At 55.0% G+C, this 57671-nt stretch carries 50 protein-coding genes (2 of these 50 cut by a window edge); 26 read left to right on the top strand and 24 right to left on the bottom strand.

Features of this window, described 5'->3' with window-relative positions; genetic code table 11:
- The 4 genes from W822_RS38470 to W822_RS38455 all read left to right on the top strand — a co-directional run.
- Positions 1 to 467 carry the final stretch of a TRAP transporter large permease gene (locus W822_RS38470; protein ID WP_024006036.1) on the top strand. The gene continues 1417 nt to the left of window position 1, outside the view, so only the last 467 of its 1884 coding nucleotides appear in the window; its start codon lies beyond the left edge, outside the window; it ends in the stop codon at positions 465 to 467.
- A gap of 41 nt (positions 468 to 508) precedes the next feature.
- A complete protein-coding gene (locus tag W822_RS38465; protein WP_024006035.1) occupies positions 509 to 1282 on the top strand; it encodes an SDR family NAD(P)-dependent oxidoreductase in 774 nt (257 codons plus the stop codon).
- 98 nt (positions 1283 to 1380) lie between these two features.
- A complete protein-coding gene (locus tag W822_RS38460; protein WP_024006034.1) occupies positions 1381 to 2547 on the top strand; it encodes an acetyl-CoA acetyltransferase in 1167 nt (388 codons plus the stop codon).
- A 46-nt stretch (positions 2548 to 2593) separates the two neighbouring features.
- Positions 2594 to 4168, top strand: coding sequence for an acyl-CoA synthetase (locus tag W822_RS38455; RefSeq protein ID WP_024006033.1), 1575 nt, complete (start codon positions 2594 to 2596; stop codon positions 4166 to 4168).
- An 84-nt stretch (positions 4169 to 4252) separates the two neighbouring features.
- Here W822_RS38455 and W822_RS38450 read toward each other — a convergent pair whose 3' ends face one another.
- The gene (locus W822_RS38450) at positions 4253 to 5770 is read right to left on the bottom strand and encodes a UxaA family hydrolase (RefSeq protein ID WP_024006032.1); all 1518 of its coding nucleotides are present in this window, start codon (positions 5768 to 5770) and stop codon (positions 4253 to 4255) included.
- A 40-nt stretch (positions 5771 to 5810) separates the two neighbouring features.
- The gene (locus W822_RS46515; protein ID WP_024006031.1) at positions 5811 to 6692 is read right to left on the bottom strand and encodes a FadR/GntR family transcriptional regulator; all 882 of its coding nucleotides are present in this window, start codon (positions 6690 to 6692) and stop codon (positions 5811 to 5813) included.
- A 163-nt stretch (positions 6693 to 6855) separates the two neighbouring features.
- Here W822_RS46515 and W822_RS38440 point away from each other — a divergent pair, with 163 nt between their 5' ends.
- The 4 genes from W822_RS38440 to W822_RS38425 all read left to right on the top strand — a co-directional run bounded on the left by W822_RS38440 (position 6856) and on the right by W822_RS38425 (position 9964).
- On the top strand, positions 6856 to 7539 hold the full coding sequence (locus W822_RS38440; protein WP_024006030.1) for an amino acid ABC transporter permease: 684 nt from the start codon (positions 6856 to 6858) through the stop codon (positions 7537 to 7539).
- A 13-nt stretch (positions 7540 to 7552) separates the two neighbouring features.
- Positions 7553 to 8200 (top strand): amino acid ABC transporter permease, encoded by a 648-nt coding sequence (locus tag W822_RS38435; RefSeq protein ID WP_024006029.1) that lies wholly within the window; start codon positions 7553 to 7555, stop codon positions 8198 to 8200.
- A 27-nt stretch (positions 8201 to 8227) separates the two neighbouring features.
- On the top strand, positions 8228 to 9079 hold the full coding sequence (locus W822_RS38430; RefSeq protein ID WP_081724406.1) for an amino acid ABC transporter ATP-binding protein: 852 nt from the start codon (positions 8228 to 8230) through the stop codon (positions 9077 to 9079).
- A gap of 78 nt (positions 9080 to 9157) precedes the next feature.
- Positions 9158 to 9964 (top strand): transporter substrate-binding domain-containing protein, encoded by an 807-nt coding sequence (locus W822_RS38425; RefSeq protein WP_024006027.1) that lies wholly within the window; start codon positions 9158 to 9160, stop codon positions 9962 to 9964.
- Between the two features lie 40 nt (positions 9965 to 10004).
- On the opposite strand, the gene W822_RS38420 is transcribed toward W822_RS38425, so the two are convergent.
- The 3 genes from W822_RS38420 to W822_RS38410 all read right to left on the bottom strand — a co-directional run bounded on the left by W822_RS38420 (position 10005) and on the right by W822_RS38410 (position 12487).
- Positions 10005 to 10937 (bottom strand): LysR family transcriptional regulator, encoded by a 933-nt coding sequence (locus tag W822_RS38420; protein WP_024006026.1) that lies wholly within the window; start codon positions 10935 to 10937, stop codon positions 10005 to 10007.
- An 82-nt stretch (positions 10938 to 11019) separates the two neighbouring features.
- The gene (locus W822_RS38415) at positions 11020 to 11805 is read right to left on the bottom strand and encodes an NRDE family protein (protein WP_024006025.1); all 786 of its coding nucleotides are present in this window, start codon (positions 11803 to 11805) and stop codon (positions 11020 to 11022) included.
- Between the two features lie 31 nt (positions 11806 to 11836).
- The gene (locus W822_RS38410) at positions 11837 to 12487 is read right to left on the bottom strand and encodes a PIN domain-containing protein (RefSeq protein ID WP_081724405.1); all 651 of its coding nucleotides are present in this window, start codon (positions 12485 to 12487) and stop codon (positions 11837 to 11839) included.
- A 183-nt stretch (positions 12488 to 12670) separates the two neighbouring features.
- Between W822_RS38410 and clpB the strand changes: the two genes are divergently transcribed.
- The 5 genes from clpB to W822_RS38385 all read left to right on the top strand — a co-directional run bounded on the left by clpB (position 12671) and on the right by W822_RS38385 (position 18385).
- Entirely contained in the window at positions 12671 to 15271 is a 2601-nt protein-coding gene (gene clpB, locus W822_RS38405; RefSeq protein ID WP_024006023.1) for an ATP-dependent chaperone ClpB, read from the top strand.
- Between the two features lie 285 nt (positions 15272 to 15556).
- Complete coding sequence (locus tag W822_RS38400) at positions 15557 to 15766, top strand: cold-shock protein (protein WP_014750808.1); 210 nt, start codon at positions 15557 to 15559, stop codon at positions 15764 to 15766.
- A gap of 417 nt (positions 15767 to 16183) precedes the next feature.
- On the top strand, positions 16184 to 17011 hold the full coding sequence (locus W822_RS38395) for an energy transducer TonB (protein ID WP_024006021.1): 828 nt from the start codon (positions 16184 to 16186) through the stop codon (positions 17009 to 17011).
- A gap of 15 nt (positions 17012 to 17026) precedes the next feature.
- Complete coding sequence (locus W822_RS38390) at positions 17027 to 17824, top strand: MotA/TolQ/ExbB proton channel family protein (protein WP_024006020.1); 798 nt, start codon at positions 17027 to 17029, stop codon at positions 17822 to 17824.
- Between the two features lie 18 nt (positions 17825 to 17842).
- Positions 17843 to 18385 (top strand): ExbD/TolR family protein, encoded by a 543-nt coding sequence (locus W822_RS38385; RefSeq protein ID WP_024006019.1) that lies wholly within the window; start codon positions 17843 to 17845, stop codon positions 18383 to 18385.
- Positions 18386 to 18557: 172 nt separating this feature from the next.
- Here W822_RS38385 and W822_RS38380 read toward each other — a convergent pair whose 3' ends face one another.
- Positions 18558 to 19229: an epoxyqueuosine reductase QueH gene (locus tag W822_RS38380; protein WP_024006018.1), complete on the bottom strand. Its 672-nt coding sequence runs from the start codon at positions 19227 to 19229 to the stop codon at positions 18558 to 18560.
- A gap of 88 nt (positions 19230 to 19317) precedes the next feature.
- Positions 19318 to 22125 (bottom strand): bifunctional [glutamate--ammonia ligase]-adenylyl-L-tyrosine phosphorylase/[glutamate--ammonia-ligase] adenylyltransferase, encoded by a 2808-nt coding sequence (gene glnE, locus W822_RS38375; protein WP_024006017.1) that lies wholly within the window; start codon positions 22123 to 22125, stop codon positions 19318 to 19320.
- A 105-nt stretch (positions 22126 to 22230) separates the two neighbouring features.
- Between glnE and W822_RS38370 the strand changes: the two genes are divergently transcribed.
- The 3 genes from W822_RS38370 (at position 22231) to W822_RS38360 (ending at position 29170) form a co-directional block, all read left to right on the top strand.
- The gene (locus W822_RS38370; protein WP_024006016.1) at positions 22231 to 25932 is read left to right on the top strand and encodes a YhdP family phospholipid transporter; all 3702 of its coding nucleotides are present in this window, start codon (positions 22231 to 22233) and stop codon (positions 25930 to 25932) included.
- Between the two features lie 49 nt (positions 25933 to 25981).
- Entirely contained in the window at positions 25982 to 27355 is a 1374-nt protein-coding gene (locus W822_RS38365) for an L-serine ammonia-lyase (protein ID WP_024006015.1), read from the top strand.
- Between the two features lie 99 nt (positions 27356 to 27454).
- A complete protein-coding gene (locus W822_RS38360) occupies positions 27455 to 29170 on the top strand; it encodes an ArnT family glycosyltransferase (RefSeq protein ID WP_081724404.1) in 1716 nt (571 codons plus the stop codon).
- Positions 29171 to 29178: 8 nt separating this feature from the next.
- Here W822_RS38360 and ureG read toward each other — a convergent pair whose 3' ends face one another.
- The 14 genes from ureG to W822_RS38285 all read right to left on the bottom strand — a co-directional run bounded on the left by ureG (position 29179) and on the right by W822_RS38285 (position 41861).
- The gene (ureG, locus tag W822_RS38355) at positions 29179 to 29811 is read right to left on the bottom strand and encodes an urease accessory protein UreG (RefSeq protein WP_024006012.1); all 633 of its coding nucleotides are present in this window, start codon (positions 29809 to 29811) and stop codon (positions 29179 to 29181) included.
- Between the two features lie 115 nt (positions 29812 to 29926).
- Positions 29927 to 30646 (bottom strand): urease accessory protein UreF, encoded by a 720-nt coding sequence (locus W822_RS38350; protein WP_253272304.1) that lies wholly within the window; start codon positions 30644 to 30646, stop codon positions 29927 to 29929.
- Complete coding sequence (ureE, locus tag W822_RS38345) at positions 30627 to 31214, bottom strand: urease accessory protein UreE (RefSeq protein ID WP_024006010.1); 588 nt, start codon at positions 31212 to 31214, stop codon at positions 30627 to 30629. Before ureE ends, W822_RS38350 begins: the two co-directional genes overlap by 20 nt.
- 34 nt (positions 31215 to 31248) lie before the next feature.
- Positions 31249 to 32964, bottom strand: a complete 1716-nt coding sequence (gene ureC, locus W822_RS38340) for an urease subunit alpha (RefSeq protein ID WP_024006009.1) — start codon at positions 32962 to 32964, stop codon at positions 31249 to 31251.
- Positions 32961 to 33269, bottom strand: a complete 309-nt coding sequence (locus W822_RS38335) for an urease subunit beta (protein ID WP_024006008.1) — start codon at positions 33267 to 33269, stop codon at positions 32961 to 32963. Before W822_RS38335 ends, ureC begins: the two co-directional genes overlap by 4 nt.
- A 17-nt stretch (positions 33270 to 33286) precedes the next feature.
- The gene (locus tag W822_RS38330; RefSeq protein WP_031243051.1) at positions 33287 to 33904 is read right to left on the bottom strand and encodes a HupE/UreJ family protein; all 618 of its coding nucleotides are present in this window, start codon (positions 33902 to 33904) and stop codon (positions 33287 to 33289) included.
- A gap of 51 nt (positions 33905 to 33955) precedes the next feature.
- The gene (locus W822_RS38325; RefSeq protein ID WP_024006006.1) at positions 33956 to 34258 is read right to left on the bottom strand and encodes an urease subunit gamma; all 303 of its coding nucleotides are present in this window, start codon (positions 34256 to 34258) and stop codon (positions 33956 to 33958) included.
- 52 nt (positions 34259 to 34310) lie between these two features.
- Complete coding sequence (locus W822_RS38320; RefSeq protein WP_024006005.1) at positions 34311 to 35171, bottom strand: urease accessory protein UreD; 861 nt, start codon at positions 35169 to 35171, stop codon at positions 34311 to 34313.
- 6 nt (positions 35172 to 35177) lie between these two features.
- On the bottom strand, positions 35178 to 35870 hold the full coding sequence (gene urtE, locus W822_RS38315) for an urea ABC transporter ATP-binding subunit UrtE (RefSeq protein WP_024006004.1): 693 nt from the start codon (positions 35868 to 35870) through the stop codon (positions 35178 to 35180).
- Between the two features lie 18 nt (positions 35871 to 35888).
- Positions 35889 to 36737 (bottom strand): urea ABC transporter ATP-binding protein UrtD, encoded by an 849-nt coding sequence (gene urtD, locus W822_RS38310; RefSeq protein ID WP_024006003.1) that lies wholly within the window; start codon positions 36735 to 36737, stop codon positions 35889 to 35891.
- Positions 36734 to 37882, bottom strand: coding sequence for an urea ABC transporter permease subunit UrtC (gene urtC, locus W822_RS38305; RefSeq protein WP_024006002.1), 1149 nt, complete (start codon positions 37880 to 37882; stop codon positions 36734 to 36736). The genes urtD and urtC overlap by 4 nt, the downstream gene beginning before the upstream one ends.
- Before the next feature lie 5 nt (positions 37883 to 37887).
- A complete protein-coding gene (urtB, locus tag W822_RS38300) occupies positions 37888 to 39534 on the bottom strand; it encodes an urea ABC transporter permease subunit UrtB (RefSeq protein WP_031243050.1) in 1647 nt (548 codons plus the stop codon).
- 71 nt (positions 39535 to 39605) lie between these two features.
- Positions 39606 to 40883, bottom strand: a complete 1278-nt coding sequence (urtA, locus tag W822_RS38295) for an urea ABC transporter substrate-binding protein (RefSeq protein ID WP_024006000.1) — start codon at positions 40881 to 40883, stop codon at positions 39606 to 39608.
- 495 nt (positions 40884 to 41378) lie between these two features.
- Positions 41379 to 41861, bottom strand: coding sequence for a hypothetical protein (locus W822_RS38285; RefSeq protein WP_024005998.1), 483 nt, complete (start codon positions 41859 to 41861; stop codon positions 41379 to 41381).
- Positions 41862 to 42127: 266 nt separating this feature from the next.
- Between W822_RS38285 and tig the strand changes: the two genes are divergently transcribed.
- The 4 genes from tig (at position 42128) to lon (ending at position 48150) form a co-directional block, all read left to right on the top strand.
- A complete protein-coding gene (gene tig / locus W822_RS38280; RefSeq protein ID WP_024005997.1) occupies positions 42128 to 43435 on the top strand; it encodes a trigger factor in 1308 nt (435 codons plus the stop codon).
- Positions 43435 to 44091, top strand: coding sequence for an ATP-dependent Clp endopeptidase proteolytic subunit ClpP (clpP, locus tag W822_RS38275; protein ID WP_024005996.1), 657 nt, complete (start codon positions 43435 to 43437; stop codon positions 44089 to 44091). The genes tig and clpP overlap by 1 nt, the downstream gene beginning before the upstream one ends.
- Before the next feature lie 88 nt (positions 44092 to 44179).
- Positions 44180 to 45487, top strand: coding sequence for an ATP-dependent Clp protease ATP-binding subunit ClpX (gene clpX / locus W822_RS38270; protein WP_024005995.1), 1308 nt, complete (start codon positions 44180 to 44182; stop codon positions 45485 to 45487).
- A 191-nt stretch (positions 45488 to 45678) separates the two neighbouring features.
- Entirely contained in the window at positions 45679 to 48150 is a 2472-nt protein-coding gene (gene lon, locus W822_RS38265; RefSeq protein ID WP_024005994.1) for an endopeptidase La, read from the top strand.
- A 159-nt stretch (positions 48151 to 48309) separates the two neighbouring features.
- On the opposite strand, the gene W822_RS38260 is transcribed toward lon, so the two are convergent.
- A complete protein-coding gene (locus tag W822_RS38260; RefSeq protein WP_024005993.1) occupies positions 48310 to 49158 on the bottom strand; it encodes a hypothetical protein in 849 nt (282 codons plus the stop codon).
- A 111-nt stretch (positions 49159 to 49269) separates the two neighbouring features.
- Positions 49270 to 49812 carry an OmpA family protein gene (locus tag W822_RS38255; protein ID WP_172642799.1) on the bottom strand — a complete coding sequence of 181 codons (543 nt, stop codon included), beginning with the start codon at positions 49810 to 49812 and terminating at the stop codon, positions 49270 to 49272.
- Positions 49813 to 50222: 410 nt separating this feature from the next.
- Between W822_RS38255 and thrS the strand changes: the two genes are divergently transcribed.
- The 6 genes from thrS (at position 50223) to ptsP (ending at position 56309) form a co-directional block, all read left to right on the top strand.
- Positions 50223 to 52157: a threonine--tRNA ligase gene (thrS, locus tag W822_RS38250; protein WP_024005991.1), complete on the top strand. Its 1935-nt coding sequence runs from the start codon at positions 50223 to 50225 to the stop codon at positions 52155 to 52157.
- A complete protein-coding gene (infC, locus tag W822_RS38245; RefSeq protein ID WP_216593312.1) occupies positions 52144 to 52731 on the top strand; it encodes a translation initiation factor IF-3 in 588 nt (195 codons plus the stop codon). Before thrS ends, infC begins: the two co-directional genes overlap by 14 nt.
- A 47-nt stretch (positions 52732 to 52778) precedes the next feature.
- Positions 52779 to 53738: a glutathione synthase gene (gshB, locus tag W822_RS38240; RefSeq protein ID WP_024005989.1), complete on the top strand. Its 960-nt coding sequence runs from the start codon at positions 52779 to 52781 to the stop codon at positions 53736 to 53738.
- A gap of 10 nt (positions 53739 to 53748) precedes the next feature.
- Positions 53749 to 54162 (top strand): PTS sugar transporter subunit IIA, encoded by a 414-nt coding sequence (locus W822_RS38235; RefSeq protein ID WP_024005988.1) that lies wholly within the window; start codon positions 53749 to 53751, stop codon positions 54160 to 54162.
- Between the two features lie 25 nt (positions 54163 to 54187).
- Entirely contained in the window at positions 54188 to 54457 is a 270-nt protein-coding gene (locus W822_RS38230; RefSeq protein WP_024005987.1) for an HPr family phosphocarrier protein, read from the top strand.
- Between the two features lie 94 nt (positions 54458 to 54551).
- Positions 54552 to 56309, top strand: a complete 1758-nt coding sequence (ptsP, locus tag W822_RS38225) for a phosphoenolpyruvate--protein phosphotransferase (protein ID WP_051401764.1) — start codon at positions 54552 to 54554, stop codon at positions 56307 to 56309.
- Between the two features lie 159 nt (positions 56310 to 56468).
- On the opposite strand, the gene W822_RS38220 is transcribed toward ptsP, so the two are convergent.
- Positions 56469 to 57671, bottom strand: partial view of an ammonium transporter gene (locus W822_RS38220; RefSeq protein WP_024005985.1) — the 3' portion only. Its footprint extends 24 nt past the window's final position; only the last 1203 of its 1227 coding nucleotides appear in the window; its start codon lies off the right edge, out of view; its stop codon occupies positions 56469 to 56471.

The raw sequence follows: 57671 nt of genomic DNA, 5'->3' as shown, positions 1-57671 counted from the left end.
TGCTGGTCGAGGCCACATCACTGTCGGGCGCCATTCTGCTGATTATTGGCGTGGCAACCGCCATGGCCTGGGCGCTGACGCAGTCGGGCTTTTCGACCACATTGGTGGATTTCATGACGCATATTCCCGGTGGCGTATTCGGGTTTATGACAGTCAGCATTATATTGTTCGTTCTGCTGGGCAGTGTCCTGGAAGGCATTCCGGCTATTGTGCTGTTTGGCCCGCTGATTTTTCCTGCCGCCCAGGCGCTGCATATTCACGAGGTGCATTACGCCATCGTGATTATCCTTGCCATGGGCATCGGCCTGTTCGCGCCGCCATTGGGCGTGGGTTTTTACTCGGCGAGCGCCATCAGTAAAGTCAACCCTGATCGTGTCATTCCCAAAATGTGGCTGTATCTTGCCGTTTTGCTTGTGATGACATTTGTTATTGCTTTCGTACCCTGGTTCTCTATCGGATTTCTGTAAGCGGACCGGCTTGATCTTTTATTTGATAAAGGTGGTGCTGTATGAGTGAGACAACCGCACATGACGTTCCCGTTGCCGTCATCACCGGAGGTGGCAATGGGATCGGCCGGGCGATCGTAGAGGCGTTCGCGCAGGCCGGATACACAACCGTGATTGCGGACGTCAATGAAGCGGATTCGCAGGCACTGGCCGGCGCGCTGAACGACCAGTCATTGCAGGCCCGATACGCGCAACTGGATGTGGCCGACGCAGATAGCATTGCGCATTTTTTCGAAAATGTTGATCGTGATTATGGTCGTTGTGATGTCCTGGTCAACAATGCGGGGATTGCCAAAACGGTGCCCTATCTGGATTATCCCAGGGATCACTGGGAGAAGGTCATGCAGGTTAATGTGACAGGGCCGTTTTTGATGTCGCAGCATGCGGGCCGGCTCATGCGCAGACAGGGCGGCGGGCGTATCATTAATATCGCGTCGATAAGCGCGGAGCGCGCCAGTTGGGGTCGTGCTGCTTACGGTACCTCCAAGGCCGCAGTGTTCGGCCTGACGCGCCAGATGGCGCTGGAGCTGGCGGAGTTTGGTATTACGGCCAATGGCATTGCGCCTGGTCCGGTAGACACGCCACTGACCCAGGCGCTGCATACGCAGGCGGCGCGGGAAGCGTTTACAGGCGCGATACCCATGAAACGATACGGCACGCCGCAGGAAATTGCGGCCGTGTCCCTTTTCCTTGCGTCTGAGGCGGCTTCTTACATAAATGGTCAGGTAATTCCCGTTGATGGTGGCTTTCTGGCGGCGGGAATTACGGGCCACTAAAGCGGGGGCCTTGCGGTCAATGTCTCGCGTGGTCAAAGGCTCGTGTGGCCAATTGCGTACGGTGTGGTGAACAGATTCAATCAGAGGAGACAATAGCAATGGATGCATCGATCGCGGGCTGGGCCCATTCGAAATTCGGAAAAATGGACGGCATCGATCCGGAACAGATGATTGGTGATGTGGCGCAGCAGGCGATCGCACATGCCGGACTGGATGCAGTAGACATTGACTCTGTACATGTGGGTCATTACAACGGCGGATTTCTGTATCAGGATTTTCCATCTTCACTGCTTTTTAACGCCATTCCACAGTTGCGTTATGTGCCTGCGGTCCGCCTGGAAAATGCCTGCGCGACGGGCTCCGCAGCAATTCATTCCGCATTGAATGCAGTGGCGGCCGGTCGCAGTCGTTATGCGCTGGTTCTGGGCTTTGAGAAAATGTCTGAATTGTCGACCCCTGAAATCGGTGATGTGCTGCTCAAGTGCTCTTATGCCAAAGAAGAGGCGGGCATCGCCGGTGGTTTTGCAGGTTTGTTCGGCAATGTGATTGCCAAAACATATTTTGACCGCTACGGCGATCAATCCGATGCGCTGGCGATGATTGCGGCCAAGAATCATCACAACGGGCTGGCCAATCCCTATGCGCATATGCAAAAGGACTTCGGTTTTGACTTCTGCCGCAATGAGTCGCAGAAAAATCCGTTTGTTGCCGGACCGCTCAAGCGCACCGATTGTTCTCTTGTGTCTGACGGTGCGGCTGCCGTTATTATTTGCCGCGATGACGATGTCTCCACACCCGCCAATCGCGTTCGTTTTCTGGCGACGGCGCAGATCAATGACTATCTGCCATTGAGTCGTCGCGACCCCATTGTGTTTGCAGGCGCCAGTCGCGCCTGGCAACAGGCCCTGGGCGACAGCCAACTGACGCTTGACGATTTGTCATTTGTTGAAACGCATGACTGCTTTACGATCGCTGAACTGATTGAATATGAAGCCATGGGCCTGGCTGCCCCGGGCGAGGGTGCACGCGTGATTCTGGATGGCATCTGCGCCCGGGATGGACGCCTGCCCATTAATCCGTCAGGCGGCCTCAAATCTAAAGGACATCCGATCGGGGCAACCGGCGTATCCATGCATGTGATGGCCGCTTTGCAACTGAGCGGACAGGCGGGCGATATGCAACTGTCAAACGCCGATCGCGCCGGCGTATTCAATATGGGTGGTTCGGCCGTTGCCAATTATGTGAGTCTTCTTGAGCGCGCCTGAGTGCGCGTGTGACCCGTGTGATCGGTGAATAATCTGGAATGAAGTCATGCTGAAGCCGGTAAAAAATTTAGGTAATTTTCTGACAGACGTCAGTCAGCGCTTTGCGCAGTCGCCCGGTTTTATACAGGGTGATCGTAGCTACACCTGGGCGCAGCTCAATGCGCGTGTCGATGCGCTTGCTCACGGATTGGCCAGCCTTGGCGTAGGCAAGGGTGATCGTATTCTGATTCATTCTTCCAATAACGTGCAGCTTTTTGAAAGTTGCTGGGTTGCGTTCAAGCTGGGTGCGATCTGGGTTCCAACCAATGTACGGATCACAGAATCGGAAATCGCCTACCTGGCGTCGGCCAGCCGCGCTTCGGTGGTCATTTATGATGAGGGCTACACCACTCACGCCAGGCGTTGTTGCGAGGCGGCCGATTCCGTCAGGCATGTCATTGCTATTGGCGAACCGGCCGCAAGTGAATTGCATTATGACGCGCTACTGGAACGACATGTAAATGACGGCCGCTTCGAGGCGGTGGAAGTGGAGTACGAAGACCCCTTGTGGTTTTTTTTCACGTCCGGGACGACCGGGTTTCCCAAGGCGGGGGTCTTGTCGCACGGCCAGATGGCATTTGTCATAACCAATCACCTGGCCGATTTGCTGCCAGGCATTGATCACTATTCACGCTCGCTTGTGGTGGCGCCGCTGTCGCATGGTGCTGGCATTCACGCGATCGCCAATACCGCCCGGGGCGCGGCTAGTGTGCTGCCGGTGTCTGCACGGCTCGATTGTGAGGAGGCATGGCAACTGGTGCAGCAGTATCGCGTGGACAATATGTTTACAGTGCCGACGATCGTCAAACGCCTCACCGAGGATCCGGCAGTGGATCGCTTCGACCATTCATCGCTCAAATACGTGATCTATGCAGGTGCACCCATGTACCGTGCTGACCAGAAACATGCCTTGCGCAAACTGGGCAGGGTACTGGTGCAATATTATGGCCTGGGCGAGGTGACGGGCAATATCACGGTTTTACCGGCGCATATGCATCAGGAGGATGACGACGCGGCTGATGCCCGGGTCGGCACCTGCGGCTATGCCCGCACAGGCATGGATATTGCCATTCTGGACGAGGAGGGGCAGCGCTGTGATGCTGGGGTCACTGGCGAGATTTGCGTGCGCGGGCCAGCTGTCTGTATGGGCTATGACAGCAATGAGGCTGCCAATGAAAAGGCCTTTAAGTACGGGTGGTTTCATACCGGCGATCTGGGGTATATGGATGCCGGGGGCTATTTGTATATCACGGGTCGCCAGTCGGACATGTATATTTCGGGTGGCTCGAACGTGTACCCGAGAGAAATTGAAGAGGTGTTGCTTACCCACGCGGCGGTATCCGAAGTGGCGGTATTTGGCGTACCGGACGCCAAATGGGGAGAAGCCGGTGTAGCCGTGGTCGTCTGCAAGAAGGGTAACAGGATCGATGCGGCGACTTTGAACCATCATCTGCACGGTAAAGTGGCGCGCTACAAGCATCCGGCCCGATACTATTTCTGGGATTCCATGCCCAAATCGGGTTACGGGAAAATCGTCAAAAAAGATTTGCAACGCATGGTGCAGGATGATGCAACGACTTAATTCTGGCGTTTTATCACTGGCGCAACCGGACGTACGGGCATTGTCCGTTGCGCCTGCCAGGAGTGGTCAGACTGAGCGGTTTGCTTACATGGTCACGCCTAGTGGCCATGGTGCAAATTCATTTTGGCCGTACCCATGCAACTCGCTTTTGGTGCGTGTGCCGGATGCGGTGTCCAGCATCATGCGATAGATTTTTTCGCCCAGGCTGTCGACAGTTTCTTCACCGGTAATGACCGTGCCGCAGTTGATATCAATATCTTCCTCCTGACGTTCCCACAAGGCGTTGTTGGTGCTCAGCTTAAGGGAAGGCGAGGGCGTACAGCCGTAGGCAGAGCCGCGGCCCGTCGTAAAACAGATAATATTGGCACCCGAAGCGACCTGGCCGGTAGCCGAGACCGGGTCAAAACCCGGGGAGTCCATGAACACCATGCCCTTGGCAGTCACAGGCTGGGCATATTCATAGACATCATTCAAATTGGTGGTGCCAGCCTTGGCAACAGCACCCAGCGATTTTTCCAGAATCGTCGTCAGGCCACCGGCCTTATTTCCTGCAGACGGATTATTGTTCATTTCCGCAAAATTGCGTTCGCAATAATCTTCCCACCATTTGATACGGGCGACCAACTTTTCGCCGACTTCGCGACTGACGGCGCGCTGGGTCAGCAAATGCTCGGCGCCGTATATTTCGGGCGTTTCGGACAAAATGGCGGTACCACCGGCGCGCACCAGGCGATCCACCGCGGCGCCCAGCGCCGGGTTTGCAGTGATGCCGGAGTAGCCGTCAGAACCACCGCATTGCAGACCGACAGTCAAATGCGAGGCAGACACTGGCTCGCGCTTAACCTGGTTGGCGGCTGGCAGCACGGATTTGACTACATCAATGCCTTTGGCCACGGTTTTGGCCGTGCCGCCGGTATCCTGAATGGTAAAGGTCTGCAGGTTGACGCTTTCTTTCAAATTGCCGGAGGCAAGAATGGCCGAGATCTGGTTTGATTCACAGCCCAGTCCCACCATCAGCACGGAATGAAAGTTCGGATGCCGGGCATAGCCGACGAGTGTACGCCGCAGTGTTTCCACAAAAAGTCCTTCTGCGGCGTGACCACAGCCGGTCGCATGGGGTAGTGCAACCACACCGTCTACATTAGGAAAACCGGCAAGCGCATCGGGATTGATATCGCGACGGAAATGATCGGCAATGGCCTTGGCTACCGTGGCCGAACAGTTGACCGAGGTCAGAATGCCGATGAAATTGCGGGTGGCCACGCGACCATCGGGCCTGACATAACCCATGAACTGGTCAGCCTGATTGTTGACCGTAACCTCTTTAGTGTGGGAGCCGAAATCGTAATCACGTTCGAAATCCATCATGGTCATATTGTGTGTATGAATATGCTGACCGGCCCGGATATCACGCGTCGCCTTGCCGATAATCTGATTGTAGCGCCGTACCGGGCTGTCTTTTGGAATGTCCTCGGTGGCAATCTTGTGCCCGGCAGGCACCAGTCCCGAAACGGTGACGCCATCTGCGGTATAGCCTTGCATCAGCTGCTCGGTCGCAATAATGACATTGTCGTTGGCATGCAGTCGTATGGTTTTTTTCATGGAAAGTCTCCGGATATAGGTGTCAATGTCGAAAGGGAATTCAGCCAATCAGGGTCATCAGGCGCTGGTGAGCCCGAGCCAGATGGCGTTGCATGGCGGCCTGGGCCTGGAGAGCATCGCCGGCCTCGATCGCCTGACAGATTTCTTCATGTTCCTGCAGGGCAGCCATCCATGCCTGGCGGTCGTCAAAATGGCGATGCATGGTGCTGGCAATCGGCTGATAGCGCTGGTCAAACAGACTGGTCAGGGTCTGAATGATGAGTTGATTGTCTGTGCTCTGAGCCAGGGTTGTATGAAATAGCCTGTCGGCTTCTGCCATGCGAACATTGATAACGGCGTCGCTGTCTGCCAGGGCATCGCGCATATCCGCCAGACTTTTGCGAAGTTTTTTGCGCAAGGAAGCCGTCATGAACCGGGCTGCATCGGCAGCAATGCCCGATTCCAGGAAATAGCGCAACTGGTTGACTTCCTTGGGGCTGTCCTCGGCCGTGCTGTGAAGGGTCAGGGCGGCGCTGGCCGCGCGTGGCTGGAATTGTTCATGTTCTGGCAGTTTCACTTGAGCGCTGTCTGAGTGGCCGTTCCCATACTGCTGCGCAGGATCCGCCGCTTCCGCTGGGTTAAATGAAGCCGTATCCGGGGACGCAACGTTTTGTGCAGGCCGCTCCTTAGTTGTCGCTTTGCCGGTCACATAAATACCCGAACCGACGCGAATTTCGATTTCGTTATGCAGTTCCAGAACGATCAGGGCTTCGCGCAGGGTGGGGCGAGATACGCCCAGAAGTTGCGCCAGCTCACGTTCCGGCGGCAAGCGTGCGCCCGGTTCGGTCTGCAACTGATGAATCACTGCACGCAGCTGCGATGCGGTCTGCAGGTAGGACCTGACTGCGCCTTTGCGTGACGGATCGGATATGTCTGAAGTCATTTTCTTTAATGCAATTGAAATTAGAACAAATATAGGGGATTCATTTGAGGTGGTCAAACCAATTTTGACTTAAGACCCTATTTATAGGGTTTTCTATAAGTGGTTTTACCAATTAGTTTGTGTAGGATGACTTACCTTTACTTGCGATGAAAGCGGGTCAGACATGATTTATGAGTTCGATTTCAACTCGGTTTTTGCCTACTGGCAGTTCTTTCTGGAAGGCGCCCGGACGACCGTTGTCATGTCGTTCTGGTCTACCCTGGCGGGTTTTATTCTGGGCGTTCTGTGCGCGGTTGCACGCAGCTCATCCATTGCGTGGCTGAGTAAAACCGTGGGTGCCTATGTAGAAATCATTCGTAATACGCCGCTGATCATTCAAAGCTATTTTCTGATTTTCGGCATGTCCAGCATCGGGCTGACCATGCCAATTCTGGTAGGTGCGATTCTTGCACTTGTCATTAATATTACAGCCTACACCTGTGAGATCGTGCGCGCAGGTATTGAATCGGTGCCGCGCAGCCAGCGCGAGGCCGGCGAATGCCTGGGGCTGTCGCCGCTACAGGTGTACTGGCATATCATTCTGGTACCTGCTCTGGAGCGGGTCTATCCGGCACTTACCAGCCAGTTCATTTTGTTGATGCTGGTCACCAGTGTACTGTCGGCTGTTGGCACCGAAGATCTGTTTGGCGTCTCGGGTCAGGTGCAGTCCATGACATTCCGCAACTTCGAGGTGTTTATCATTCTCTGGGGGATCTATCTCGCCCTGTCGCTGATTGTCAGGGCCCTTTTCTGGCTCCTGGGCAAGGTGCTTTTTGTACGCAGGCGTCGCCTGGGCACATTGCTTTGAGGAGGGGGCAGAAATGAATCATGAACAGCTTATCTTTTTACTGCAGGGAGCCTGGGGAACATTTCTGTTGTCCATCCTGACCTTTATCTTTGCCAGTATGGTGGGGCTGTTGATCGCGCTGTTGCGTGTGTCGGCCAATTCAATTGCGCGTGGTGTCGCGTTTACCTACATCCAGGCGATTCAGGGTACACCCTTGCTGGTATTGATGGGGGTGTGTTTTTACGGCCCGACCATTTTGGGTTTTACTTCGGTTCCCGCCCTGACCGCGGCGGTACTGGCGCTGACCATACAGTCGTCTGCCTTTTTGGGCGAAATCTGGCGCGGTTGCATTGAGTCGGTGCCGAAAAATCAGTGGGAAGCAGCCGAGTGCCTGGGTTTGAGTCGTACCCAGCGCATGTTCAAGGTGATTTTGCCACAGGCATTGCGTATTGCTGTACCTCCAACCGTCGGTTTCATGGTGCAGATCGTCAAGAACACGTCGATTGCCTCTCTGGTGATCGGCTTTGCCGAATTGTCCTATAACGCCAAGATTCTTAATAATGCCACCTTCCAGCCTTTTCTCTATTTCGGTCTGGCTGCCGTGCTGTATTTCATTATTTGCTACCCGTTGTCACGACTGAGTCTGAAACTGGAACGTCGACTGAACGTGTCCCGAGGCTGACTTCAAAACATATACCAAGGAGATGACATGAGCGCAGTTTCTTTGCAGCAATCTTCCGCCGGCGGCAGTCAGTATCGTCCGGTATCAACTGACCCGGATGGGGTAGCGGATACGTCTGCGTGGCCGGTGGGTGGCGCGGCGGTTGCCGATGATATCGTGCGCCTGGAAAATGTACACAAATGGTTTGGCGACAACCATGTGCTCAAGGGTATTGATCTGAGCGTCAAGCCAGGTGAAATTATTGCCATTATCGGACAAAGCGGTTCGGGCAAGAGTACGGCGTTGCGCTGCATGGATCATCTGGAGCACATCGACAAAGGGTCCGTTACCGTATGCGGACACACCTTTGGCGAAAATATTCCGAAATCTGATCTGAAAATGCTCCGTCAGGATGTGGGAATCGTTTTTCAAAGCTACAACCTGTTTCCGCATCTCACGGTCGAACGCAATATCACACTTGCATTGACCTCGGTGAAGAAAATGTCGCGCAGCCAGGCGCAGGAAATCGCCAACACAGTGCTGGCGCAGGTCGGGTTGCAGGAGAAAAGCCGGATGTACCCGGAACAGTTGTCCGGGGGCCAGCAGCAACGTGTTGCCATCGCGCGGTCTTTGGCGATGGGGCCGAAACTCATGCTGTTCGATGAGGTGACCTCGGCGCTGGATCCGCAACTGACGGGTGAAGTATTGCGCGTGATTGAAAAGCTGGCGCGCGAGGGCATGACGATGGTGCTGGTCACGCACGAAATGGCATTTGCCATGAAGGTGGCGCATCGTATCGTCTACATGTATCAGGGAAAGATTCACGAACAGGGCGGGCCGCAAATGCTGCGCGATCCGCAAACGCCGGAACTGAAGCAGTTTCTGGACAACGGCCTGTAATCAGTTTCAGGCCATGCGTTCGCGCGCCTGGCCGATTTTATCAATGCAATTGAAAACAATATTTATCAGGAGACCAGCATGACCTTATTGATGAAACCTGCCGCCGCAGTGGCCGCATGTGCAACGTTACTTTTCGGCATCACGACGCCGGTCTGTGCCAACACACTGGAGCAGGTAATGCAGCAGAAAGTATTGCGCGTTGCCATCGATCTGAATGCGCCGCCCTATGGTATGAAAAATGAAACAATGAAAGAAGTCGGCTCCGATGTGGAAACCGCCAATCTGCTGGCACAGGGGCTGGGCGTGAAGCTGGAAATCGTACCGACCACGCAGGCCAATCGCATTCCGTTTCTGCTGACCAACAAGGCCGATATCGTGATTTCGAGTCTGTCGATTACGCCGGAGCGGGCAAAGGTGATTGATTTTTCAGTGCCATATGCGGTGATTCAGTCTGTGATTGGTGCGCCCAAGGATGCGCCGATCAAGGATATGAAAGACCTGGTCGGAAAGACGGTTGTGACGGCGCGAGGTACGACCAACGATCAGAACGTGACCAAACTGGCGCCGCCGGGAACCAACATTGTGCGGTTCGAGAATGATGCCACTGCCATCACGGCGATTACCAGCGGACAGGCTAATATTTTTTCGACAGCGCCGTCCATTATTGCCGCGCTGAACAAGAAAGATCCGGCCAAGGCGCTGGATATCAAGGTTGTCATGTCAACATCGAAAATGGGTATTGGCGTGGCCAAAAACAATACCGAGTTGAAAGATAAGATCAATGAATTGGTACGGCAGAACCTGAAAGATGGTCAGTTAAATACCATCTTCAAAAAATATCACGGTACCGATTTGCCGCAGGATGTGCTGGCGGAAGGCAAATAATTTTGTTCTGCCCGGGTTGGCCCTGACCCGGCACGGCGCTTCAGTCCGCAGCGGTGCGGGGCGACTGGAGCGCATCCCAGTAGCTGTCTGTCGCGTAGTGTTGTTTGAGCATTTCGATAAAGCTGCGCGTACGCTGTGGCAGGTGCTTGCGGTTAGGCAATACGGCAAAGATGCCATTGGGCGGCGCTGCGTAGTCGTCCAGGACAGTGACCAGGCGACCTGCATTCAGGTCGGCCTGCACCTCCCATAATGATCGCCAGGACAACCCGAACCCACTCAACGCCCATTCATGCAGGACACTGCCGTCTGAACAGACCAGGCGTCCGGCTGGCTTGAATGCTTGCGTATTGCCTTTTTCACGGAACAGCCAGCCCTTGCTCTGACTGCCTTGCGGGCCAAAGGAAAGACATTCGTGATTGACCAGGTCTGCCGGCGTGGAAGGTGTTCCATGCTGTGCCAGATAGGCGGGCGAAGCGACCACGACGCGGCGGTTGTCGGCCAGCTTTACGGCAATGAGCTGCGAATCGGGCAGATCGCCAATACGGATGGCGCAGTCGTACTGTTCTTCAAACATATCGATGATTCTGTCGGTCAGATCGAGGGTGACTCGAATGTCCGGATGATCGCGGCAAAAATCCGGAATATGCGGCGCGACATGCTGGCGGCCGAAACCGGCTGGCGCGGTCAGACGCAAGGGCCCGGCAATTTTGACTTTGCCCTGTGTGATCTGGCTTTCGGTTTCGGCCAGATCCTTGAGAATGCGCTGTGCCTCTTCGACGAAGGCATGGCCCTCGGGCGTCAGCGTGAGCTTGCGGGTGGAGCGAATCAGCAGTTTGACGCCCAGGCGTTCTTCAAGTGCATCGATGCGCCGACCCATCATGGCGGGCGCGATGCCTTGCTGCTTGGCTGCGGCCGATAAAGTGCCAAGCGTGGCGACCGCGACAAAACTTTCCAGTTGGGTGAAACGATCCATGAATTCAGCGTACAAAAGCAGGTTGTGTAGAAACAATCCCGCCATTGTACTCTCGAAAGGCGAAGCAACGGGTGATGCGTACTTAGTAGCGCAGCGGCTGGTGCATGCTGAATGTCCAGTCACGGCGTGCGGTCTCACAGCCCCGGGCATCAAAGGTCAGCTCACTGAAGATTGCTTCGCCCTCCTGATCGACGGCGATAATGGATGAGCAGCGCGTGCCGTAGTTATCGCTGATAATAAACGGGCTGCTCAGCAGGCGCTCGCGTTCCAGCGGGATGCCGGTCGAGGGCAGAGTTTCATCCGGGGCAGGGGTGGTGTCGCGCAGCAGCTTAAACACCTGCTGCAACGCGCCGGGCGCGCCGTTCGGGGTTAGTGCATCCAGGCCGCTACGCAGGCGTTCAGCCTTAGGCCAGGGGGTGTCCAACAGGTGATTGGACAGAATATAACTGCCGGCCGCCAGCTTTTGCGGCGGGGCCGATTGACGATTCCCGGTGTAGTACACCGCGTTGATATCGCCAACGATCAGGTTGAAGCCATTATATCGGTCGGCAGTCTTCCACACTTGCGTGGCATACTCGGCTGCTGTCATATCGCCATCCAGAAAATCGCTGACAAGCAGGCCCCGTGTGGGTGCTTGTGGGTCAAAGCCTGCCGGATCCCGGAAGTTGGTCAGCATCGCAGTGCGGCCGTTTCTGTTGATTCCGAGCCAGGTGCCGCCGGCGCTCTGGTCCAGGCCTGAAAAAATATCAGGATTGGCATCCCATGGGGCGGCGGGCAGGGCCGGCCGCGCATGAAATTCGTCGCGGTTGGCGGCGATAAAGAGGGGCCACTCAGGATCTTTGGCGATGGAAAGATAGATGATGCACATGAGTCAGGTTCTGCTCCATGTAACGGGTTGCTCAGGCTGCGGCGTTCGCATCCTGCAAAATCAGATTATTCAGGCGAAACAGACGTTCCCGCCTGAGCACCGCCTCCAGTGGTTCGGCCGGTCGACCGATGGCGGCGGCGTCTGAGGGGATCAGGGTCAGCAGTTGCATCAGCAGATCCGGTTCCGCCTCATAGCACTTGACCAGAAATTCATCCGGACTATAGAGCGAGAGGCCGAACTGTCGCAACTCGCTGCGGTTGAAGTCGCGCAGGTTGCGAGTCAGAATACAGACAGAACGACCCGGATACAGGGACAGCGCGGCGCGACCGGCGGCAATGACATGCCAGTCCTTGGGATCGCTTCTGGACAAACCTGTTTCGAATTGATTGACCACCCCCATATTGGCGTGGGGAAAGGCGTCCTGCATGGCCTGCCACTCGGCCGCGATGTCCTCTTCGGATACCTCCCAGACACGGCTGGCATTGCGACGCCATTCTTCGCCGATATAGTCTGCCCATACCGGCTCAAACAGATTGTTCTGTGCCAGGCGCAGCAGCAGGTTCTTCAAAATGGTGGACATCAGCACGCAAGTATCGATGACAGCATAGTGCGGCAACGGGCCATCAGGGCGGATGCTCGGATCATTGGCCTGTGTCGGGAGGCTGGAAAAACCTGGAGTCATGGACAGATCATTGGATGGGGTTAAAATTGGATTGTACCGGCTGGACACTGTCCATCGGCGTTCGTCTTTGCTCTGCATCAAAAACCGCTGCGTTTCATATCTTGAAATGTTGGTGATTGTCACTATGTATTACCCAACCTGGCCGTATGTGGTACGGCCGTAATGAATGACATGGGAAGAATCATGAGATTTGACAAATTAACGACAAAATTCCAGCAGGCTCTCGCAGATGCGCAGAGTCTCGCTGCTCGCAACGATAACCAGTATATTGAACCCGTCCACGTTTTATCCGCACTGCTCAGCGATGCGGACAGCGGCGCTGGCAGCCTGCTGGCGCGCGCCGGCGTGGCGGTCAATCGTGTCGGTCCGGCGCTGGACAGCGCAATCAAATCGCAGCCGCAAGTGCAGGGATCCGATGGAAACGTGCAGATCAGCCGCGAGTTGAACGCGTTGCTGACCGCGACCGACAAGGAAGCAGCCCGACGTGGCGACGCATTTATCGCAAGTGAATTGTTCCTGCTGGCCCTGGCCGACGACAAGGGTCAGGCCGGCCGTATTCTGCGCGACTCCGGGCTGCAGAAAAAAGCGCTGGAAGCGGCCATCGAAGCGGTTCGCGGTGGGGCTGCGGTTGAAGACCAGGAAGGCGAAAGCAACCGGCAGGCGCTCAAAAAATACACCACCGATCTGACCGAAAGAGCGCGTCAGGGCAAGCTGGACCCAGTGATTGGCCGCGACGATGAAATCCGCCGCTCGATCCAGATCCTGCAACGGCGTACCAAAAACAATCCGGTGCTGATTGGTGAACCCGGTGTGGGCAAAACGGCGATTGTGGAAGGACTGGCGCAGCGCATCGTGAACGACGAGGTGCCCGAAACATTGCGTGGCAAGCGTGTCCTGTCGCTGGATCTGGCGGCGCTGCTGGCAGGTGCCAAGTATCGCGGTGAATTCGAGGAACGCCTGAAGGCCGTGCTCAAGGAACTGGCCCAGGACGATGGCAGCAACATTGTGTTCATTGATGAAATTCACACCATGGTTGGCGCAGGCAAGGCCGAAGGCGCAATGGATGCGGGCAATATGCTCAAGCCGGCGCTCTCGCGCGGCGAGCTGCATTGCATTGGCGCAACCACGCTGGATGAGTACCGCAAGTACATCGAGAAAGATGCGGCGCTGGAACGGCGCTTTCAGAAAGTGCTGATCAACGAGCCTGATGTTGAATCCACAATTGCCATTTTACGCGGGCTGCAGGAACGGTATGAACTGCATCACGGGGTGGATATTACCGACCCCGCTATTGTGGCGGCGGCCGAACTGTCCAACCGCTATATTACCGACCGTTTTCTGCCGGACAAGGCGATTGACCTGATTGACGAGGCCGCTGCCCGAATCCGCATGGAAATCGATTCCAAGCCCGAAGTGATGGATAGGCTTGATCGCCGCATCATCCAGCTGAAAATCGAGCGTGAAGCCGTGCGCAAGGAAACCGACGAAGCGTCTGCGCGCCGGCTCAAGACCATCGAAGACGAACTTGAGAAATTGCAGCGCGAATACAACGATTACGAAGAAGTCTGGAAGGCCGAAAAAGCGGCGGTGCAAGGTGCCCAGTCTATCAAGGAAGAAATCGAAAAAGTTCGCGCCCAAATGGCCGAATTCCAGCGTCAGGGCCAGTATGAGAAGCTGGCAGAGCTGCAATACAGTCGTCTGCCGGAGCTGGAAGGTCGCCTGAAGGCAGCTGAAGCCGAAGAAACCGGCCAGCAGACCAAACCACGCCTGCTGCGCACCGAGGTGGGTGCAGAGGAAATTGCCGAAGTGGTGTCCCGTGCCACCGGTATTCCGGTATCAAAAATGATGCAGGGTGAGCGTGAAAAGCTGCTGGGAATGGAAGACTATCTGCACAAACGCGTGGTAGGCCAGGACGAAGCGGTCACGCTGGTGTCCGATGCCATCCGTCGCTCGCGTGCCGGGCTGTCCGATCCGTCCCGGCCTTATGGTTCGTTTCTTTTCCTGGGTCCGACGGGTGTCGGTAAAACCGAGTTGACCAAGGCGCTGGCTGGTTTTCTGTTCGATTCGGACGAGCACCTGGTGCGTATTGATATGAGCGAGTTCATGGAGAAGCATTCCGTCGCGCGATTGATTGGTGCGCCGCCCGGATACGTTGGGTATGAAGAAGGCGGCTATCTGACCGAGGCCGTTCGCCGCAAACCATACAGTGTAATTTTGCTGGATGAAGTGGAAAAGGCGCACCCCGATGTATTCAACGTTCTGCTGCAGGTGCTGGATGATGGCCGCCTGACCGACGGTCAGGGCCGGACGGTGGATTTTCGCAACACGGTGATTGTCATGACATCGAATCTGGGATCACATCATATCCAGAGCATGGCGGGCGAGTCTTACGAAGCCATCAAGGAAGTGGTGTGGGAAGATGTGAAACAGGCTTTCCGGCCCGAATTTTTGAACCGGATTGACGAAGTGATCGTCTTTCATTCACTCGATAGCACACAGATTTCCTCCATTGCCCGGATTCAGCTGGATCGTCTGGCAACGCGGCTGGCCAGTCAGGATATGCATCTGCATCTGTCGGATGCGGCGCTGGCCCAGTTGGCAAAAAGCGGCTTCGATCCGGTTTTTGGAGCAAGACCTTTGAAACGTGCAATCCAGCAACATGTGGAAAACGGCATGGCCAAAAAAATTCTCCAGGGAGAATTTGGTCCTGGCGACACAATTTTGGTGGATGTAAAGGACGAGAAGTTCGTGTTCAGTCGTGAAAATAGTGACGTTGCCGGGTAAAGCCGCGCATTTGCTGAACCAAAGCCCGGGTATCTCCCGGGCTTTTTTTATTAATGTGTAAATTTGATGACGTTTATATCGTTGAAAAAGCGTAAATATTCATTGACACAGATTGCATTTGCCGACATAGTGTCACCTATAAGATATTCAAGTTAAAGGAAGCCGTGCTTCGGTGAAACGAAATATGCTTCTGGTTACAGCGGTACTGTTTGCATGTGTCGTCCTTGAAGTCTTGTCCCAAGAGATAGGATTTTATCTCAGTTTTTTATATATCAGGAAATCGACATGTCGACAGAATCAGGAATTGTAAAGTGGTTTAACAACGAGAAAGGCTTTGGTTTTATCAAGCCAGCCTCAGGCGGTAAAGATTTGTTTGTGCATCACACAGACATTATCGGTACAGGCTACAAATCACTGCAGGAAAACCAGGAAGTGACTTTCGTGGTTGCTGAAGGCCCTAAAGGACCTCAAGCCAAAGAAGTTTCAGCCAAGTAATTTATTTGGTCTGACCTGAAAAATACCGCCTTCGGGCGGTATTTTTTTGCCTGTGTGGTCGAATGACAACAAAATGAGCATAGAACAAGAGAGTCGATGTGTTTGGTTACAAATAAAAAGAAAAATAACCATCTTCAAAATTCATGCTTTTAGATAAACGTACGTACTATCGTTGCGCAGAGGGTGGGTATCGTCAGCCCATCAACCGGACGACCGGCGAGAAAAGCGGGATCCTGGCAATTCATTTGCACCAGTTAAAAATTTTCATTGCTAATGAGAATAGTTATTATTACAATGATAGGCTGATCTGCGGATAGCAATCGTTTTTTGATTCCTGCAAAGACGTTCAGCCCGGTCTGGCTTTTTGCCTCGGGTGTTGTCTGCTGTAACTGCCTGCACAAGGCACGTATTTTGAGCATGTTTAACGTATCAAATTCATCCTCGGCTGTTCCCCTTGGCTTTCGGCTCACCGGCCTGGCTGCAGCACTGGCAATCCTGTCAGGCACTGCCTGGCTTGGAACGCTGGATTTGTCGCCGCCCGTAGTCAGGGCGCAAGACTCGCCGGTAATGGTTACCCTTATCGATGAGCCGGTTCGTCCCCCTCCGAAAGGAGAGGAGATCGCAACGCCGCCTGAACCCGAAGTGCAGCCGGAACCTGAGCCGGAACCCGAACCTGAGCCAGAACCGGAACCTGTCCCGGAAGAAGTCATTCCGCCGCCCGAGCCTGTGCCGGAGCCTGTTTACGAGCTTAAACCCGAGCCCAAGCCCGTGGTGGAGCCAAAACCGGAACCCAAACCGAAACCCAAGCCTAAACCAAAGCCCAAGCCCAAGTCCAAGCCTAAACCCGTACCTAAGCCCAAGCCTGCGAACGATCTGTCCAATATCAAGATTGATCGCAATATCGCAATCAAACCTGTAGGTGTCAATAATGGTGCAAGCACTCGACCGTCCGGCGGGCAGGTAAATCAGGCTCCCAAGGTCGTTTCTTCGGTCAGTTACCTTGTCAAACCCAAACCCACCTATCCGCGCGCTGCCAGAATGCGTGGCGAATCGGGTACGGTCATCGTGCGGGTGCATATTACGACAGGCGGAACGGTGAAAAGCGCATCCTTGCGGCAGGCATTGCCCTATGACTCGCTCAATGAAGCTGCCCTGAGCGCGGTACGTCGCGCCCGTTTCCGTCCCTATACAGAGAATGGCGTTCCCCGCGAATCCATTGCCGACATACCTATTGTTTTTCAATAAAGGAATTTATTCATCATGACTACCCCCTGGCTGTCATCCTCATTCATCGCGCTGGCGCAAGCCACAACCGGCACCGAAGCTCATAGCCCCGGCATTATTGATTTTCTGATGCAAAGTGATATTGTGGGCAAATCGCTGTTCGGCATTCTTGTGCTGATGGCACTGGTTACCTGGTATTTGATTGTTGTCAAAGTGCTGCTCAACATCAGTGGTACACGCAAGGGCAACAAGTTTCTGAACCGCTTCTGGAATTCCCAGTCGCTGGACGAAGTCGACCAGGATCTGCACAAATATGGCGCCCGTGATCCGTTTTCACGCCTGGCCGACCAGGCATTGCATGCCCGCGATCACCATAGCCGTTATGGCGCCAGCAACCTGGCGGAATTGGGCAGCAATTCAGAATTTGTCGCCCGGCGTATGAAAAAAGTCATTGATGAGGAAACCGCCCAGGCCGAAAATGGTTTGTCCGTACTGGGTTCCATCGGTTCAACCGCGCCGTTTGTTGGCTTGTTCGGCACCGTGTGGGGCGTTTATCATGCGCTGATTGGTATCGGCATGGCCGAGGCCGGTGTGACCATCAACAAAATTGCCGGCCCGGTTGGTGAAGCGCTGATTATGACTGGGCTGGGTCTGGCCGTGGCTATTCCAGCTGTGCTGGCCTATAACGCGTTCGTGCGCCGTAATCGCGTGATGCTCGCCCGCCTGGATGCGTTCGCTCATGATCTGTACGCGTTCGTTACGACGGGGCAGCAGTTCGAGAGCCACAATCCGAAAGTACGCAGTCTGCGCGGTGGCAATGGCGGCGGTCGTTAAGAAAGACAGGAGATAGTCATGGCTTTTGGAAGTTTTGATCAAAAGGGCGGTTCGGCCAGTCCCATGACCGAGATCAATATGGTGCCGCTTATCGATGTGATGCTGGTGCTGCTGGTGATTTTTATCATCACGGCCCCGCTGATGGCGCATTCCATCAAAATCGATTTACCGCAGGTTAGCAGCAAGCCGGTCGAGCAGGAGCCGGTCATTATTGATCTGGCGATGGATAAAACCGGCGGACTGTACTGGAATGATACGCCGGTGCAAATGGATGATCTTCGGGAAATGTTCGTTAACGAGGGCAAGCAGGATCCCCAGCCCGAATTGCGCATCCGCGCTGATGCTGATACCCGCTACGAAGAGCTGGCGCAAATTCTTTCCATGGCCAAAGGGTCCGGACTGAAAAAGCTGGGATTTATCACCCAACCCGGCAGTGAGAGTGCTGGCGGTAATCCGGCATCTGAAGCGAGCCCGGCAACAGGCGGTGCCACGCAAGGCAGTGGCAACGCTGCACCAGCTAACGGTGCTCCCGCTAACAGCACGCCCGCTCCGGCCAATTGACCAAATAAGGGGTCGGCCTGTTGGCCGAATCGGATCGGCAGAGCGGCGCGCCTGCATGAATAAAAGGACTGAAACCGGGCAACCGGTAATCAGTCCTTTTTTCTGGGGGGAGGTGAAGTTTGAAGGCTCGTTGCGAGCAGGCTGGCCGCTTATGCTGCTAAGGCAAACCGGCTTAGAGGGTCTCTTCTTCCTTGCCGTAGAACTTGACCCCGATTGTGATACGGTCACGGCCCTGACTGCGGCGATGGCGGTTGGTATCACGCAATGAATAAACACAGCCGCAATATTCCTGCTGATAAAATTCTTCACGCTTGCTGATTTCAATCATGCGGGCGGAGCCGCCGCCTTTGCGCCAGTTATATGTCCAGTATACGAGTTCAGGGTAACGCGCTGCGGCGCGTTCGCCGCAACCGTTAATCTGGTTCATATCCTTCCAGCGGGAAATGCCCAGGGAACTGGTAATGGTGTCAAAGCCATGCTCGTGTGCGTAAAGGGCCGTGCGTTCAAAACGCATGTCGAAGCAGGCGGTGCAGCGAATGCCGCGCTCGGGTTCGTTTTCCATACCCTTGACCCGGTCAAACCAGTTGTCGACATCGTAATCGGCGTCGATAAATTCAATATCATGCTGACGCGCGAATCGAATGTTTTCTTCCTTGCGGATCTCGTATTCGCGAACCGGGTGAATATTCGGGTTATAGAAGAAAATGGAATAGTTGATGCCCGAGGCAAGCAGCGCTTCCATGACTTCGCCGGAACAGGGCGCACAGCACGAGTGCAGCAGGACCTTGTCGTGGCCCTTGGGAAGGCTGAGCGCAGGGCGTTGAATATCGGTAACGGTAACCATGGCAAATGAGTAAAGTCGTATTCTTAATATGGTATTTTAGGATATTTCATCTGAAAATGACTGGTTTTTTATAAAATTGCCTTTATTTTCAAGTGTTTTCACCGAACACCTCGACCCATAGCGTGCAAACAGCTGCCCGTTCTTCGGTCAGCAACGACGGATCAATCCGGGCCTTTTCATCTCCTTTCAGGCGTACCGCGTGCTGCATGCGCCGCAGAACACGGTAGCTGTCTGCGGCCTTGCGGGCGTGTTCCGCATTCAGGATGCCGACCTCGCCGGCGATATTGAGCAGGGCGATATTACCCAGGTTTTCCAGCAACTGCGTGTGCTGGTGCGCGTAGGCAAGGACACAATACTGGGTGATGAATTCGATATCCACCATGCCACCGTGATCGTGTTTGACGTCAAACAGTTCTGTTTTATTCGGATGCCCGGCGCGAATGCGTGCGCGCATTTCAACCACTTCCTGGCGCAATTTTTCAGGTTCCCGTTCGATCAGCAGGATATCGCGCCGGATGCGCTCGAACGTCTTGCCAATGTCGGGGTCGCCTGCAGAAAAGCGGGCGCGGGTCAGTGCCTGGTGCTCCCAAACCCAGGCATGTTCACGCTGATATTTCTCGAAGGTATCAACGGACACCGCCAGCAGGCCTGCGTCTCCATCGGGGCGCAGTCTCAGGTCCGTTTCGTATAGTCTGCCAGACGAGGTCATACTCGATAGCCATGTGCTCAGTCGTCGGCCCAGCTTTGCGTAGACTTCCAGGGCGTAGTCGCCCGGGTCATCAAACAGCAGAACCAGATCCAGATCCGAGGCATAGCCCAGTTCTTTGCCGCCGAGTTTGCCATACGCGATGACCGCAAATTTCGGCATGGCGTAGAGCGGGTCGTCTGCCTGGATCTGTTTGGGGCGCACCAGGGGCCAGACCCGCCGCAGGCTTTCCTGCAACAGCGCATCTGCCAGGGCAGAGAGCTGATCGGCCAGTTTTTCTACTGTGAGTTCTCCTTCCAGATCCTGGGCCAGCAACTGAAAACTGACTTGTCGCTGCACATCGCGCATCACGTTCATTTGCTGCTCGACGTCGGGCGTGCCATCGTGCAAAACGCAGGCATCCAGTTCCTTTTCCAGATGCGCCGCGGTCTGCACGATGTTGACCGGTTCCATCAGGCTGTTCCATTCAATCAGACTGTCCAGCAGAATCGGGTTGGCGGTCAGGTAGCTGGCCGCCCAGGGGCTGGCAGCCATGATCCGCGCCACTCTGCTCAGAGTGTCGGGAAACTCGGCCAGTAAGGCGATATAGGCGCTGCGCTGGGCAATGGTTTCAATCAGGTCAAAGAGGCGGGCGCAGGCGGTATTGGGCAGCGGCGTGCGCGACGCCGCTTCAATGACGGCGGGCAGCAGTTTTTCCAAACGAGCCCGGCTGCTGTTAGACAGGCTGCGGATGCGCGAGCTGTCCAGCAGGGCTTCCAGGCGATGTTCTACATCATTAGGGTCATGCTCTGCAAACTGCTGTCGGATGATCTCTTCCAGATCTCGGTCTTGCGTCTCTTCACAATCGGCTGCCTGAGGTTGATTGCCATTGCTTTGATCGTCATTGAGCCCGGCAATTCTGAAGGCGTCACGAAAAGTATTGGCGACAAATTTCCGGTGTGTCGAGAGCTGATGAGTTAATTCCTGCGCTGTGAAACCCAGCACAGTGGCGAGCAACGCCATGCGCTCATCGTCATTGGGCAGCAGATGGGTTTGTTCATCTTCCCGGTATTGCAGGAAGTGCTCGACACGGCGCAAAAAGCGATAGGCAGCCTCAAGCTGTTCGCCAATGTCCTGGGCAATGAGTCCGGCGCGCACTTCGGCGTGCAGGGCTTTGATGAGGCATTGCTCCTGAATGGTCGGCAGGCGTCCCCCCTTGATTAACTGCGACAATTGCACCACAAATTCGATTTCACGTATGCCACCTTCGCCCAGTTTGATATTGTGGATCGTGTCCACGCCATTTTTTGACAGGGCGCGCCGCTGCCAGTCCTGGCGAATCCGTTCGCGCAACTGCCTTAGCGAGGCCAGCGTATCAAAATCGAAATATTTGCGGTAGATAAACGGCAGCCGCAGACTTTCAAGCTGTTGTTCATAGGGCTCCGGGGCGCTGTCGGCAAAGGCCCGCGCCTTGATGATCCGGGCCTTGAGCCAGGCATAGCGCTCCCATTCGCGTCCCTGGGCGATCAGATAGTTCTCCAGCGCGTCCAGGCTCCACGCCAGCGGACCGGCGTCTCCGTCGGGGCGCAGGCGCAGGTCGGTGCGAAAAACCTGCCCGTCGGCGTCCTGGTCCGAGAGAATCGGCATCATGCGACGAGTCAGGCGTCCGAAAAATTCATGGTGGCTCAAGGGGCGGCGGCCCGAGGTTTCACCCTCATCGGGATAGAGCATGATCAGATCAATGTCCGACGACACATTCAATTCGCATCCACCCAGCTTGCCCATGCCAAGAATAATCATTTCCATAGGTTTGCCGGTGGCCGGATCGATCGGCACGCCGTGCACCTCGACCATGTCATTCATGACCGTGCGGTATGCCTGACGCACCGCAAAGTCAGCCATGCAGGACATGGTGCCCGTCACTTCCTCCAGTGTTGCTTCTCCCCCTGCATCCCTGACCATCAATGTGTCGAACACACGGCTGCGCAATTTGCGCAAGATGGCGCCACAGTGCTCGACGTTCCAGGCATCGGTGGCGGGCGCCCCGACGGCGACGGCCAGTTGCTGCGACCATTCTGCAATCGTGTCGGGCGTCAGGGGGTGTTCCGCATCAGTCAGTATTTGCGCCTGGAGTTCAGGTCTGACTTGAAGACGCCGGCGCAGATAGCCGGACCAGGAAAGGGCGCTTTGCAGGGATTGGATACAATTCATGAGTTGCCGGTGTGGTGACAGGATGCTGTATATAATGATAACCGAACCTGACCGCCACATGACGTCACCCTTATTTCGCCACCCATGATCAATGAGACTCGCTGAGTGAATTTGCTGTATCGACTGCTGAAACCCGCCGGCATTATCCTTTTTGCGCTTATTGTTCTGGGCATGGCGGCGGCGCTCGCCGTGCGTTTCGTTCTGGCACCCAATATTGATCATTTTCGCCAGCAGGTCGAGCAGCGGCTGAGTGCCGAGACGGGCGAGCATGTCACGATGCAGTCGCTGGCGGTGGACTGGAGCGGTATCGTGCCCCGCCTGCGACTGCAGGCGCTGAAAATTGAGGATCAGAAAAAGGTGCCGCTCCTGACCGTGGGTGAAGCCGTCGCCCGTCTGGATTGGGGACAGGCATTGCGGTTGCAACTGGAGCCGTCTGCGGTGGAAATCCGTGATCTCCATCTGCATGCCTCCAGGGATGAACAAGATCGGATATGGCTGCTGGGACGACGTCTGGACAGTGACGAGCCGCGCACGGAACCGCAGGCGCTGGATGCCGCCAATGTCAGCCTTGAGCCGCTGTCGGATTTGCTCTACGCCTTGCCCGAACTGTCTGTGCTCAATGGCAGCTTAAGCTGGCATGATGCGTCGCGGCCACAGGCCGGGCCTTTCACGCTGTCCGATTTCACCCTGCAATTGACCAGGAACGGCGACAAACGTGTTTTGAGCGCCAGTGCGCGTTTGCCAGGGCAGGTCGGCCATTCGATCCAGATACTCGGCAGCCTGCAGGGGGCTGTGGCCAAGGAGCATGCGCCCGAATGGTCGGGCAAGCTGCGTGTTTCTGTGCTCAATCTGGATATTCTGGCTGCGAGACCATGGTTTGACATTCCACAAAAAATCAAGTCGGGCATCTTGTCACACGCGGTTGTGGATCTGGGGATCAGCCGAAATGTGCCCGATACCATGGTGGTTGCGTATGGGCTTGAAGATATGCGTATCGAAGACCACATAGACAATCACGAATTTGCCATTGCCGCCAAAAGTCTCACATCGCGTCTTAGTTCATCCTTCACAAGTGTGATTAATGAATTCAATCGATGGCGTTTGCCGCAGAACGAAATTCCGGCGGATCATCGCACTTATCCACCGGTGCAATTTGAGTCCAGCGTCAAGGGCTTTTATTACAAAGACCCGGTAGCATTTGAAAACCCGCTGTCGATTGATGAGGCCGATGTGGCCGGTGATTTCAGTCGCAATACTGCGCAGGAAGCACGCGTGAATTTCCGACGTGCTTCTGTCTCCAACAAGGATTTGAAACTGGAAGGCAAAGGAAACTGGCATTCCGATGTGCACAGCGATAATGGGATCGTCGACTTGACCGGCACCCTGCATTCGGTGTCCCTGCCCAATTTGCATAATTATTTGCCGAATGTCATGGACACAGATGCACGTCAATGGCTCAAGAATGCGTTTCAGAAGGGCGAGTTGTCGGCGGCCGAATTTAAATTGACCGGCGTCGTGGACGAGTTTCCTTTCGGCCTGGCGCCGGATGCGGGCAGTTTTTTGTTGCGCGGGAGTTACCAGAACCTGCTGCTCAATTATCATCAGAAAGACATCCGTGGCAAACGCTGGCCGGTAGTCAATTCGGATAAGGGCGCAATCCATTTTCAGAACGATGAAATTATTATTGATTCGGCTCAGGCTTTTTATGCGATGCCCGATGGGCAGCGTCTTGATCTGGATACATTCCATGGCGTGGTGTCCAGTCTGGAGAAGGGCACAACGGTCGATCTGCAAGCCAAGGCCAAAGGCAGGGCCGAGGATTTTCTGCATTTTTCCCGTATCAGTCCGCTGGGCAATCTTATCAATAATGTCCTGGATGAAGCGCAGGCCAGCGGCAACTGGACCATTCCGCTGTCGCTGCATATTCCAGTGCTGGATGCAGATAATTCGACGATTTCCGGTTCCATTCATCTGGACGACAGTCGCTTTCGACTCACCCCCGATTTCCCCTGGGCAAGCAAGCTCAATGGCGTCATGACCTTTACCGAGCAGCAGTTGCAGGCCGATGCCGTGACCGGCGTGATGCTGGGCGGCCAAGTCGTTCTGGACGGGCCGATCGGGTCTGTTGACAAGCCTTTGTCCATTCGTGGCGTTCTTACGGCTGATGGCTTGCGAGATATGTTACCGGTACGCGGTATGCAGCGCGTCAGCGGCAGTACCGGCTATTCCAGCCTGGTTCACTTTGCACGGGGCGGCCGGGTGAGGGTGGATTTCAAATCAGACCTGGTCGGACTGGCGACGCGCTTTCCGGATGGCGTTTCCAAACCTGGCGCCGCGCGCTGGCCCACCACAATCGTCTGGCGCGGTAACGACGGCGCCAGGGACGATGGCAAGCGCTATTTGGAAATTCATATCGACGGCGACCGTAGCCAGGCCATTCTTGAACACGACACCAAACGCAGCACAGGGCCTTATTTCAATCGTGGTACGATCGGTGTGCGCAAACCTGTGCAATTGGGCGCGCCGGGTCTGACTGTGCTGGCGGCAAACCCGACCGTGGACGAGCAAGCCTGGCAGGATGTGGTAGACGAGTTTTCTCCATCAGAAAAATCAGACAGGGGTCGTCAGACGCTGCCCGACGTTTCCCGGGTGGAGATTGACACACCCGCGTTTGTGGTCAAGGGCCAGACGCTGACGGGTACCCGCCTGACCGCTGCCAGGACCGGCGGGCAATGGGATTTGCAACTGAACGCCGATCAGGCACAGGGAAATGGCATATGGAAACCGGCGACCGGCAAAAGCGGGCAGAGCAGCCTGGTGGTCCGGCTCGATACCCTCAATATCATCAAACCCGCAGCCGACCCTGCTGCCGGGATACAGAATGTCCAGCCGGCAAAGCAAAAAAGCGATGCGCGTTCGAAAAAGACGGACCCCTTGCCGCGCCTTGATCTCTCAGTAAAAAAGCTGACCGTATACGGCATGGAAATGGGCCAGATGATTCTGAAAGGCTACCAGCCACGCGAATCGGACGACTGGAAGCTGGATTACTTCAGCCTGGTGAATGAGGGCGGATCGCTGGCGGCAGACGGGACGGTCAATCAGCGGGGTGCAGCCAAAGACCTGCAGCTCAAAGGCAAGGTGGTGGTATCGGATCTCGGGCGGTTTCTGGAAACCTACGCGCTGGGCGGCGTGATCAAAAATGGCAGCGGCCAGATTGATGTTGATATTGACTGGAAAAGCTTTCAGGATCTGGATCTGGCGACACTCAATGGTACTTTGAGCGGCAATCTCAAGGAGGGGCGCCTTGAAAGTGTGAAGTCGTCTGCCGTCAAGGCGCTTGAACTGTTATCGCTGCAATCGTTTCGCCGCTTGCCCCGGTTTGGAGAAACGCTGGGCAATTCGGTACAGGCCGGGCTGACTTTCGATACGGTTCGCAGTCGCATGCGTCTTGAATCAGGAAGGTTGATTGTGGATGATTTCCGGCTGAACGGTCCTTCGTCGGCCATTGTGGCCTCGGGTACGACCAATCTGAAAAGTGAAAGCCTGAATTTTCAGGCAGTGGTGGTGCCCAAGCTGGATGTCAGCGGTGCTTCCGTGCTGGCCGGCACCATTGTAAATCCGGCGGTGGGCGTGGGTGCATTCCTTACGCAGTGGCTTTTGCAGGCACCGTTGCAACGGGCCATGACGGTGCGTTATCATGTCACCGGCACCTGGGCCGACCCCTTGCTTAACGATGTGGCGCTACCCAGCGAGGCCGAACTGAAAAACCGTGAAGCCGATAAAAAAATCGATGATCTGTATCGGTGATGGGTCTCAATGCCAGCAGTGGCATTGACGCTGTTGTCCAGGAGTGAACATGTCTTTAAGCATATTTGATATTTTCAAGGTGGGAATCGGCCCGTCCAGCTCCCACACCGTTGGTCCGATGATTGCGGCACTGCGTTTTGCAAATCGTCTGGACGAGGCAAATCTGCTGCATAAGGTCGCGCGGATTCATATCGAGATGTTCGGTTCTCTGGGCGCCACGGGCAAGGGGCATAAAAGCGATATGGCGGTGATTATCGGATTGCACGGTTATCGCCCCGAAACACTGGACCCGGATCAGGTCCCAGGTCTGATTGAGCAGGTGCGCAGCAGCGGCACGATCAATCTGCTTGAACGCCACGCGTTTGCCTTTGACGAAAGTGCCGACATCACATTCAACCGTCGCGAGGTATTGCCCCAGCATCCCAATGGCATGCGGTTTCGCGCTTTTGATGCGGCCGATGAACTGCTGATGAAGAAAGAATACTATTCCATTGGCGGTGGCTTTGTGATGAATTGCGATCGGGTCCGCGTCAATCTGACGCCAGATGTGTCCATTCCCTATCCCTTCGACAGCGGTCAGCAGTTGCTGGACACATGCGCGCGCCATCATCTGACTATCGCCGGTCTGATGATGGAAAACGAGAAACACTATCGGCCGGAATCCGAGGTCAGAAGCAAAATCCTGGATCTTTGGGCGGTCATGAAGGCCTGCGTGGCGCGCGGATGCTCGGCTACCGGCACGCTGCCCGGTTTTCTGAATGTGAAGCGCCGCGCCCGTCAGCTGCATGAACGTTTGTGCAGTCGTCCCCATGAGTCATTGAAGGATCCGTTGTCCATGCTGGACTGGGTCAATCTGTATGCCATGGCGGTTAATGAGGAAAATGCGGCCAGTGGCAAGGTCGTGACGGCACCGACCAATGGCGCCGCCGGCGTGATTCCTGCCGTTTTGCATTATTACGTGGATTTCATCCCGGGCGCCAGCGAGCAGGGCGTAATTGACTTTTTGCTGACGGCTGCGGCTATTGGTATTCTGTATAAGGAAAATGCCTCTATTTCCGGCGCTGAAGTGGGCTGCCAGGGAGAGGTGGGTGTGGCCTGTTCCATGGCCGCCGGTGCCTTGGCCGCTGTACTGGGTGGTACGGTCGCGCAGGTGGAAAATGCCGCGGAAATCGGAATGGAACACAATCTGGGCATGACCTGCGACCCCGTGGGCGGGATGGTGCAAATTCCCTGCATCGAACGCAATGCCATGGGGGCGGTCAAGGCGATCAATGCCGCGCGCATGGCATTGCGGGGTGACGGCACCCATTACGTCTCTCTGGATAAGGTCATCCGCACGATGATGCAAACCGGGGCCGATATGAAATCCAAATACAAGGAAACCTCACGCGGCGGGCTGGCGGTCAACGTAATCGAGTGCTAATGGCGGTCGAGCGGCTGAATTGATCTGAAAAATTGATTTGATGAATATTTGATATTGCCGTCGCTATGATGACGATCATTGCTATTGATCGTTATTTTCATGCACTCTCCGACCTTTGATCCTCCTCGTCTTTCATCCCGTATGATTCGGGCCGACTGGCTGTATTCGCTGGCAGCCCGACCCGCGCTTTTCCCCGTTCTTCTGCTTGCCGTTGCCGTCTGGTTTATCGGCGGCAATCAACTATGGCCATTGCTGCATCCTGACGAAGGACGCTACGTCGGGGTTGCCCTGGAAATGCTGCATGCAAAGGACTGGAGTACGCCGCTGCTCAACGGCATGCCGTATTTTCACAAACCGCCCCTTTTCTATTGGCTTACCGCAGCCAGCATGGCTGTGTTTGGCGAAAATGAGTTTGCGGCCCGACTGGTGCCGGCGCTGGCCGGATTGCTTATGGTGGCCGGATTGTTCGCGTTTCTGCGCCGCTTTGTGCATCCGGGACGTGCGCTGATCGCAGCCCTCATCCTGTCGGTCACCCCGCTGATGTTCGGCGCGGCTCATTATGCCAACCTTGATTTGCTTGTCGCCGCCATGATCAGTACCACGATCCTGTGCGGGGCGACCGCAGTCCTGCTTGATCAGCAAGGCGAGGGCGGCGGTCAGTGGGTACTGGCGATGTATCTGTTTGCCGGTCTGGGTTTTCTGGCAAAAGGCCTGATTGGCTTTGTGCTGCCCGGCGGCGTGCTGTTGTTCTGGCTTCTTGCCGAACGTCGCTATGTTTCGATCAGACTTTTGCTGCGTCCGTCGGGCGTGGCGCTTTTTCTTCTGGTGACCTTGCCGTGGCTGTACCTGATGCAGGCCCGCTTTCCGGATTTTCTGTATTACTATCTGGTGTACCAACAGTTTGAGCGATTTGCGCAAAGCGGGTTCAATAATGTCATGCCGGTCTGGTTTTACGTTGCAGTTTTATTGGCGACCATGGCACCCTGGTATGGCAAGGGCATGCTTGCCGTGTTTACCCGGCGTTACTGGACACGCCAACGGGACGCAAGTGTACGCCGGCTGATGTGGACCTGGCTGATTCTGATCCTGGCTTTCTTCTCGATTCCCCAGTCCAAGTTGGTCGGTTATATCTTGCCGGTCCTGCCGCCATTGGCCTTCCTGTTTGCCGAGTGTTTCAAGCGGGTTCTTATTACCCCTCGACGGCCAATGCAGACAAATATGGCTGCGGTGCAAAAGGATGACAAACCACAACGCTTTAACTATCGGAAGGTAGTCGGATTACAGCGCAGTTTTCTGATCCGCATGCTCGTCTGTTTTGCGCTCGGTCTGGCTGCGCTGGTGTATCTTTCCAACACTTCGCTGCGAAGCAGCAGTCGCATTGCGCATGCCATTGCCCAAGGTTCGCAGCCGACGAGCGAACCGGCCCGGTATTACAGTCTTGATTATTACCCATTCGATTTTCGATTCTATATGGGTAATAATCCGGATCTGTTTGTCGTCAGCGATTGGGATGAAAGCGCGTTGGCTACCAAGGATAATTGGCAAAAAGAACTGTGGGATGCAGCCCGATTCAAGGCCGATAAGGGTGGCAGAAGCCATCTGCTGCAATTGGATGCGTTCAGGCAGTCTGTGTGCGTACCCCAGGCTTTTTCACGCTGGCTGCTGGCCGACGCCAGGCAGATAGACGAATTTGCCTGGCTCAAGGATCTGACGCCTTATTTCGCAGACGGGCGGCAACAGGTCTATCTGTTGCCTGCCGGTGCAGTGATGCCATTTTGCGCAAATGCTGCCAGTACTCGCTCCATGCAGCCTTAACGCCGGTTTTAGTGCCCCAACATTCCTGCTTTTTCAATAAACTGGATGATTGGATCGACTCCTTCCCCCGTTTTCATATTACACATGACAAACGGCCGGTGTTGGCGCATACGTTCGGTATCTTCCCGCATAATGCTCAGTGAGGCGCCCACGTGAGGGGCCAGATCGGTTTTGTTGATGATCAGCAAGTCGGATTTTGTAATGCCGGGCCCGCCTTTTCTGGGAATTTTTTCTCCACCGGCAACGTCAATGACATAAATTGTCAGATCCGATAGTTCGGGACTGAAGGTTGCAGCCAGATTATCGCCGCCCGACTCAATGAAGACAATGTCGGCCAGGGGGAAACGTTTGAGCATCAGGTCGATTGCGCGCAGATTGATCGATGCGTCTTCACGGATGGCGGTGTGCGGACAGCCGCCGGTTTCCACTCCCATGATCCGTTCCGGGGGAAGGGCGCCGGACATGGTCAGCAGTCGTTGATCTTCTTTCGTATAGATGTCATTTGTGATCGCGACCAGATCATACCGGGAAGACATCTTTTTGCATAACACTTCCAGTAGCGTGGTTTTTCCCGATCCGACGGGACCGCCAATACCCACGCGAAGCGCGGGCAATTTTTCTGTTCTGACTGTTGTGTTCATAATGATTTGAGTCCTTTTCTACTAAGAATGAAATGCTTCATGGCATTTACCAATCCCGCCTGAGATGTCCGACAGGATCGACTGTGGCGTGGCAGGGGACAACGCGCGGGACATGTCATGACCTGAACAGCCTGGAGAACTGGTGTTCATGGCGTGCCGCAATAATTGAATAGTGGGGCGCCAGTGTGAGAATTTCCGGCGGCTGGCAAGCTGCGCCTTGCCGGGCTGTGGCAATGGCCGGGTCCAGTTGAACAATTAACGAGGACAGCAGTCGCTGGCCGGCAGTCTGTCCCAGCGGTACGGTTTTGATGGCAGCCATGATCTGGTTTTCGATCCAGGAATATAATAATGCGGCCAGGCCAGCGTCTTCAGGCAGCCCAAGCGCGACGACCGCATAGGCATGCACGGTAGGAAAGCAAGGCGTGTCCAGATCATGGAGGCAGGAACGTGCCTGTTCGTGGCCCCAAACCAGCGCCTGTACAAGGTGGATGAGCGAGACGCCCATCTGGGTCGTCTCGGCGCGAGCTTCCGCGGTTTCCCGGCTGGCGTAATACCATTGGTTCCATTGGTGAATCTGCTGTCTGTCTTGAAGACGCCACGCCCGGTAGAGCAGCAGCCACAAAACGGCTTCACCGTGAGCCATGACGGTGTTCAGCGTTTGTCCGATCCACTCGCCGGTGGTCGCTTCATTGTTGATCACCCCCAGTTCCACAGCCGACTCCAGTCCCTGCGAATAGCTGAAGCCGCCAACAGGTAATGCCGGTGAGGACAGGCGCATCAGTTGCGCGTATTGCTGCGCAGTCATGGGTTGCTGTCTATGGGTGTCGATGTGCATGAGGGGCGGTATCTGTGAGATGTTGATGTTGCGCATCGTGTGTTGAGGCAGGGTTGTGAATTTCAAAGGCGGCCTGCGCCAGCGAGTAATCTTCCTCGAATGAGTCAGCATGCCCGTGCTTATGTCCGCCGCCGTAGGCACCCTGTTCGGGATTGAACGGCTGGTTGACGATTACCGTGTGCAGGCCCAGCTGCTGCAGCATGTCCTTCAGCACAGTGTCCTGTTCAAGCTGCAAGTAATCGGCCTCTACCTGCACCGTGACATGACGATTGCCCAGATGATAGGCCGCGCGTATCAGGTCAGTCGCTGAATGGGCCGTCACCCGCATCAGCGTTTCGCACTGTGCCTCTACCTGAATGAGCCCGCCATCGTCTGCAACCAGCACGTCGCCCGGAATCAGAACCTGACCCCGTTCTATGTGCATGTGAATGGTTTCGCTGTTACTTAGCAGCAATTGCTGTCTGCTGCGACGGCGCTGTTCAAAGGTCATTCGGGCTTTCGGCGCGGCTTGCAGCAGCGAAGCTGCCAGGCGGGGTTGGCGCAAGTATTTCTGGACCGTACGTGTCATATTGGAATGGCTCCCGGGTAAAGTATCTTTGCGTTCAAAACAGGAAATAGCGCTGCGCCAGGGGCAGTGTATGTGCAGGTTCGCAATGCAGTAACTGGCCGTCGGCAAAGACCTGATAGGTTTGCGGGTCTACCTGAATGTCGGGAAGCCAGTCATTTCGCACCATATCCTGCTTGCCGATATTGCGGCACCCATTGACGGCGCATAAGGGTTTTGTCAGCCCCAGCGTACGTACTGCGTCGTTGTCAAAGCCCGCCTGTGAGACAAAGCACAGCGAGTTATTGAGGGCACGTCCATAAGCACCAAACATTTTTCTGTAGTGGACCGGTTGGGGTGTGGGAATAGACGCATTGGGGTCCCCCATCACCGCGTGCGCGATCATGCCGCCTTTGATAATCAGACTGGGCTTGACACCGAAAAATGCCGGACGCCATAGCACGAGATCGGCCAGCTTGCCCGCCTGGACCGAACCGACCTTATGGGAGATGCCCTGCGCGATCGCGGGATTGATGGTGTATTTGGCAATGAATCGCTTGACCCGGTTATTGTCGGCCTGGTTCGTGTCCCCGGCCAGACTGCCCCGTTGCTGCTTCATTTTGTCTGCCGTCTGCCAGGTACGAAGAATCACTTCGCCCACGCGCCCCATGGCCTGCGAGTCGGAACTCATAATGGAAAATGCACCAAGGTCGTGCAGAATGTCTTCGGCGGCGATGGTTTCGCGCCGGATGCGACTTTCGGCAAAGGCCAGATCCTCGGCGATTGCCGGATCCAGGTGGTGGCACACCATCAGCATATCCAGATGTTCATCAATCGTATTATGGGTAAAGGGCATGGTCGGATTGGTGGAGGCGGGCAGTACATTGGGCAGGCCGGCAGCGCGAATAATATCGGGCGCATGCCCGCCGCCCGCGCCTTCTGTATGAAAGGTGTGAATCGTGCGTCCTTTGAAGGCGGCCAGCGTGGCCTCTACGAAACCTGACTCGTTCAGGGTATCGCTGTGAATGGCGACCTGGGTATCGGTCTGTTCGGCAACACTCAGGCAGGTATCGATAGCCTGTGGTGTAGTGCCCCAGTCTTCATGCAGTTTCAGTCCCAGAGCGCCTGCCTGAATCTGTTCCAGCAAGGGCGCCGCCTGACTCGCATTGCCCTTGCCAAGCAGGCCGATATTCATTGGAAAAGCGTCGGTCGCTCCAAGCATGGCATGGATGTGCCACGGCCCCGGCGTACAGGTGGTCGCGAAGGTGCCGGTTGCCGGGCCGGTACCGCCGCCGATCATGGTCGTAATGCCGGATGTCAGGGCCTCTTCGATTTGTTGCGGACAAATAAAATGAATATGGGTATCAATGCCACCGGCAGTGACGATAAGCCCTTCTGCCGCAATGATCTCTGTTCCGGGACCGATGACAATCGTGATACCTGGCTGGATGTCAGGATTGCCGGCCTTGCCGATGGCGCAAATATGGCCGTTCTTGATGCCGATATCGGCTTTGATAATACCGGCTATAGCATCGATGATCAGTGCATTGGTGATGACCGTATCGGCGCAATCTGCGGTGCAGCGCTGGCTCTGGCCCATGCCGTCGCGAATCACTTTGCCACCGCCGAATTTGACCTCTTCGCCGTAGATGGTCAAATCCTTTTCGACTTCGACAAGGAGTCCGGTATCAGCCAGCCGCACCCGGTCGGGGCGGCCATCGGCGACGGTCGGGCCAAAAATCTCGGCGTAGGCTTGTCTGGATATTCCTGTCATTCCAGCGCTCCCATGATCTGTCCAGTGAAACCGAACACACGACGATCTCCGGCCAGCGCCACCAGTTCGACGGTGCGAATTTGTCCTGGTTCGAACCGTATTGCTGTTCCTGAAACAATGTTCAGTCTGTAGCCGCGTGCCCGGTTTCTGTCAAAAACAAGGGCCGCATTTGTCTCTGCGAAGTGATAATGAGAGCCGACCTGGATGGGGCGATCGCCCGTATTGCTCACGTCCATGACAAGAGTAGGGCGCCCGCTATTGATGGTGATTTCGCCTTCAGCAGCAATAATTTCGCCTGGAATCATAATATGTCGTCCTGTCTTTATTGTCCGGCAACCATCAGCACGGCGCCATAGGAAGCGATGCCTGCGCCGGCAAGTCGGGCGGGCCAGGTGTGTCGATGGGTTAGGATGGCGCCGGCGACCATGCCGGTGCAATGAATGAGCAAGGTGCTGATCATAAATCCGAGGATAAACAGCATTGCACCGCCGCCTTCAGGCAGTTCCATGCCGTGGGCGGCGCCGTGAAAAAATGCAAAGAAGCCGACAAGAGTCGCTGCGGCCTGAACCGGTAATCGCGCCATGCCGGCCAGCATCAGGCCCAGAACGAACAGTGAAGCCATGATCAGTGGTTCGACCAGGGGAATTTGCAGGCCTGCCATGCCCATCAGCGCGCCAAGGAGCAGAATCAGCGAAAAAGAGAGCGGGACGGTGATGGCCCGCTTCGGCGATGGATACGCCGTTGCGCTCCACAGGCCGACTGCGAGCATAGCCAGCAAATGATCAACGCCGGCTAGCGGATGCAGCAGACCTTCGGTCAACATGGAAAGGGTATCAGGATGCGCCGGGTGACCCGGGTGAGCCAGGACCGGCACGGGTAGCGCACAGTTCATCAGCGCTGACAGCGAACGTCCAATTGCAGAGGCAGAAACGGAAGGCATGGCAAATTCCTTTATAGATATGAAATGGAGGTGCAAGCGGGCATCGGTCACTTACACGATAGGATGGTGGACGGTAACCAGCTTGGTGCCGTCAGGAAAGGTGGCCTCGATCTGAATGTCAGGAATCATTTCGGCAACGCCATCCATGACGTCCTGGCGGGTCAGCACCTGCGTGCCTTCGTGCATGAGTTGCGCAACGGTTTTTCCGTCGCGGGCGCCTTCCAGAAGCGTGGCGGTGATGAGAGCAACCGACTCGGGGTGATTGAGTTTCAATCCTCGCTGATGGCGGCGCTCAGCAAGCAGCGCAGCGGTAAAGATCAACAGTTTGTCTTTTTCTCTTGGGGTCAAATCCATGGGGGTCTCCGAAATCAGGGGTAAATTCAATGGCGAGGGGCTGCGAGCCGGATCAGGTACGCCACAACCGCAGCGGGCTGGCCGGGCGGCCCAGATGCAGCGGACGCAATTGTTGCCAGCATTCAATCATCAAAAGCCGCACCGCCTGCGCATGCAAGCCAAGCAGCCGAATCATCACCAGACTGTGGGATGCGTCCAGCGGTATTTGACTGGCGCCGGCACGCAACTCTTCAGTCCACGGCAAGGTGTCAGTCAGCCGCTCCAGGTGTAGTGCATCCAGTATCGGACCGACACTCCACACTGTGGCCATGACAGGAAAGCCGGCCAGTCCGGCCAGGCTGCCGACGAGCGATTGACGGGCGTTGGCCTCGCCCGCTTCGGCCCAAACCAGCTTGCCGTCATAATGCAATAGTGTGGTCAGTTTCAACCGGCCTTCATGCCAGTGTCCTGCAGTAACCGCGCTGCCCAGTTGATAGCAATCCCAGCCAATGGCCCGGGCGCCGGCAGCCAGCCGGATATGCGTCTGATTGATGGCCTGGCTCTGTTCGAACAGGAGGTTTTCCAGGGGTAGCCAGTCCAGTCTGCCTTGTGCTTTCACCTGAATGTCAATGTGTTGGCGTGCATTCCTGCCGTTGGCCTTGTACCAGCGGGTCGCACCCGGCGTCGTCAAGACCGCATGTGCCGATTCCTCGACCACGACTGATATTTCCAGAACATCGCCGCCCGCAATTCCGGAGGGCGGGTGCAGAATTGTGGCGTGACAAATGTCGGATCCTTCCGGGTACAGCGCTTTTTGCACTAGAAGAGGTCCGGTATGTACGTTGCGCGTCAATGCCGTTCGGCCGTTGCTCACGTGTGCAAAAGCCAATTCGAGCGTGGCTGTCCATGTGTCGGTTTCTATTGCAGTTGACATAACGGGCTACACACTGATGTGACGCTCAATGCCATCTGCGTCGATATTGGCGCCTTTTCCACTGGCAATCATTTCTCCGCGCTGCATAACAAGATAATCGTCTGCAATGAGCTTGACGAAATCCAGATACTGTTCTACCAATAGCACCGTCATGCCATGATCTGCGACCAGCGAAGTCAGGGTTCGACCAATATGTTGAATAATGTTGGGTTGAATCCCCTCGGTAGGTTCGTCCAGAATGAGCAGGCGTGGCTCTCCCATGAGTGCCCGGCCGATCGCCAGTTGCTGCTGTTGGCCGCCCGACAGATCGCCACCATTGCGATGTTCCATTTCCTTTAGTACCGGGAACAGCTGGTAAATAAATGCCGGAACGCCTTTTGGGGTTTTTCGGGCGGCCGCGCCGACCAGCAGATTCTCTTTTACCGTCAGTCGCGGAAAAATATCCCTGCCCTGCGGCACGTAGCCAATTCCCCGTGCGATACGATCAGCAGTGCCAAGCCGCACGATATTTTTGCCTTCATACAAAATCGAACCATCACGAATGGGAACGAGGTCAAGCAGACTGCGCAGCAGGGTTGTTTTTCCGGCGCCATTGCGACCCAAAAGTGCGGTCAGCGCATTTTCTTTGATTCCAAATGAGACATTGCGCAGAATATGACTGCCGCTGTAATACTGATTGACGTTTTCTACGCTAAGCAACATGGCGGTTTTCCTTTATCAACGTCCAAGGTAAGATTCAATAACATCGGGGTCCTGCTGCACTTGTTGCATCGTGCCTTGAGCCAGCACACTGCCTGCGGCCAACACGGTGACAATGCCACGGTCTCCGGCAAGTGTGGACACAAAACCCATGTCATGCTCCACGACGATAATTGAGCATGTTCCGGCAATAGCCTGAAGAATATCGGCCAGTTCGGCCGTTTCCCGGTCCGTCATACCGGCGACAGGCTCGTCCAGCAGGAGCAGGGCAGGTTTTTGCATCAGCAACATGCCGATTTCCAGCCGCTGTTTCTGGCCATGGGAGAGCTCGCCCGCAGCGCGATAGGCAACCTCTTCAAGTTTCATTATTGTCAGGGTGTCGGCAATACGAGCGCGTACGTCGGCTGTCATGCGGGCGCGCAAAGCGACCTGCCAGCGTCGATCGCCCGCATCGGCCAGATACAGGTTTTCCCATACAGGCTGATTTTCGAAGACAGATGGTTTCTGGAATTTGCGTCCGATTCCCATTTGTGCAATCTGGGGTTCCTGCATGGTCAGCAAATCCAGTGTCTGGCCCAGAAAGACCTGACCCTCGATACTGGCATTGCGATGACCCGTCTTGCCGGTGATCACATCCATCAGTGTGGTCTTGCCGGCGCCGTTGGGGCCGATAATGCAGCGCAGTTCGCCTTCCTGTATGTACAGCGATAAATCGTTGATCGCCCGAAAGGCATCGAATTTCACCGTGAGGTTTTCGACATACAGCACGACGCCATGTGATGTATCGATTGTTCCGGCCTGTGCAATATGAGCCAGGTGGGTGGTTGTTCCGCCGGCATCGCCGACGTCAGAATGAGTAGCTGTCATACAGACTCCGTGACAGGATGCGCAGGGCGTGCCGCTTCTTCTGCCGGCCTGCGGCGCCGGCCAAACAATCCGATCAGCCCTTTGGGCATGAACAGCGTCACGACGACAAACAGGCCGCCCAGGACATAAAGCCAATACTCTGGCATAAACGCGGTGAAGAAGGTTTTTGCGCCATTGACCGTGAAGACCCCGAGTATGCTGCCAACAAATGAACCCCGGCCGCCGACGGCGACCCAGATCACCATTTCAATTGAATTGACAGGGGACATTTCGCCTGGGTTGATAATACCGACCAGTGGGGCATAGAGTGCGCCGGCGATACCGCAAAGCACCGCCGACAGAGTCCAGATGGCCAGCTTATAGTGCAATGGATTGAAGCCGATGAACATCACGCGGCTTTCACTGTCGCGGATGGCTGTAATGACCTTGCCGAATCGCGAGGTCATGATCCACTGAACCAGGATGAAAACCAGCACTAGTATGACAAAACTGACAAGAAACAACACAGTGCGGGTGTCGGTCGAGCTGATGGGATAGCCGGCGATCGATTTGAAGTCGGTAAAGCCGTTATTGCCGCCAAAGCCGGTTTCGTTGCGAAAGAAAAGCAGCATGGCCGCGTAGGTCACCGCCTGCGTCATGATGGACAGGTAGACCCCCTGAATACGTGAGCGGAAGGCAAAGTAACCGAACACGAACGCAACGATTCCAGGAACAAGAACGGCCAGCATAATCGCCCAGACCAGCGTATCGGTTCCCGCCCAATACCATGGCAGTTCAGTCCAGTTAAGCAGAAAAGTAAAGGCGGGCAAGCCACCGGATGGCTGGCCAGGCGCGGGCGCCTGCACCAGATACATACTCATGGCGTAGCCGCCCAGGGCAAAATACAAGCCATGCCCGAGGCTCAGAATGCCGCAGTAACCCCAGACCAGGTTCAGGGACATAGCCACGATGGCATAGCAGAGCAGCTTGCCGATCAGGGTCAGCGTGTAGTCGCTGATATGCAGCGGACTGTCTGCAGCAGCCCATTGCGTGCCCAGTAAAGTGATAAACACAACGGCGATGACAATCGTCATCAGCGCGAGCCAGCCGCTGCGTGAAAGCAGGGGGGGGCGTTCGGGGACAGTCAGTTCAAAAGATGATTTCATGATTATTATGCCTGCGCCGCACTGCGGCCTTTCTGGGCGAACAGGCCCTGGGGTCGTTTTTGGATGAAGGCGACGATCAACAGCAAAATGACGATTTTCACCAGTACTGCACCCATAAGGGGTTCGCCCAATTTGCTCAGGATGCCAAGACCGAAGGCGCCAACGACCGTGCCAATGAGCTGTCCGACGCCGCCAAGTACGACGGCCATGAATGAATCGATCAGATAAACCTGACCCAGATCCGGACCGACATTGCCGATCTGCGACAGGGCCACGCCTCCCAGGCCCGCGATACCGGCACCCAGTGCGAAGGCGTAGGCGTCGACCTTGCGGGTTCGTATGCCAACGCAGGCGGCCATGCTGCGGTTTTGGGTGCATGCCCGGATAAACAATCCAAGTCGGGTTTTGTTGAGTACCAGATACAGGCCGAAAACCACGACAAGCGAGAACCCCAGAATATAAAGCCGGTTGTACGCAATGACGAAGGCGGGCAACCACTCTGCCAGCGGAGCTACCGAGCCGCTCATCCAGCTGGGGTTGCTGACATCCACATTCTGCGCGCCGAATACCAGGCGTACGGTTTGCATCATCAACAGGCTGACGCCGAACGTGGCCAGCAGGCTCTCCAATGGCCGGCCGTAAAGGTGACGGATAATCAGCCATTCGATCATCATGCCGATTGCAGCCGTTATCACAAATGCAACGGGCAATGCAGCTATCAGGTAGTAGTCAAACCAGTCCGGCAACCAGGTCTGAAAAGCACGCTGGGTTAGATAGGTGGCGTAAGCGCCCAGCATCAGAAATTCTCCATGGGCCATATTGATGACCCCGATCAGGCCATAGATAACTGCCAGTCCCAGCGCTGCCAGCACCAGCACGCTTCCCAGACTCAGGCCGGTAAATGCGTTGCTGGCGAGTGCCGAGTTGCGCTGGCGGGCATCCATGCGCGCGAGCGCTTCGCCTGCGGCAAGAGAAAGTTCACCGCTTTTATCGCGTTCTTCATCGATGACCGTGTTCAGGACGGCGCGAGCCTGCGAGAGATTCACCGCACCTAATGAAACAATCGCCTGCAGCCGCTGCGCGTTGCCTGCTGCCTGGTCATCCGCGACGGACAACGCGTGCAGGATACCGAGTTTCGCTTTAAGGGCCGGATCGGTTTCAGTGCTGGTTGCCCTGGCCAGCTGTTCGGCAGACAGGCTGTCCGGCCGGCTCAGTAAATTGTCGATGGCCATGCGACGGGAACGGATATCCTGCGAGAACAGACTGAGCGACGCCAGGGCGTTCTGGACCTGTCTGCGCAATGCATTATTCAGCGTTGCCTGCCGAACGGGCTGGATGTGAGCAGGGAACGTTTGGCCGTTCAAGGGCTGGATATATCCCGTGCCCGACTTAATGACAATATTGCCATCGGGTAGTTCAAAAAGCGTTCCCTGCGACAGGCTTTGCAGCAGCGGACCGGCAACGGCCGGATCGGCTTGCGTCAGTTTTTCAATGGCCGCTTTGCGCTCACCATACCGGCCTGACACCAGACTGGACAACTCAGTGGGAGATAGCACCGTTGATGCAGAGGCGATTGCCGACAGCAGCCACAGACTAACGATCATGGCCAGCCTGCCGACGTCGATCCATACCAAGGAGCGATTGATTTTCATGTGGGTTTCCTGATTGTTTCACGTGACCGGGCTTGGCGGCCGGACCCGAAGGCCCGGAACCGAATGCTGGCTTATTTCACTTCATCCGGTTTGTTTTCGTTACCGGTAATGAACGGACTCCACGGTTGTGCGCGTATCGGTTTTTCTGTGTGCCAGACAATGTCAAACTGGCCATCGGGCTGGATTTCGCCGACCATCACGGGTTTGTACAGATGATGATTGCTGCCCATTTCCATTTCGAACCCATCCGGGGCGCCGATTTTCTGGCCGATCATGGCAGCGCGCACGGCGTCTGCGTCTGTCCTGCCTGCTTTTTCGACTGCGGCTTTCCACATTTTGATGCCCACGACGGTGGCTTCCATTGGATCATTTGTCAGCGGTTTGTCTGCACCCGGCAGTTTTTTCGCGGTGGCATAATCGGCCCACTGTTTTTTGAAAGCGGTATTGGCCGGATTATCCAGTGACATGAAATAGTTCCAGGCAGCCAGGTGCCCGACCAGCGGCTTTGTATCGATGCCGCGCAGCTCCTCTTCTCCGACCGAGAACGCGACGACAGGCGTATCAATGGCTTTAATACCCGCATTGCCCAACTCTTTGTAAAACGGAACATTAGAGTCGCCGTTGATGGTCGAAATCACCGCCGCCTTGCCACCGGCGGCAAAGCTCTTGATGTCATTCACAATAGTCTGATAATCGCTGTGTCCGAACGGGGTGTAGACCTCGCGGATGTCGGTATCGGCAATGCCCTTGCTGTGAAGAAAGCCGCGCAGGATTTTGTTCGTGGTGCGCGGATACACATAGTCCGTACCCAACAGAAAAAAGCGCTTGTACCCGCCGCCTTCTTCACTCATCAAATATTCCACGGCAGGAATCGCCTGCTGATTGGGGGCGGCGCCGGTATAGAAGATATTGCGCGACATTTCCTCGCCTTCGTACTGAACCGGATAAAAGAGCAAACCATTGAGTTCTTCAAACACCGGCAGAACCGATTTGCGCGAGACGGAAGTCCAGCAACCGAATACCGCTGCCACCTTTTCTTTGCTGAGCAGTTCACGGGCTTTCTCGGCAAACAGGGGCCAGTTGGAAGCAGGGTCAACCACAACCGCCTCTACCTTGCGTCCAAGAATGCCACCTTCCTTATTGATTGCATCGATCTGCATCAATGCGACATTTTTTAGTACGGTCTCAGAGATGGCCATGGTGCCGGAAAGAGAATGCAGAATGCCTACCTTAATCGGTGGCTTGGAGGGGTCGATTTGTCCCTGGGCCCAGCTACTGTTGGCCGCACCCGAGCCAAAGGCCAGGGCAAGGCTGCAGACCATCGTTTTAAGTACACTGCGACGTTTCATTTTTTAGCTCCGGTAGGTATAAGGGCGATCGCATTGACGCGATAAGCACAGGAGCTTGAGCAAGAGTCATGCCAGTTGAAAGCGGGGCGTGTATATGGTCATGTATGACGGCATCAAAACGGCAGTACGCGTCCGGGCGGTTAGCCTGAGCGGCAGTCTGAGATGGCTTGCAGGCCTGCAGGGAAGGAAACGGTGCACAAATAGAGTGAAGAGGAAAACCGCAAGCATCGGGATTGCTCGGGGTTTTATCGTCACTGGTGCGTTTGAACCAAAAAAGGGCGCAATACGCATGGATGCGGTGCAATGATGTGCACCACTGCGTTGATATTCCGGCTGGGGCCCATCGCTCGCAGCTCGAACACTTAAACTGCCCAGAACGTCAAAAAGGCTTGCTGGTCGTGAACCGCAAGCCTTTCGTGTAGTCGTGCTTAGGATGAGTGCGGATAGCCCGTTATGCCGGAACCTGCCCGCCGTTGCGACGTAGCTGTCGCGGAATTACCGGTTTTTGCCTCGCTTGAAAAGCAATTGATCGAACACAAAACCCGAAAACGCTGCAACGGCAGCGACGGCTGCCCATGAGGTATCGCTCAATACACCCTGGAAGGTCACAACGTAGGCAGCGGTACCAAAGATCATGCCGAATACCGCACGAATAACCAGGTAGGCCCAGTTTTCGTCATCCAGCTTGCAGTCACGTCCTGCCCGTGCAAAACGCAGCTGTTCATGATCCAGAAAGCAGGTGGCGACCGAAAGCAGCGTACCGATAGCGCCAAAAAACATGGCGGAAAAACTGACCGACCAGGTGATCAGGGCGGTAAAAAGTCCGAAAATGATCAGACCGATGACGAACCCGCCATTGCTGAACAGCGATTTGCCGGGCGGTTTGCCGGTTGGAATGCTGTCTTGCTGGGTGTGGGCGGCGTCGGCCGGTTGGTGACCGTCGTGGTCGTGGCCGGGCTCATGAATGGGGTCGGACATCTTAAACTCCTTAAATGGGCTGGTATAACAGGCAAGATGCGTGTTAAGGCGTATCCTGTCATTATGTCAGTATGAGATTACCAAATTACACCAGTTGGGATGGGTGTTCGCCTTAACGGACGAACATTCACATGAAAATATACCAAAAAACGCCTGCCCTTGGGGTTCATAATTTTTTCAAACCCCAGCCACGGAACCTGTTTTTTGGGAATTTTGGGTAGAATACGAGGTTATTCTTAAATTATTTCATACAGTAAGGTCCACGAATGCAGCCAACGGTTGAAACTCTAGAAGGTCTGGAACGCAAAGTTAATCTGGTTATTTCCATTGAGGACGTTGAAAAGGACGTCAAAACACAGCTCCAGCGTGTCGCCCGTACCGCCAAAGTACAGGGCTTTCGTCCCGGAAAAGCCCCGGTGTCTGTTATTGAGCGCAGTCATGGCCCCGGCATTCGTTACGACGTTATCAACCAGAAAGTGGGCCAGCTGTTTGACGAGGCAGTTCGTGAAGCCAAACTGCGCGTTGCCGGCGCACCCTCCATCGAGCCCAACGAAGACTCGACCGACGGCCAGCTGAGCTTTGCTGCAAAATTCGAAGTCTACCCGGAAGTGTCCGTACCCGACCTGTCTGCGCTTGAAGTCACACGCTTTGCGGCCGATGTGGGCGAACAGGAAGTCAGTAACACTATCGACATCCTGCGCAAGCAGCGCGCCACCTTCAGTGCAGACGCAGAACGCGCTGCCCAGAAAGATGACCGTGTCACTGTTGATTTCGTCGGCAAGATCGATGACGTAGAATTTGATGGCGGCAAGGCAGAAGACTTCCCGTTCCAATTGGGCCAGGGGCGCATGTTGCCCGAGTTCGAAGAAGCCGCAACCGGTCTGAAAGCGGGCGAAAGCAAAACCTTTTCCCTGACCTTCCCGGAAGATTATCCAGGTAAAGACGTTGCCGGAAAAACGGCTGAATTTACGATTACTGTCAAGGAAGTGGCCGTTCCCGTCCTGCCTGAAGTAGACAGCGAATTTGCCAAATCCCTGGGTCAGTCTGAAGGCGATACCGAAAAACTGCTGGCCGAAGTGCGCAGCAATATCGAACGCGAAGTCAAGAACCGTACACAGGCGCGCACCAAAAACAGCGTGATGGATGCCCTGGCCAAATCAGCCACATTCGACGTGCCCAAATCACTGGTAGACAATGATGTGCAAAGCCGCATTGCTGCCGCCCGTGAAGATCTGAAACAGCGCGGCATGCCTAACGCCGACACCATGGACATTCCGGCAGACGCCTTCCAGTCAGAGTCCGAACGCCGTGTGCGTCTGGGTCTGATCGTTGCCGAACTGGTCGACAGCGCCAAGCTGCAAGTCACCCCCGAGCAGGTTCGTACCCGCATTGAAGAATTTGCCCAGAATTACGAAAAGCCTGAACAGGTCATTACGTATTATCTGACCGATCGTCAGCGCCGTGCTGAAATTGAATCTGTGGTACTTGAAGATAACGTGGTTGACCATATCTTATCCAAAGCCAAGGTCACTGATGAAAAAGTGCCATTCGAAGAACTTATGGGAACTGTATGATGAATCGTTTTTCCGACTTTTACGCGTCTGTCCACGGAGATGAGTCCTTGCGCCCCTCTGCGCTGGGCTATATTCCGATGGTTATCGAACAATCGGGGCGCGGAGAGCGGTCTTACGACATCTACTCGCGCCTGCTCAAGGAACGGGTGGTTTTTCTGGTCGGGCAGGTCAACGACCAGACCGCCAACCTGATCGTGGCGCAACTGCTGTTTCTTGAGTCGGAAAATCCTGACAAGGATATTTCCCTGTATATCAACTCACCAGGCGGTGGCGTATATGCTGGTCTCGGCATTTACGATACCATGCAGTTCATCAAACCCGATGTATCTACTTTGTGCACGGGTTTTGCGGCCAGCATGGGTGCGTTTCTGTTGAGTTCGGGTGCCAAGGGTAAGCGTTTCAGCCTGCCTAACTCACGCATCATGATTCACCAGCCGCTGGGCGGCGCGCAGGGTCAGGCCTCCGACATTGAAATCCAGGCCAAGGAAATCCTCAGCCTGCGTGAACGCCTGAACCAGATTCTTGCCAAAAATACAGGTCAGCCGATTGATCGCATTCGCGAGCACACCGAGCGCGACAACTATATGGCTGCTGAAGATGCCCAGACTTACGGATTAATTGACAAAGTTCTGGCGACGCGGGCAGACGCTGCATAGTATTTGATATACTGTTTTTAAAGGTTTCGTTCAGGTCGGCCTTTTACGAGGTTCGGCCTGTTTTTATCAGATTAACCAAATTACAAATATGGCAGATAAACCAAGTTCTACCGACGGCAAAAACCTGCATTGTTCGTTCTGCAACAAGCATCAGAACGAGGTGAAGAAGCTGATTTCCGGCCCCGGAAATATTTTCATTTGTGATGAATGCATCGAGCTGTGCAATGAAATCATTCATGACAGTGCGCAGGACGAAGCCCGCGAAGCCATCAAGACTGAATTGCCAACGCCCACCGAAATCAAATCTTTTCTTGATCAGTACGTGATCGGTCAGGATCAGCCCAAGCGCAATCTTGCCGTGGCGGTCTATAACCATTACAAGCGTATTCGCCACAGCGACCTGAACAAGAAAGATGATATCGAGCTGGCCAAAAGCAATATCCTGCTGATCGGGCCGACCGGCTCGGGCAAGACGCTGCTGGCGCAAACGTTGGCACGCATGCTTGATGTCCCATTTGTGATGGCCGATGCCACCACACTGACCGAAGCTGGCTATGTCGGTGAAGACGTCGAAAATATTGTGCAAAAGCTGCTGCAAAATTGCAATTATGATGTAGAGAAAGCGCAGCGTGCCATCGTCTATATCGATGAAATTGACAAAATTTCACGTAAATCCGACAACCCGTCCATCACACGCGACGTGTCGGGCGAGGGCGTACAGCAGGCATTGCTCAAATTGATCGAAGGCACCGTCGCTTCGGTGCCGCCCCAGGGTGGTCGCAAGCATCCGAATCAGGATTTTGTGCAAGTAGATACCACCAATATTCTGTTTATTGTGGGTGGCGCATTTGACGGTCTCGACAAGGTGATCCGCAATCGTACCGAAAAATCAGGTATTGGTTTTGGCGCTTCGGTGCAGGGTAAATCTGCCAAGGGCGTGGGTGAAGTGTTTGCCGATGTGGAGCCGGAAGATATCATCAAGTTCGGGTTGATCCCCGAACTGGTGGGGCGTCTGCCTGTCGTGGCCACGCTCGAAGAGCTGGACGAAGCCGCGCTCATCACCATTCTGACCCGGCCCAAGAACGCACTGGTCAAGCAATACCAGAAGCTGTTCGCGATGGAAGATGTCGAACTTGAAGTGCGCCCGGTTGCGCTTGCGGCCATCGCTCGCAGGGCCCTGAAGCGTAAAACCGGTGCCCGTGGCCTGCGTTCCATTCTGGAAGCCTCGCTCATGGACACCATGTTTGATTTGCCATCGCAAGGTAATGTTGTAAAAGTCGTGCTGGATGAAGCGGCGATTGAAGGCTCCGGTCCGCCAATGCTGGTTTTTGCTGAAGAAAAGGAAAGCGCCAGTGCGGCAACCAAGGAGAAAAAGCTTAAAGATGCAGCGGCCTGACGGGGTCAGGTTTAGCCTGGGCGGGTGGCGCCACGGGGCAGGCAGGATAGATTGCTGCCGGATGTTGCCTGACGCGCCGCCCGCATAAAAACCGCCGGTATTTTGCGCCAGGCGACCTTGAAATTGCCTCCAGAGGCTCCATCTACAGCCTAATTACTGTAGAAGTACAACGTTTTTCAAGGAATCAGCTTATGTCAGCGAGTCAGATTTTGCCGGCAGAATCAACGGAATTGCCACTGTTGCCCCTTCGCGACGTAGTGGTATTCCCACATATGGTCATCCCGCTCTTCGTCGGTAGGCACCGGTCCATCCGCGCGCTGGAACTGGCGATGGAAAAAGACAAGCAGATCATGCTTGTGGCCCAGAAATCGGCCAGCAAGGACGAGCCCGGTCCTGACGATATGTATGAAATCGGGTGCGTTGCGTCTATCCTGCAAATGCTCAAGCTGCCCGACGGCACCGTTAAGGTACTGGTCGAAGGCCAGCAGCGCGCGCGTGTAGAAAAAATCATCGAAACCGAGTCGCATTTTTCGGCACAAATTCTGCCTATCGAGCAGAATGACACCCGCAATTCCGAACTCGAAGCATTGCGGCGCACGATTATTGCGCAATTCGATCAATACGTTAAGCTGAACAAGAAAATCCCTCCGGAAATTCTCAGTTCCCTCAATGGTATTGAAGAAGCCAGCCGGCTTGCCGATACCATTTCTTCACACCTGCCGCTCAAACTCGAACAGAAGCAAAAACTGCTTGAAGAGCTGGATGCGTCCGGTCGTCTTGAAGCGCTGCTCGCTCAGATCGAAACTGAAATTGATATTCTCCAGGTCGAGAAACGCATTCGCGGGCGCGTCAAAAAGCAGATGGAAAAAAGCCAGCGTGACTACTATTTGAACGAGCAGGTCAAGGCGATTCAAAAAGAACTCGGCGAGGGTGAAGAGGGCGCGGATATCGAAGAGCTCGAAAAGAAAATAGAAGCGGCGCAACTGCCCAAGGAAGCGCGCAAGAAAGTCGATAGCGAGCTGAAGAAACTCAAACTCATGTCTCCCATGTCGGCAGAGGCAACGGTGGTACGCAACTATATCGACACCGTCATCGGCCTGCCCTGGAAGAAGAAAAGCCGTATCAACAACTCCCTTATCAATGCACAGAAAGTGCTGGACGATGATCATTACGGTCTGGAAAAAGTCAAGGAACGCATCCTTGAATATCTGGCGGTACAGCAGCGTGTAGACAAGGTCAAGGCGCCTATTCTGTGCCTGGTTGGCCCTCCGGGCGTGGGTAAAACCTCGCTGGGCCAGTCCATCGCGCGCGCAACCAATCGCAAATTTACGCGGATGGCACTGGGCGGTGTGCGGGACGAAGCCGAAATTCGCGGCCACCGGCGCACCTACATTGGCGCATTGCCAGGCAAGATTCTGCAGAACATGAATCGTGTTGGCGTACGCAATCCCCTGTTCTTGCTCGATGAGATTGACAAGCTGGGCATGGATTTTCGTGGCGATCCGGCCTCTGCATTGCTGGAAGTGCTGGATCCCGAACAGAACCACACCTTCCAGGATCACTATGTCGAAGTCGATTATGATCTGTCGGATGTGATGTTTGTTGCGACCAGCAATACACTGAACATTCCACCAGCATTGCTGGACCGGATGGAAGTGATTCGTCTGTCAGGCTATACCGAAGACGAAAAAGTACATATTGCGATGGACCACCTGCTGCCCAAGCTCATGAAGAATAATGGCGTGCGCGAGGGTGAGCTGGTGGTGGAAGAGTCTGCATTGCGCGATATCGTGCGTTACTACACACGTGAATCCGGTGTACGTGCACTTGAACGCGAAGCCAGCAAAATCTGCCGCAAGGTGATCAAGGAACTGCTCAGCAGTACGACCACAACGGGTAAAGCTGCAGGTAAAGGCAAGGCAGCGACTGCCGAAGCAATCCATGTGACTGCCGATAATCTGAGCCACTATCTGGGCGTGCGCAAGTATTCATTTGGCATGGCCGAGAAAGAAAACCAGGTTGGCCAGGTTACTGGCTTGGCGTGGACCGAAGTGGGTGGCGATTTGCTGACGATTGAAGTGGCCGTGGTCACGGGCAAAGGCAATATTCAGCATACCGGCCTGCTTGGCGATGTGATGAAAGAGTCCATGCAGGCAGCCCGTACCGTCGTGCGTTCGCGCGCACATGCGCTTGGCTTTGCCGACAGTATCTTTGAGAAAAAGGATATTCATATCCACGTACCGGAAGGCGCAACACCCAAAGATGGTCCGTCAGCCGGTATTGCGATTACGACTGCACTGGTGTCGGCATTGTCCGGTATTCCCGTCAGGGCAGAGGTTGCTATGACCGGTGAGATCACCTTGCGCGGTGAAGTGCTGGCCATTGGTGGCTTGAAAGAGAAACTGCTGGCAGCTCATCGCGGTGGAATCAAGACCGTGCTGATTCCTGAAGAGAATGTCAAGGATCTGACCGAGATTCCGGACAATGTGAAAAACCAGCTGGAAATCATTCCTGTCAAATGGATTGATCGCGTGCTGGAAGTGGCGCTCGAAAGGCCACTGACACCTTTGTCCGAAGCTGAAATTGCCAAACTGGCAGAAGAGGCCGCTGTCGCTTCTGCGAAACCGGCAGTGGACAATACTGTTAAATCAGTGAAACACTGATTGTAGTCATCCCCGCGTGACTCCCTGGCAAGGGTCACGCAAGCAGTGAAACACAACAACAAAGCCCGGATTTTCCGGGCTTTGTTGTTGATGGTGCTTACGAATTTTAAATACCCATGGCCATGAAAGACCCATGCGTCTGAGCCATCCCCATGATCGTTAAAAACCCATGTCCCGGCGCAATTGTTCTTTCTGGCGACGTAGTTCTTCCAGGCGCTGCTGTTCCGGGCTAGGGCTGCCGGGGGCTGCGCCCATAGGCGGGTTTGTATTGCGTGGATTCGTATTGTTGTTGTCAGGCATGTCCGATCCGACAGGAGCGGGAAAGTTGGACACCGGTGCCGGGAAACTGTCGGAAATGTTACCGTTATCCTGGCCTGAATCGGTTGCGTTGTACATGTCCTGATCGGTTGTGACGGGTGGCCGGGTTCCTTCGGCACGTGGCGGCGCGGTAGGAACAGGTGGGATAACAGACCGCAGGTCAGGATTGCTGCGCGCTGCGGGTGCACTTGTACCGGCCGGCGCGGCAGGGTCAATGCTCGTGGATGGTGAAGGAGCCGGTTCCTGGCGGGGAGCAGGTGCGGTCCGGGCCGGGCTGGTCGCTGGGGCGGGTGCTTCGTCCGGGCGTGCGGAAGAAGCGGCAGCGGCGGGCTCATTCGTATTGGGTGCATCCGACGTTGTCCGTTCGGCAGGGGGGGCACTGCGCGTGGGGTCATTCGTCTGATCGTAGGCGGCATCGGCCTGTTTTTTGTCCCGAGTTGTGGAGGCTGCATCCGTACCACTGCTGGTACTGTCGCCGGCAGCGTTGTCGGCTGGGGTAGGCTGGCCGGGCTGCGTGGCTGTCGGCGTTGCCGCCTCGATCTGTCCGCTGACGGTGCTGGCGGCGGTGCCGTCCAGGCCGCGATTGACCGGATTGCGGGTAAACGCGTCGTACACCGAGGCGCCAATGAAAATGAAGACAACAATGGCGACAATCGTCAGGATCAGGTTGTAAATAAAGGACTTTGACATAAGCTCAGAGGTAATCGGTTTCGAATCCGGGCCAGTGTGCCCGAATGCAGGATTCAGGCGAGACAGGACAACTGTTCACCCATAGTATATATGCGCTGGCTGTGACGCGAATCACTTGAACAGGCTTTTGCCGAAATTGGAGATGCCGTCAAAGAATCGTTCAAGGGTGTTGACATTCATATCGGCGGTGCTGGCGCCCAGAATGATAATTTTTGATTGCGGGACGGCCGGTTCGACAGGCGTCATGGCGCCGGGGGCAGGGGAGGCAGATGAACCCGTGACATACGCCAGGCGCGAACGGTCTACGCCGCGTGTAATCAGGGCTTTCATGATTGAGAGCGCGCGCACTTCCTGCAGCTCCTGGTTGTATTCGGCTGAACCGGTATTGTCCGATACGCTATCGATCAGGGCCTTGCGCTCGGGTCTGTCGCGCAGCAACTGGCTGACGCGGTCAAAAAACGGAGCCGATTCGGGCTGCAGCGTGGCAGAACCCGGCTGGAACAGATTGCTGTCCCGCGACGCAATGGCCACACCACGCGGGTCCTGGCTTATTTCCAGCTGTGCTCGCTGGTCGCCGTTCATACCGGCACAAGCGGCCAGCAGTCCAAGGGCAAGGGCAGCAAGTGCAAGGCGCAACAGGCGGTGTACAGACATAGTTTCAGCTCCGGAGTCATTAAAATCGGGTTCATAGCCTAACATGTGCCAGACCAAAAACCGCAAATATCCAATATACTGCAACAGATGTTTTGACCACAAGCCAGCGGTCGGCCAGACAAACAGCGGAAAAGATCGCCGCCATGGCGCCGGTTTATCCCTTGATTTTTCGCTAATTGCAACCATTTATTGGTTATTGGTTCAAGGCTGGTGTAAAATTGTCGCGTAATTTACTAAAGGTGAGACTGTTTTGATGATGTCCCAAGCTTCACGAACCCAACGCCTGACCACGTCCGATACGTGTATCGGTCACCCAGCGCGCTCGTGATTCTTGCCCACCGTATTTTTCAGAAGAACAGCGAACGCGACTTGGTGAAGTCGCGTTTTTTTATTCATTTCAAGGCAACAGCATGTTTCATATTACTTTACCCGATGGTTCCAAGCGTGAGTTTTCCCAACCTGTCCAGGTAGGGGAAATTGCGACGACCATTGCCCCCAGTCTGGGCAAGGCCGCGCTGGCCGGTAAAGTAACAATCAATGGCGCCGAACCCCAGCTGGTCGATACCTCCTTTGTGATTGACCAGGACGCAGACCTGGCCATTGTGACCGCCAAAGACGCCGACGGTCTGGATATTATTCGCCATTCCACTGCGCACCTGCTTGCCTATGCCGTCAAATCGCTGTTTCCCGACGCACAGGTCACCATCGGGCCGGTCATCGATAATGGCTTTTATTACGACTTTTCGTATAAACGCGCGTTTACACCTGAAGATCTCGAGAAAATCGAGAAGAAAATGGCGGAACTGGCCAAAAAAGACGAAAAAGTGGTTCGCGAAGAGTGGTCACGCGACGATGCTGTCGCGTTTTTCCGTGAGCAGGGCGAAGCGTATAAAGCTGAAATCATCGCTTCCATTCCACAGGACCAGACAATCTCCCTTTATCGCGAAGGCGATTTCGTAGACTTGTGCCGGGGCCCCCACGTACCGTCTACCGGCAAGCTGAAGGTTTTCAAGCTGATGAAAGTCGCTGGGGCGTATTGGCGCGGCGACAGCAAAAATGAAATGCTGCAGCGTGTCTATGGCACAGCCTGGGCCACCAAGGAAGAACAGGCCAGCTACCTGACCATGCTTGAAGAAGCTGAAAAACGCGATCATCGCAAGCTGGGCCGCGAGCTGGATCTTTTTCATTTCCAGGACGAAGCGCCGGGGCTGATTTTCTGGCACCCCAAAGGCTGGCAGATCTGGCAACAGGTTGAACAGTACATGCGCGATGTTTATCGCGACAATGGCTACCAGGAAGTCAAAGCGCCGCAAATTCTGGATTTGTCCCTCTGGAAGAAAACCGGACACTGGGACAATTACAAAGAAAACATGTTCATCACCGAGTCCGAGAACCGGGTTTACGGGCTCAAGCCCATGAACTGCCCCGGACACGTGCAGATTTACAATGCCGGCTTGCATTCCTATCGTGAATTGCCTATCCGCTATGGTGAGTTCGGACAATGCCATCGCAATGAGCCTTCCGGCTCCCTGCACGGGATGATGCGGGTACGCGGTTTTACCCAGGACGACGGTCATATTTTCTGTACCGAAGACCAATTGCTGGCAGAGTGTGCCCAATTCACAACACTTTTACAGCAGGTCTACAAAGATTTCGGGTTTACCGAAGTGCTCTACAAAGTGGCTACCCGTCCCGAAAAACGGATCGGCGACGACGAAGTCTGGGACAAGGCCGAGCATGCGCTGATGGAAAGCCTGCGCAGTTCCGGCTGTGAATTTGAAATTTCACCGGGAGAGGGTGCTTTTTACGGTCCGAAGGTGGAATATACCCTGAAGGACGCCATCGGTCGCCATTGGCAGTGCGGCACCATCCAGGTAGACTTTTCAATGCCTGTGCGGCTGGGCGCGGAATATGTCGATCCGCATGATCAGCGTAAAACGCCTGTCATGTTGCACCGGGCGATTCTGGGTTCGCTGGAACGCTTTATCGGTATGCTCATCGAGAACCATGCCGGCGCCATGCCACCATGGCTGGCTCCCGAACAGGTGGTGGTCTGTACCATTTCAGAGTCCTTCTCCGACTATGCCCGTTCAGTCGTAGATGAGCTCAAAAAGCACGGTTTTCGTGCATCATCCGATTTGCGCGGGGAAAAAATCACCCGTAAAATCAGAGAGAACAGTATGCAGAAGGTTCCCTACATTCTGGTTGTTGGCGAAAAAGAACGTGAAAGTGGTGCTGTCGCCGTTCGCGCCCGTGGCAACCTCGATCTGGGCACCATGTCTGTAGACGCATTTATAGAGCGCTTGCGTCACGACGTGACAACACGTCAGGATGTCGCAGCGTAGTTTATTAATTTCAGGAGATCTTAACATCGCAACCGAAAAAACCAATCGTATCAACGCCGAAATCCGTATTCCGGAAGTCCGACTCATCGGCGTGGATGGCGAACAGCTGGGTATTGTCAAAACCGTTGAAGCTTTGCGTCTTGCCGAGCAGGAAGGGATTGATTTAGTTGAAATCGCCCCCAACGCCGAGCCACCGGTATGCCGTATCATGGACTATGGCAAGTTCAAGTACCAGGAACAAAAACGCCAGCAGGAAGCCAAGGCCAAGCAGAAAATCATCCAGGTCAAGGAAGTCAAATTCCGCCCGGCGACCGATGAAGGCGACTATCAGGTTAAATTGCGTAACCTGAAGCGTTTTATCGAAGATGGTGACAAAGCCAAGGTCACGCTGCGTTTTCGCGGGCGTGAAATGGCCCACCAGGAACTGGGTATGCGGGTGCTTGAACGGGTTCGTGACGATATGGCTGAACTGGTTCAGGTGGAAGCCATGCCCAAGCTGGAAGGTCGTCAAATGGTCATGGTTCTGGCGCCCAAGCGCAAGACAGTGACCTCCGGCAAATCAGACGATAAATAAACTCGGACAAACAATACGCTTGCGTTGTTCATGTGGGATGTAATCAGATGCACATACTTTTTATCATTGATCCGCTGCCAACCCTGAAGGCATACAAGGACAGTTCAGTCGCCATGATGCGCGCCCTGCAAAAACGGGACCATGACATCAGTGTTGCGTTGCAGTCCGATTTGTATGTTGAACTGGGCCGGGTCAAAGTACGTGCCCAGCAGATTCGTCTGGATATGACTGCAGACCTGCATGAACACAGCTGGTGGACGCAGGAAGACGAAGCGGTCGAAACCGAAGTCAATCATTTTGACGCCGTCGTGATGCGCAAGGATCCTCCGTTTGATATGGAGTATCTGTACTCAACCCACCTGCTTGAGACGGCAGAAAAGCAGGGCGCACGTGTCTTCAATTCCGGGAATGCGATACGCAATCATCCGGAAAAACTGGCAATCACGGAGTTTTCCGAATTTACGGCGCCCACGCTGATTACCAGCCGCATCTCACGCCTGAAAGCGTTTCATGCGCTGCACGGTGACATCATCGTCAAGCCGCTCGATGGTATGGGCGGCACCGGCATTTTCAGAGTGACGGCTGCCGATCCCAACATCAATGCCATTCTGGAAACGCTGACGGTTGATCAGACGCAGACCATCATGGCGCAAAAATATATTCCTGAAATCGTTGAAGGCGATAAACGGATTTTGATTATCGATGGTACACCTGTCCCCTATGCACTGGCACGGATCCCGCTTGCGGGTGAAACCCGTGGCAATCTGGCGGCAGGCGGACGCGGCGTGGCGCGCAAGCTGTCGGACCACGATCTGTCCATCGCCAGCCGTATTGGCCCGATTTTGCGCGAGCGAGGTTTGCTGCTGGTCGGGCTCGATGTCATCGGTAACTATATTACCGAGATCAACGTGACCAGTCCGACCTGTTTTGTTGAAATTACAGAACAGACTGATTTTGACGTTGCTGACCATTTTGCTGCGGCGCTTGAAAAAGCGGTTGCAGTCTGAAGGTAAGAAAATGACCACCCTTGCTCTCATCGCGCACATGCCCCTGGCTTCCGCATTGTCGGAATGCGCTCAGCATGTGCTGGGACAAATCGACAATTATATTTTCTTCGATATCGAACCCGATGTCGAACCAGAAAATAAGGTGCAGGAAATTGTCGAAAAATTGAAGCCGATGCTGGGCCCGGATCGCCAGGTGTTGATCCTGTCTGATCTGGGTGGCGCGACGCCAGCCAATATCGGGGCCCGTGTTGTGCGCGAGTTGCAAAACTCCGGTGTCAAGGCACATATTCTGTCCGGCACCAATGCCTGTATGTTGCTCAATGCGGTACGATATCGGGAGCAGCCTATGGATCAGTTATGCCAATCCATTTTTGAGGGTGGCAAGAAAGGCATGAAATGTGTCGATCTGGCTCCCAACGATTAACCTTTATAATAAAGACTGCGCCTCTATGCCTTCAGCTGATATTGTCATAAGTAATAAATTAGGTCTGCATGCCCGAGCCGCTGCCAAGCTGACCCAGCTGGCCAGCAAATTCAATAGCGAAATCTTTATCACCCGCGCATCCCAGCGTGTGAATGCCAAGAGCATCATGGGTGTCATGATGCTGGCGGCAGGAAAGGGTATTACGGTGCATATCGAAGCCGAGGGTGCCGATGCCGATCAGGCGCTGGAGCAGATAGAAGCTTTATTCGAAAACAAATTTGGTGAGCCCGAGTAAGGGCGGCCGATCGAAAAGCGAATTTCCTGAGCAAATTCGCTTTTGCAGCAAAGCCAGAACAGACATGTAAAACAAGGGACGGGACACGATCACGATGCTAAACACCGAGCACACACCAACAAAACACAGTACTGTTTTTACGCTTCAGGGAAAAGGTGTGGTGCGCGGCTTTGCAATCGGGCGCGCGGTGGTAATGGGCGCAGCAACGCTCGAAGTGAGCCATTACCGGATTGCGGCCGACGATGTTCCTGCCGAGTGTGCCCGCCTGGATCATGCGCTGAAAATTGTGTATGACATGTTGCAGCATACGATCGAGACGCTGCCTGCCGATGCGCCAAAAGAACTGGTGCCTTTGCTGACCGTTCACAGTCTGCTGGTCTCAGACCCGGCCCTGGCTGAACAGACTAAAGAAGTCATTGCCTCCCGTCAATACAATGCCGAATGGGCGCTCAGCACCCAGGGCCAGATTCTGGCCGAACAGTTTGCGGTCATGGACGATGATTACATTCGTGAACGCGTGGCTGATATCCACCAGGTAATTGAACGTGTAATACGGATTCTGGCTGGTTCGGGTGAGTTGATGTTGCCCGACATGTCCAATGACACGGATGTCAATTCGCTCATCGTTGTGGCCCATGATATTTCACCGGGAGATATGCTCAAATTGCGGGGCGGGCGCTTTGCGGCTTTCGTTACCGATCTGGGTGGCCCAACTTCGCACACAGCCATTGTGGCACGCAGTATGAATGTGCCTGCCGTAGTGGGCCTGGGCAACGTCCGCGCGCTGGTCCATGATCGGGATATGATGATTGTGGATGGCGAAAGCGGACTGGTGTATGTCAATCCCACGCAGCAAATCCTGGATTTCTACCAGAAGAAACAGGAAGCCTTTATCCAGGAACGTGCAGAACTGATTCTGTCCAAGGATGAACCTGCGATCACTCTGGATGGCAAACGCGTTCGTCTGGAAGCAAATATCGAGTTGCCGCACGAAGTATCACAGGCAGTGGAAATGGGAGCCGATGGCATCGGCCTTTTTCGCAGCGAATTTCTGTTCATGGGCAGGCAAATCCTGCCCACCGAGGAAGAGCAGTTCGAGGCTTATGCCCACGTGCTTCGTGCCATGCCTGACAAACCGGTGACGATCCGCACGCTGGATCTGGGTTCCGATAAAACACTGGACGGTGAGGCCACGGTCGCGGTCAATCCGGCGCTCGGCTTACGTGCTGTGCGCTATTGTCTGTCGCGTCCGGATTTGTTTGCAACGCAATTGCGGGCCCTGTTGCGCGCATCGGTTTTTGGCAAGCTTCGGATTCTGATTCCCATGCTCTCGCATATGCATGAGCTGCTGGCCGTACGTGAAGCGATCGAGTCAGCAAAAAAAGAATTGGACCTGGCGGGCAGGGCATATAGCGATAATATTGAACTGGGCGCCATGGTGGAAATACCGGCCATTGCGATTGCCATCGAGCCTTTTCTGAACGCGCTGGATTTTGTGTCCATCGGGACCAACGATTTGATCCAGTACACCCTGGCGATTGACCGCGTCGACAATGAGGTCTCTGATTTATACGATCCCTTGCATCCAGCAGTACTCAGACTGATTTCACAAACAATCCAGGCGGGCGAGCGGGTCGGCAAAAGCGTCGCAATTTGCGGTGAAATGGCAGGCGATGCCCGTTACACCAAATTGCTATTGGGCCTGGGGTTGAACGAGTTCTCTATGCACCCGCAGCAGTTGCTGGATGTCAAAAAACTGGTTCGCACGTCGCATACGAATGCCTTGCGCACCAAGATTGCCACGGCATTGAACCGCGCTGAATCCATCGATTTGAATAGCCTGGGTATCTGATTGCGAGAAAAATCGTAGCACTTAAAGGCCGCTGATTCGATTCATTACGGACATACCTGCATTGATTGCGCACCATAAGCACGATTAAAAAAGGACACCGCAGAGGTGTCCTTTTCTTTTCCTGGCCTGCCTCCGCAATTGGCAGGCGCGATTTTTATGTCAGCTGTGATAAGCCTGTTCGCCATGGGAGCTGATGTCCAGGCCCTGACGTTCTTCGTCTTTGTCCACACGCAGTCCGCCAGTTACCAGGCTTGCGATTTTCAGGGCAACAAAGCTGACCACCGCACTCCAGATAATCGCAATCACGATTCCTTCAAGCTGGCCCAACAGTTGCCCTGGAATCATCCCGGCTGATTCCAGGCCTGGGCCACCCAGCGCCTTGGCATTGAAGATACCCGTCAGCAGTCCGCCCACAATACCCCCGACGCCATGCACGCCGAACACATCCAGCGAGTCATCGGCCTTGAGCAGGCGCTTAAGTCCATTGACCCCCCAGACGCAGAACAGGCTTGTGATGATCCCGATAACAAGTGCTCCCATCGGACCCACCAGACCGGCAGCAGGTGTAATGCCGACCAGTCCGGCGACCGCACCGGATGCGCCACCGAGCAGTGATGGCTGCCCCTTGAACTTCCACTCAGCCAGTACCCACACGACAATGGCGGCGGCGGTAGCCAAAAGTGTATTGAAGACCGCCAGGGCTGCCTGGTTGTTGGCGCCCAGGGAAGAGCCGCCGTTAAAACCGAACCAGCCGACCCACAGCATGGCCGCGCCGATCATGGTCATAGGCAGATTATGCGGTTGCATGGCTTCCTTGCCGTAACCAATCCGTGGTCCCACGACATAAGCCGCGACCAGTGCAGCCACCCCGGCATTGATATGAACGACCGTGCCGCCGGCAAAATCCAGTGCGTCGCCAAACAGCAGGCCCTTCTCGGCCCAGATCATATGCGCGATGGGAATGTAGGAAAAAGTGAACCAGATGGCCATGAAAATCAGCACAGCAGAAAATTTGATGCGTTCGGCAAACCCGCCCACGATCAGCGCGCAGGTAATGCCCGCGAACGTCGCCTGAAACGCCACAAAGGTGAGTTCCGGAATGGTGCCTGACAGCGCATATGAATCACCCGGCAAATCCAGCACCCCCGACAAAAAGGCCTTGGAGAGATTGCCAAAGAAGGCATTGCCATCAGAAAAAGCCAGTGAGTAGCCAAATACAAACCACAGGATGGTGATCAGGGCGAATGTCACCAATACCTGGCTCATTAGGGAGAGGATGTTTTTGCTGCGAACCAGGCCCCCATAGAACATGGCAAGACCCGGTACAACCATGAACAGGACGAGAATGGTCGACATGCTTAC

The organism is Advenella kashmirensis W13003 (assembly GCF_000506985.1).
In the GTDB taxonomy this organism is placed as follows: Bacteria; Pseudomonadota; Gammaproteobacteria; order Burkholderiales; family Burkholderiaceae_B; genus Advenella; species Advenella kashmirensis_A.
This window is presented reverse-complemented; position numbering and strand designations above follow the sequence as displayed.

Bases quoted from the DNA above. Each gene is read 5' to 3' on its own strand.
- W822_RS38380 (WP_024006018.1), bottom strand. From the start codon at position 19,229: ATGGTTACCGTTACCGATATTCAACGCCCTGCGCTCAGCCTTCCCAAG.
- clpX (WP_024005995.1), top strand. From the start codon at position 44,180: ATGGCAGATAAACCAAGTTCTACCGACGGCAAAAACCTGCATTGTTCG.
- thrS (WP_024005991.1), top strand. From the start codon at position 50,223: ATGTTTCATATTACTTTACCCGATGGTTCCAAGCGTGAGTTTTCCCAA.
- W822_RS38460 (WP_024006034.1), top strand. From the start codon at position 1,381: ATGGATGCATCGATCGCGGGCTGGGCCCATTCGAAATTCGGAAAAATG.
- W822_RS38320 (WP_024006005.1), bottom strand. From the start codon at position 35,171: ATGTCAACTGCAATAGAAACCGACACATGGACAGCCACGCTCGAATTG.
- W822_RS38360 (WP_081724404.1), top strand. From the start codon at position 27,455: ATGCACTCTCCGACCTTTGATCCTCCTCGTCTTTCATCCCGTATGATT.
- W822_RS38255 (WP_172642799.1), bottom strand. From the start codon at position 49,812: ATGTCTGTACACCGCCTGTTGCGCCTTGCACTTGCTGCCCTTGCCCTT.
- W822_RS38400 (WP_014750808.1), top strand. From the start codon at position 15,557: ATGTCGACAGAATCAGGAATTGTAAAGTGGTTTAACAACGAGAAAGGC.
- W822_RS38365 (WP_024006015.1), top strand. From the start codon at position 25,982: ATGTCTTTAAGCATATTTGATATTTTCAAGGTGGGAATCGGCCCGTCC.
- urtA (WP_024006000.1), bottom strand. From the start codon at position 40,883: ATGAAACGTCGCAGTGTACTTAAAACGATGGTCTGCAGCCTTGCCCTG.
- W822_RS38395 (WP_024006021.1), top strand. From the start codon at position 16,184: ATGTTTAACGTATCAAATTCATCCTCGGCTGTTCCCCTTGGCTTTCGG.
- urtD (WP_024006003.1), bottom strand. From the start codon at position 36,737: ATGACAGCTACTCATTCTGACGTCGGCGATGCCGGCGGAACAACCACC.
- W822_RS38440 (WP_024006030.1), top strand. From the start codon at position 6,856: ATGATTTATGAGTTCGATTTCAACTCGGTTTTTGCCTACTGGCAGTTC.
- urtC (WP_024006002.1), bottom strand. From the start codon at position 37,882: ATGAAATCATCTTTTGAACTGACTGTCCCCGAACGCCCCCCCCTGCTT.
- W822_RS38435 (WP_024006029.1), top strand. From the start codon at position 7,553: ATGAATCATGAACAGCTTATCTTTTTACTGCAGGGAGCCTGGGGAACA.
- gshB (WP_024005989.1), top strand. From the start codon at position 52,779: ATGCACATACTTTTTATCATTGATCCGCTGCCAACCCTGAAGGCATAC.
- W822_RS38330 (WP_031243051.1), bottom strand. From the start codon at position 33,904: ATGCCTTCCGTTTCTGCCTCTGCAATTGGACGTTCGCTGTCAGCGCTG.
- W822_RS38390 (WP_024006020.1), top strand. From the start codon at position 17,027: ATGACTACCCCCTGGCTGTCATCCTCATTCATCGCGCTGGCGCAAGCC.
- W822_RS38235 (WP_024005988.1), top strand. From the start codon at position 53,749: ATGACCACCCTTGCTCTCATCGCGCACATGCCCCTGGCTTCCGCATTG.
- W822_RS38260 (WP_024005993.1), bottom strand. From the start codon at position 49,158: ATGTCAAAGTCCTTTATTTACAACCTGATCCTGACGATTGTCGCCATT.
- W822_RS38455 (WP_024006033.1), top strand. From the start codon at position 2,594: ATGCTGAAGCCGGTAAAAAATTTAGGTAATTTTCTGACAGACGTCAGT.
- clpB (WP_024006023.1), top strand. From the start codon at position 12,671: ATGAGATTTGACAAATTAACGACAAAATTCCAGCAGGCTCTCGCAGAT.
- W822_RS38420 (WP_024006026.1), bottom strand. From the start codon at position 10,937: ATGGATCGTTTCACCCAACTGGAAAGTTTTGTCGCGGTCGCCACGCTT.
- ureC (WP_024006009.1), bottom strand. From the start codon at position 32,964: ATGACAGGAATATCCAGACAAGCCTACGCCGAGATTTTTGGCCCGACC.
- lon (WP_024005994.1), top strand. From the start codon at position 45,679: ATGTCAGCGAGTCAGATTTTGCCGGCAGAATCAACGGAATTGCCACTG.
- clpP (WP_024005996.1), top strand. From the start codon at position 43,435: ATGAATCGTTTTTCCGACTTTTACGCGTCTGTCCACGGAGATGAGTCC.
- W822_RS38450 (WP_024006032.1), bottom strand. From the start codon at position 5,770: ATGAAAAAAACCATACGACTGCATGCCAACGACAATGTCATTATTGCG.
- tig (WP_024005997.1), top strand. From the start codon at position 42,128: ATGCAGCCAACGGTTGAAACTCTAGAAGGTCTGGAACGCAAAGTTAAT.
- W822_RS38335 (WP_024006008.1), bottom strand. From the start codon at position 33,269: ATGATTCCAGGCGAAATTATTGCTGCTGAAGGCGAAATCACCATCAAT.
- W822_RS38325 (WP_024006006.1), bottom strand. From the start codon at position 34,258: ATGGATTTGACCCCAAGAGAAAAAGACAAACTGTTGATCTTTACCGCT.
- ureG (WP_024006012.1), bottom strand. From the start codon at position 29,811: ATGAACACAACAGTCAGAACAGAAAAATTGCCCGCGCTTCGCGTGGGT.
- urtB (WP_031243050.1), bottom strand. From the start codon at position 39,534: ATGAAAATCAATCGCTCCTTGGTATGGATCGACGTCGGCAGGCTGGCC.
- W822_RS38285 (WP_024005998.1), bottom strand. From the start codon at position 41,861: ATGTCCGACCCCATTCATGAGCCCGGCCACGACCACGACGGTCACCAA.
- W822_RS38465 (WP_024006035.1), top strand. From the start codon at position 509: ATGAGTGAGACAACCGCACATGACGTTCCCGTTGCCGTCATCACCGGA.
- W822_RS38430 (WP_081724406.1), top strand. From the start codon at position 8,228: ATGAGCGCAGTTTCTTTGCAGCAATCTTCCGCCGGCGGCAGTCAGTAT.
- W822_RS46515 (WP_024006031.1), bottom strand. From the start codon at position 6,692: ATGACTTCAGACATATCCGATCCGTCACGCAAAGGCGCAGTCAGGTCC.
- W822_RS38410 (WP_081724405.1), bottom strand. From the start codon at position 12,487: ATGACTCCAGGTTTTTCCAGCCTCCCGACACAGGCCAATGATCCGAGC.
- W822_RS38385 (WP_024006019.1), top strand. From the start codon at position 17,843: ATGGCTTTTGGAAGTTTTGATCAAAAGGGCGGTTCGGCCAGTCCCATG.
- W822_RS38350 (WP_253272304.1), bottom strand. From the start codon at position 30,646: ATGCACATCGACACCCATAGACAGCAACCCATGACTGCGCAGCAATAC.
- glnE (WP_024006017.1), bottom strand. From the start codon at position 22,125: ATGAATTGTATCCAATCCCTGCAAAGCGCCCTTTCCTGGTCCGGCTAT.
- W822_RS38425 (WP_024006027.1), top strand. From the start codon at position 9,158: ATGACCTTATTGATGAAACCTGCCGCCGCAGTGGCCGCATGTGCAACG.
- ptsP (WP_051401764.1), top strand. From the start codon at position 54,552: ATGCTAAACACCGAGCACACACCAACAAAACACAGTACTGTTTTTACG.
- W822_RS38415 (WP_024006025.1), bottom strand. From the start codon at position 11,805: ATGTGCATCATCTATCTTTCCATCGCCAAAGATCCTGAGTGGCCCCTC.
- infC (WP_216593312.1), top strand. From the start codon at position 52,144: ATGTCGCAGCGTAGTTTATTAATTTCAGGAGATCTTAACATCGCAACC.
- W822_RS38230 (WP_024005987.1), top strand. From the start codon at position 54,188: ATGCCTTCAGCTGATATTGTCATAAGTAATAAATTAGGTCTGCATGCC.
- ureE (WP_024006010.1), bottom strand. From the start codon at position 31,214: ATGACACGTACGGTCCAGAAATACTTGCGCCAACCCCGCCTGGCAGCT.